Source organism: Microlunatus capsulatus, assembly GCF_017876495.1.
Taxonomy (GTDB): domain Bacteria; phylum Actinomycetota; class Actinomycetes; order Propionibacteriales; family Propionibacteriaceae; genus Microlunatus; species Microlunatus capsulatus.
The window spans coordinates 1,365,892-1,422,767 of sequence record NZ_JAGIOB010000001.1 but is presented as its reverse complement, the minus strand read 5'-3'; the positions used below and the strand labels follow the sequence as shown (position 1 = coordinate 1,422,767).

At 74.4% G+C, this 56,876-nt stretch carries 53 protein-coding genes (1 of these 53 running past the window's edge); 29 read left to right on the top strand and 24 right to left on the bottom strand.

Translation table 11 applies throughout. The features are described from left to right. On the bottom strand, nt 1-177 hold the 5' portion of the coding sequence (locus JOF54_RS06575) for a LamB/YcsF family protein (protein WP_210054067.1). The gene continues 576 nt to the left of window position 1, outside the view; only the first 177 of its 753 coding nucleotides appear in the window; its start codon is at nt 175-177; the stop codon falls past the left edge of the window. Nucleotides 178-227: 50 nt separating this feature from the next. On the opposite strand from JOF54_RS06575, the gene JOF54_RS06570 reads away from it, so the two are divergent. Both JOF54_RS06570 and JOF54_RS06565 read left to right on the top strand, forming a co-directional pair. Further along, on the top strand, nt 228-611 hold the full coding sequence (locus JOF54_RS06570; protein ID WP_210054065.1) for a DUF1304 domain-containing protein: 384 nt from the start codon (nt 228-230) through the stop codon (nt 609-611). A gap of 39 nt (nt 612-650) precedes the next feature. Then, nucleotides 651-1,214, top strand: a complete 564-nt coding sequence (locus tag JOF54_RS06565; protein ID WP_307803903.1) for a DinB family protein — start codon at nt 651-653, stop codon at nt 1,212-1,214. Nucleotides 1,215-1,235: 21 nt separating this feature from the next. Here JOF54_RS06565 and JOF54_RS06560 read toward each other — a convergent pair whose 3' ends face one another. Beyond that, complete coding sequence (locus tag JOF54_RS06560; RefSeq protein WP_210054063.1) at nt 1,236-1,970, bottom strand: hypothetical protein; 735 nt, start codon at nt 1,968-1,970, stop codon at nt 1,236-1,238. 108 nt (nt 1,971-2,078) lie between these two features. After that, entirely contained in the window at nt 2,079-2,852 is a 774-nt protein-coding gene (locus tag JOF54_RS06555) for a hypothetical protein (protein WP_210054061.1), read from the bottom strand. A gap of 159 nt (nt 2,853-3,011) precedes the next feature. Between JOF54_RS06555 and JOF54_RS06550 the strand changes: the two genes are divergently transcribed. Beyond that, the gene (locus tag JOF54_RS06550; protein WP_210054060.1) at nt 3,012-3,359 is read left to right on the top strand and encodes a hypothetical protein; all 348 of its coding nucleotides are present in this window, start codon (nt 3,012-3,014) and stop codon (nt 3,357-3,359) included. Nucleotides 3,360-3,429: 70 nt separating this feature from the next. Here JOF54_RS06550 and dprE2 read toward each other — a convergent pair whose 3' ends face one another. From dprE2 to JOF54_RS06530, 4 genes are all read right to left on the bottom strand, one after another. After that, the gene (dprE2, locus tag JOF54_RS06545) at nt 3,430-4,188 is read right to left on the bottom strand and encodes a decaprenylphospho-beta-D-erythro-pentofuranosid-2-ulose 2-reductase (RefSeq protein ID WP_210054058.1); all 759 of its coding nucleotides are present in this window, start codon (nt 4,186-4,188) and stop codon (nt 3,430-3,432) included. A gap of 48 nt (nt 4,189-4,236) precedes the next feature. Next, the gene (dprE1, locus tag JOF54_RS06540; protein ID WP_210054056.1) at nt 4,237-5,688 is read right to left on the bottom strand and encodes a decaprenylphosphoryl-beta-D-ribose oxidase; all 1,452 of its coding nucleotides are present in this window, start codon (nt 5,686-5,688) and stop codon (nt 4,237-4,239) included. Beyond that, on the bottom strand, nt 5,688-6,587 hold the full coding sequence (locus JOF54_RS06535; RefSeq protein ID WP_307803900.1) for a decaprenyl-phosphate phosphoribosyltransferase: 900 nt from the start codon (nt 6,585-6,587) through the stop codon (nt 5,688-5,690). Before JOF54_RS06535 ends, dprE1 begins: the two co-directional genes overlap by 1 nt. 372 nt (nt 6,588-6,959) lie before the next feature. Further along, nucleotides 6,960-8,309, bottom strand: coding sequence for an aminotransferase class I/II-fold pyridoxal phosphate-dependent enzyme (locus JOF54_RS06530; protein WP_210054054.1), 1,350 nt, complete (start codon nt 8,307-8,309; stop codon nt 6,960-6,962). A gap of 232 nt (nt 8,310-8,541) precedes the next feature. On the opposite strand from JOF54_RS06530, the gene JOF54_RS06525 reads away from it, so the two are divergent. Both JOF54_RS06525 and JOF54_RS06520 read left to right on the top strand, forming a co-directional pair. After that, nucleotides 8,542-9,876 carry a M20 family metallopeptidase gene (locus JOF54_RS06525; protein ID WP_210054052.1) on the top strand — a complete coding sequence of 445 codons (1,335 nt, stop codon included), beginning with the start codon at nt 8,542-8,544 and terminating at the stop codon, nt 9,874-9,876. A gap of 101 nt (nt 9,877-9,977) precedes the next feature. Next, nucleotides 9,978-11,561: an ABC1 kinase family protein gene (locus JOF54_RS06520; protein WP_210054050.1), complete on the top strand. Its 1,584-nt coding sequence runs from the start codon at nt 9,978-9,980 to the stop codon at nt 11,559-11,561. Between the two features lie 12 nt (nt 11,562-11,573). Here the strand turns inward: JOF54_RS06520 and JOF54_RS06515 are convergent, their stop codons facing one another. From JOF54_RS06515 to JOF54_RS06495, 5 genes are all read right to left on the bottom strand, one after another. Continuing rightward, nucleotides 11,574-12,683: an LLM class flavin-dependent oxidoreductase gene (locus tag JOF54_RS06515; protein ID WP_307803898.1), complete on the bottom strand. Its 1,110-nt coding sequence runs from the start codon at nt 12,681-12,683 to the stop codon at nt 11,574-11,576. A 59-nt stretch (nt 12,684-12,742) separates the two neighbouring features. Beyond that, the gene (locus JOF54_RS06510) at nt 12,743-13,579 is read right to left on the bottom strand and encodes an SRPBCC family protein (protein ID WP_210054048.1); all 837 of its coding nucleotides are present in this window, start codon (nt 13,577-13,579) and stop codon (nt 12,743-12,745) included. Between the two features lie 73 nt (nt 13,580-13,652). Then, on the bottom strand, nt 13,653-14,594 hold the full coding sequence (locus JOF54_RS06505; RefSeq protein WP_210054045.1) for an acetamidase/formamidase family protein: 942 nt from the start codon (nt 14,592-14,594) through the stop codon (nt 13,653-13,655). Further along, the gene (locus JOF54_RS06500) at nt 14,591-16,030 is read right to left on the bottom strand and encodes an APC family permease (protein WP_210054043.1); all 1,440 of its coding nucleotides are present in this window, start codon (nt 16,028-16,030) and stop codon (nt 14,591-14,593) included. Before JOF54_RS06500 ends, JOF54_RS06505 begins: the two co-directional genes overlap by 4 nt. Nucleotides 16,031-16,136: 106 nt before the next feature. Then, nucleotides 16,137-17,027, bottom strand: coding sequence for a proline iminopeptidase-family hydrolase (locus tag JOF54_RS06495; RefSeq protein WP_210054041.1), 891 nt, complete (start codon nt 17,025-17,027; stop codon nt 16,137-16,139). 117 nt (nt 17,028-17,144) lie between these two features. On the opposite strand from JOF54_RS06495, the gene JOF54_RS06490 reads away from it, so the two are divergent. The 3 genes from JOF54_RS06490 (at nt 17,145) to JOF54_RS06480 (ending at nt 19,625) form a co-directional block, all read left to right on the top strand. Next, entirely contained in the window at nt 17,145-17,897 is a 753-nt protein-coding gene (locus JOF54_RS06490; RefSeq protein ID WP_210054039.1) for a FadR/GntR family transcriptional regulator, read from the top strand. Between the two features lie 61 nt (nt 17,898-17,958). Beyond that, the gene (locus JOF54_RS06485) at nt 17,959-18,396 is read left to right on the top strand and encodes a ChaB family protein (protein ID WP_210054038.1); all 438 of its coding nucleotides are present in this window, start codon (nt 17,959-17,961) and stop codon (nt 18,394-18,396) included. Further along, nucleotides 18,393-19,625 carry a saccharopine dehydrogenase family protein gene (locus tag JOF54_RS06480; RefSeq protein WP_210054035.1) on the top strand — a complete coding sequence of 411 codons (1,233 nt, stop codon included), beginning with the start codon at nt 18,393-18,395 and terminating at the stop codon, nt 19,623-19,625. The genes JOF54_RS06485 and JOF54_RS06480 overlap by 4 nt, the downstream gene beginning before the upstream one ends. A gap of 15 nt (nt 19,626-19,640) precedes the next feature. Here the strand turns inward: JOF54_RS06480 and JOF54_RS06475 are convergent, their stop codons facing one another. Both JOF54_RS06475 and JOF54_RS06470 read right to left on the bottom strand, forming a co-directional pair. Further along, entirely contained in the window at nt 19,641-21,446 is a 1,806-nt protein-coding gene (locus tag JOF54_RS06475) for a GH39 family glycosyl hydrolase (RefSeq protein ID WP_307803897.1), read from the bottom strand. Continuing rightward, entirely contained in the window at nt 21,407-22,039 is a 633-nt protein-coding gene (locus JOF54_RS06470) for a Maf family protein (RefSeq protein WP_210054033.1), read from the bottom strand. Before JOF54_RS06470 ends, JOF54_RS06475 begins: the two co-directional genes overlap by 40 nt. 78 nt (nt 22,040-22,117) lie before the next feature. Between JOF54_RS06470 and JOF54_RS06465 the strand changes: the two genes are divergently transcribed. Further along, a complete protein-coding gene (locus tag JOF54_RS06465) occupies nt 22,118-23,086 on the top strand; it encodes an aldo/keto reductase (RefSeq protein WP_210054031.1) in 969 nt (322 codons plus the stop codon). Here the strand turns inward: JOF54_RS06465 and JOF54_RS06460 are convergent. The 3 genes from JOF54_RS06460 to JOF54_RS06450 form a co-directional block, all read right to left on the bottom strand. Then, nucleotides 23,022-24,140, bottom strand: a complete 1,119-nt coding sequence (locus tag JOF54_RS06460; protein ID WP_210054029.1) for a hypothetical protein — start codon at nt 24,138-24,140, stop codon at nt 23,022-23,024. The genes JOF54_RS06465 and JOF54_RS06460 overlap by 65 nt on opposite strands. 142 nt (nt 24,141-24,282) lie before the next feature. Then, the gene (locus JOF54_RS20785) at nt 24,283-24,507 is read right to left on the bottom strand and encodes an acyl-CoA carboxylase epsilon subunit (RefSeq protein WP_210054027.1); all 225 of its coding nucleotides are present in this window, start codon (nt 24,505-24,507) and stop codon (nt 24,283-24,285) included. Then, nucleotides 24,504-26,090 (bottom strand): acyl-CoA carboxylase subunit beta, encoded by a 1,587-nt coding sequence (locus JOF54_RS06450; RefSeq protein ID WP_210054025.1) that lies wholly within the window; start codon nt 26,088-26,090, stop codon nt 24,504-24,506. Before JOF54_RS06450 ends, JOF54_RS20785 begins: the two co-directional genes overlap by 4 nt. A gap of 109 nt (nt 26,091-26,199) precedes the next feature. On the opposite strand from JOF54_RS06450, the gene JOF54_RS06445 reads away from it, so the two are divergent. The 7 genes from JOF54_RS06445 to JOF54_RS06415 all read left to right on the top strand — a co-directional run bounded on the left by JOF54_RS06445 (nt 26,200) and on the right by JOF54_RS06415 (nt 32,272). Continuing rightward, nucleotides 26,200-27,018 (top strand): biotin--[acetyl-CoA-carboxylase] ligase, encoded by an 819-nt coding sequence (locus JOF54_RS06445; protein ID WP_307803896.1) that lies wholly within the window; start codon nt 26,200-26,202, stop codon nt 27,016-27,018. Between the two features lie 159 nt (nt 27,019-27,177). Continuing rightward, on the top strand, nt 27,178-28,593 hold the full coding sequence (locus tag JOF54_RS06440) for a phospholipase D-like domain-containing protein (RefSeq protein ID WP_210054021.1): 1,416 nt from the start codon (nt 27,178-27,180) through the stop codon (nt 28,591-28,593). 48 nt (nt 28,594-28,641) lie between these two features. Then, the gene (locus tag JOF54_RS06435) at nt 28,642-29,151 is read left to right on the top strand and encodes a PH domain-containing protein (protein WP_210054019.1); all 510 of its coding nucleotides are present in this window, start codon (nt 28,642-28,644) and stop codon (nt 29,149-29,151) included. A 106-nt stretch (nt 29,152-29,257) separates the two neighbouring features. Continuing rightward, a complete protein-coding gene (locus tag JOF54_RS06430; RefSeq protein ID WP_307803895.1) occupies nt 29,258-29,716 on the top strand; it encodes a GtrA family protein in 459 nt (152 codons plus the stop codon). Between the two features lie 65 nt (nt 29,717-29,781). Then, on the top strand, nt 29,782-30,951 hold the full coding sequence (locus JOF54_RS06425) for a 5-(carboxyamino)imidazole ribonucleotide synthase (protein WP_307803894.1): 1,170 nt from the start codon (nt 29,782-29,784) through the stop codon (nt 30,949-30,951). Then, the gene (purE, locus tag JOF54_RS06420; RefSeq protein WP_210054017.1) at nt 30,944-31,480 is read left to right on the top strand and encodes a 5-(carboxyamino)imidazole ribonucleotide mutase; all 537 of its coding nucleotides are present in this window, start codon (nt 30,944-30,946) and stop codon (nt 31,478-31,480) included. The genes JOF54_RS06425 and purE overlap by 8 nt, the downstream gene beginning before the upstream one ends. 3 nt (nt 31,481-31,483) lie before the next feature. Then, nucleotides 31,484-32,272: an EI24 domain-containing protein gene (locus JOF54_RS06415; RefSeq protein ID WP_210054015.1), complete on the top strand. Its 789-nt coding sequence runs from the start codon at nt 31,484-31,486 to the stop codon at nt 32,270-32,272. Here JOF54_RS06415 and JOF54_RS06410 read toward each other — a convergent pair. Then, nucleotides 32,261-33,271 carry a LacI family DNA-binding transcriptional regulator gene (locus tag JOF54_RS06410; protein ID WP_307803893.1) on the bottom strand — a complete coding sequence of 337 codons (1,011 nt, stop codon included), beginning with the start codon at nt 33,269-33,271 and terminating at the stop codon, nt 32,261-32,263. The genes JOF54_RS06415 and JOF54_RS06410 overlap by 12 nt on opposite strands. 157 nt (nt 33,272-33,428) lie before the next feature. On the opposite strand from JOF54_RS06410, the gene JOF54_RS06405 reads away from it, so the two are divergent. Together JOF54_RS06405 and JOF54_RS06400 are read left to right on the top strand one after the other, a co-directional pair. Continuing rightward, complete coding sequence (locus JOF54_RS06405; RefSeq protein ID WP_210054009.1) at nt 33,429-34,172, top strand: sugar phosphate isomerase/epimerase family protein; 744 nt, start codon at nt 33,429-33,431, stop codon at nt 34,170-34,172. Nucleotides 34,173-34,175: 3 nt separating this feature from the next. Then, on the top strand, nt 34,176-35,294 hold the full coding sequence (locus tag JOF54_RS06400; RefSeq protein ID WP_210054008.1) for a Gfo/Idh/MocA family protein: 1,119 nt from the start codon (nt 34,176-34,178) through the stop codon (nt 35,292-35,294). Between the two features lie 162 nt (nt 35,295-35,456). On the opposite strand, the gene JOF54_RS06395 is transcribed toward JOF54_RS06400, so the two are convergent. The 5 genes from JOF54_RS06395 to JOF54_RS06375 form a co-directional block, all read right to left on the bottom strand. After that, a complete protein-coding gene (locus JOF54_RS06395; protein WP_307803892.1) occupies nt 35,457-38,018 on the bottom strand; it encodes a glycoside hydrolase family 2 protein in 2,562 nt (853 codons plus the stop codon). A 57-nt stretch (nt 38,019-38,075) separates the two neighbouring features. Beyond that, the gene (locus JOF54_RS06390) at nt 38,076-39,674 is read right to left on the bottom strand and encodes a peptide chain release factor 3 (RefSeq protein ID WP_307803891.1); all 1,599 of its coding nucleotides are present in this window, start codon (nt 39,672-39,674) and stop codon (nt 38,076-38,078) included. A gap of 51 nt (nt 39,675-39,725) precedes the next feature. Further along, nucleotides 39,726-39,896: a hypothetical protein gene (locus tag JOF54_RS06385; protein ID WP_210054005.1), complete on the bottom strand. Its 171-nt coding sequence runs from the start codon at nt 39,894-39,896 to the stop codon at nt 39,726-39,728. A gap of 39 nt (nt 39,897-39,935) precedes the next feature. Further along, complete coding sequence (locus JOF54_RS06380) at nt 39,936-40,679, bottom strand: hypothetical protein (protein WP_210054003.1); 744 nt, start codon at nt 40,677-40,679, stop codon at nt 39,936-39,938. A 116-nt stretch (nt 40,680-40,795) separates the two neighbouring features. Beyond that, on the bottom strand, nt 40,796-42,040 hold the full coding sequence (locus JOF54_RS06375; RefSeq protein ID WP_210054001.1) for an LCP family protein: 1,245 nt from the start codon (nt 42,038-42,040) through the stop codon (nt 40,796-40,798). A 184-nt stretch (nt 42,041-42,224) separates the two neighbouring features. Between JOF54_RS06375 and JOF54_RS06370 the strand changes: the two genes are divergently transcribed. From JOF54_RS06370 to JOF54_RS06325, 10 genes are all read left to right on the top strand, one after another. Further along, nucleotides 42,225-43,700 carry an LCP family protein gene (locus tag JOF54_RS06370; protein ID WP_307803890.1) on the top strand — a complete coding sequence of 492 codons (1,476 nt, stop codon included), beginning with the start codon at nt 42,225-42,227 and terminating at the stop codon, nt 43,698-43,700. Nucleotides 43,701-43,766: 66 nt separating this feature from the next. Further along, nucleotides 43,767-44,765: a glycosyltransferase family 2 protein gene (locus tag JOF54_RS06365; protein ID WP_210053999.1), complete on the top strand. Its 999-nt coding sequence runs from the start codon at nt 43,767-43,769 to the stop codon at nt 44,763-44,765. 148 nt (nt 44,766-44,913) lie between these two features. Further along, complete coding sequence (gene iolC / locus JOF54_RS06360) at nt 44,914-45,972, top strand: 5-dehydro-2-deoxygluconokinase (RefSeq protein ID WP_210053998.1); 1,059 nt, start codon at nt 44,914-44,916, stop codon at nt 45,970-45,972. Nucleotides 45,973-46,007: 35 nt separating this feature from the next. After that, a complete protein-coding gene (locus JOF54_RS06355; RefSeq protein WP_210059391.1) occupies nt 46,008-46,880 on the top strand; it encodes a Cgl0159 family (beta/alpha)8-fold protein in 873 nt (290 codons plus the stop codon). Continuing rightward, a complete protein-coding gene (gene iolB / locus JOF54_RS06350) occupies nt 46,877-47,755 on the top strand; it encodes a 5-deoxy-glucuronate isomerase (protein WP_307803889.1) in 879 nt (292 codons plus the stop codon). The genes JOF54_RS06355 and iolB overlap by 4 nt, the downstream gene beginning before the upstream one ends. A gap of 2 nt (nt 47,756-47,757) precedes the next feature. Continuing rightward, entirely contained in the window at nt 47,758-49,707 is a 1,950-nt protein-coding gene (iolD, locus tag JOF54_RS06345) for a 3D-(3,5/4)-trihydroxycyclohexane-1,2-dione acylhydrolase (decyclizing) (RefSeq protein ID WP_210053996.1), read from the top strand. A 47-nt stretch (nt 49,708-49,754) separates the two neighbouring features. Beyond that, a complete protein-coding gene (locus JOF54_RS06340) occupies nt 49,755-50,672 on the top strand; it encodes a TIM barrel protein (protein ID WP_210053994.1) in 918 nt (305 codons plus the stop codon). Continuing rightward, entirely contained in the window at nt 50,669-51,760 is a 1,092-nt protein-coding gene (locus tag JOF54_RS06335; RefSeq protein WP_210053992.1) for a Gfo/Idh/MocA family protein, read from the top strand. Before JOF54_RS06340 ends, JOF54_RS06335 begins: the two co-directional genes overlap by 4 nt. Further along, nucleotides 51,757-52,656, top strand: coding sequence for a sugar phosphate isomerase/epimerase family protein (locus tag JOF54_RS06330; RefSeq protein WP_210053990.1), 900 nt, complete (start codon nt 51,757-51,759; stop codon nt 52,654-52,656). Before JOF54_RS06335 ends, JOF54_RS06330 begins: the two co-directional genes overlap by 4 nt. 19 nt (nt 52,657-52,675) lie before the next feature. Beyond that, nucleotides 52,676-54,169 carry a CoA-acylating methylmalonate-semialdehyde dehydrogenase gene (locus JOF54_RS06325; protein WP_210053988.1) on the top strand — a complete coding sequence of 498 codons (1,494 nt, stop codon included), beginning with the start codon at nt 52,676-52,678 and terminating at the stop codon, nt 54,167-54,169. Nucleotides 54,170-54,185: 16 nt separating this feature from the next. Here the strand turns inward: JOF54_RS06325 and JOF54_RS06320 are convergent, their stop codons facing one another. Continuing rightward, nucleotides 54,186-54,899 (bottom strand): TIGR03089 family protein, encoded by a 714-nt coding sequence (locus tag JOF54_RS06320; protein ID WP_210053986.1) that lies wholly within the window; start codon nt 54,897-54,899, stop codon nt 54,186-54,188. A gap of 87 nt (nt 54,900-54,986) precedes the next feature. Here JOF54_RS06320 and JOF54_RS06315 point away from each other — a divergent pair, with 87 nt between their 5' ends. Next, nucleotides 54,987-56,066, top strand: coding sequence for a mannose-1-phosphate guanylyltransferase (locus JOF54_RS06315; protein ID WP_210053984.1), 1,080 nt, complete (start codon nt 54,987-54,989; stop codon nt 56,064-56,066). Nucleotides 56,067-56,876: the final 810 nt, after the last annotated feature.

Sequence of the window (56,876 nt, the reverse complement as noted above, 5' to 3'; positions counted from 1 at the left end):
GACGGCGGCCGCGCACGTGCGCTGCAGCGTCAGCGGGTCGCCGGCGTGGAACCCGCAGGCGACGTTCGCGCTGGTCACCACGCTCAGCAGGGCGGCGTCGTCGCCCAGGGTCCAGCGCCCGTAGGACTCGCCGAGGTCGGCGTTGAGGTCGACGCGGGTGCCGGCGGAGGTGGCCACGCGGTCATCATCCGGTACGCGCCCCGGTGGCCGGGCCTAGGGTGGCGGCCATGATCGTCGCCGCCGCGGTCGCGGCCGTCCTCGCCGCCCTGCTGCACGGCTACATCTTCGTGCTGGAGTCGCTGCGCTGGGAGGACCCGCGGACGCGCCGGGTCTTCGGCACGACGGCGGAGACGGCCGCCGTCACCCGGTCGCTCGCCTTCAACCAGGGCTTCTACAACCTCTTCCTGGCCGTGGTGACGCTGGTCGGGGTGCTGCTGCTGGGTCCCGTCCCCGACGCCGGGGTGGCGCTGGTGGCCGCCGGGACCGGCTCGATGCTGGCCGCGGCACTGGTCCTGCTGCTGTCCGACCGCAGCAAGGCCCGGGCGGCGCTGACCCAGGGAGTGCTGCCCGCGCTGGCCCTGGTCGTGCTGGTCGTCGGGCTGCTGGTCTGAGGCCGGGCCCGGGTCGAGCCGGGCCGATACCCTGAGCGCGTGGCCGACCTGGACCCGGTGACCCCGGACGAGAAGGACTGGACCTGGACGCTGACCCGGCGCTGCGAGGACTGCGGTCTCGCCGCCGGTGAGGTCGACCCGGGCACCGTCGCCGAGCGGGCCTTCGTCGCGGCGGAGGAGTGGGTGCAGATCCTGCAGTCGCACCCGGCCGTGGAGGCGCGGCCCGCGCCGCGGGTCTGGTCGCCGCTGGAGTACGGCTGCCACGTCCGCGACGTCTACCGGATCGCCGACGCGCGGATCGCCTCGATGCTCGCCGAGGACGCCCCCCGCTTCCCGAACTGGGACCAGGACGAGACGGCGGTGCTGGAGCGCTACGCCGACGCCGACCCCGAGGGGGTGGCCGCCGAGCTGGAGGACGCCGCGCAGGTCCTCGTCGCCCGCCTCCAGGGCGTCGCGCCGGCCGACCGCGCGCGGACCGGGCTCCGCTCCGACGGGGCCGAGTTCACCGTCGCCAGCCTGTCGCAGTACGTCCTGCACGACGTCGTCCACCACCTCTGGGACGTCACCGGGCAGCAGGACGGGGCGGCCTCGCTCCTCGAATGAGACCGCCCGTCCGGCGTCGGGTCAGCGGACGTCGACGCAGTCGGCCCCGCTGGTCGCCCTGGCCGTGGTCGCGCTGCCGGGGAAGACGAAGCGGTAGCAGCCGTCCCGGCCGGCCGTGACCGTGGTGGCGATCTTCCCGCCGCTGCCGCTGGTGGTGGTGCGGACGGTGGCCCAGGAGCCACCGGTGGGCTTGAACTGGAGTCGGACGGCGCGCTTCGTGTAGCCGGCGTAGCGCAGCGTCTCCCAGTTGGCGCGGGTGAGCGTGCCCTTCACGGTGACCGGCCGGCCCTTCGTCACCGGCTCCGGCGAGGCGTCCGCGGTGAGCCTCGCGGCGCGCAGCAGCCGGAAGGTCGGTCCGTCGTCGCCGAGGGTCTGGCCGTCCCAGCCGACGTAGATGCTGGTGCGGAAGGTGCCCGCGCCGGCGTTGGGGAAGGCGCCGGGGTTGATCCGGGCTCCCGTGCGGTACGTGGTGACGCCTCCGGCGGTGCCGACCGCGTCCATCTCGAGGGTGTCGACGTAGTCGGTGGCGGTGAAGACGTCGGTGGCGACCCGGCTGACGGCGCAGCCCCGGGCCCGGACGGCCACCTCGATCTCGACCCCCTTCGGCTTCGTGGTCCCGAGGACCACCGTCCCGGGGTCGACGGAGGCGTGGACGAGCTCGGGGGCGGTGCACGGGGCGGCCGACGCGGTCGGCAGGGCCAGCAGCGGGGCGGCCAGGATCGGGAGGGCGGCGAGGGCGGTCAACGGTGAGCGCATGGTGGCGGTCCTTCGGGTCGGAGTGGTCTGTCCGGGGACCCAGGAGCCGCAGGGGCGGGGGTTGATACACGTCCCGGGCGGCTGCCGCCGCCCGGGACGTGCCGTGGGTCAGCGGACGTCGACGCACTCACCCGCGCTGGTGACCGGGGCGACGGTCCTGCTGCCGCGGAAGACGACGCGGTAGCAGCCGTCCTTGGTCGCCTTGAACGCGGCGGAGTAGGCGCCGCCGGCCTTGGTGGTGACGTTCTTGACCTTCTTGTAGGTCCCCTTCGGGGTGCGGAACTGCACCTCGACGCGCTGCTTGGCGTAGCCCGTCGAGGTGCCCGCCTCCCAGCGGGCGCGGCTCAGCGTGCCCTTGACGGCCAGCGCCTTGCCCTTGGAGATCTTCCCCTTCTTCAGCGCGGCCGAGGTGGCGTCCGCGCTCAGGTCGGCGTCGGCGAGGACGGAGACCTTGGTGGAGCTCGACGCGGCGGCCGCGCCCTTGGCGTCGAGGTCGCCGGCGGAGGCCGCCCAGACGCTGCGGGACTTCACGGTCCACGTGCCGGCGTCGCCGTCCTCGAGCTGGTCGGCGCTGAGGTCGAGGCCGCCGAAGTAGTAGGTCGTCGTCGCGTTGCCGGCCTCGGCGCTCAGCTCGAGCACCGCCGAGCCCTTGGTCGGGGAGGTGACCAGCGCTGTGACCGCGCCGATCGCGCACCCGTGGTGCTGCACGGCGACGACGACGTCGAAGCCGGTGGTGCCGCTGGAGTCGACGACGACGGTGCGCGGCTCCACCTGGGTCGAGGTCTTCGGCGCGGTGCAGGTCGCGGCCGAGGCGGGCAGGGCCGTCGCGGCGAGGGGGGCGGCCAGGAGCACGGCGGCCGTGAGCAGCGGGGTGAGGCGCATGGGGGTTTCCTTCGGCGGGGCCCTCGGGGGAGAGCCGGTCCCCTCCACGCTAGGGAGCCGCGCGAGAGCCGGCCAGAGGCGTCGGACCCGGGCCGGACGGCACGGGCGCGACCGGAAATGGGCTGGCCGTCGGTCCTCCGGCTGCGGTGGGATGGTCGGGTGATCCCGCAGGACTGGACGCCGGTGCACCGGCCGGAGGACTCCGAGCTCGTCGGCTACCTCGTGCCCGGCGACGCCGGCAGCACGCCCGTGACCCTGTTCGGCCACCCGCTGGGCGGCCCGGCCGACGACGACGAGGCCGAGGAGCTGCTGCGCCGCCGCGGGCTGGCCGTGCTCGCGGACCCGTGGTGGCTGGACGGCGCGGCCGACGAACCGGTCCGGGTGCAGATCCTCTCGGCCGACCGGACCGGGGTGGTCGTGGCCCGGGCCGACTTCGGCTTCGTCAGCCACGACGCCGAGCGGTACCGGCTGCCCGTCCCGACCGACCGGCTCCGGCCGCTGCGCTGATCGGGGCTGGCCCGGGCGCAGTGGCGACTTCGGGGTCGAACTCGACCCCGGAGTCACCAGGCGCCGGGGCTCAGAGGGGGAGCTTGCGGAACAGCGGGCGCGGCACGTGCCGCAGCCCGCTCATCACGAAGCGCATGGGCTTGGGCACCCAGACGAGGTCGCGCTGGTCCTGCACCCCGGCGAGGACGGCGTCGGCGACGTCGTCGGCGGTGACGGCCAGCGGGGCCTCGGACAGGCCCTCGGTCATCTTGGTGCGGACGAACCCGGGGCGGACGACGAGGACGTGGACGCCGTGCTCCCGCAGCGCCTCGCCGAGGCCGAGGAAGAAGCCGTCGAAGCCGGCCTTGGTGGAGCCGTAGACGAAGTTGGAGCGGCGCACCCGCTCGCCGGCCACGCTCGAGAGGGCGACGATCCGCCCGTGGGCCTGGGCGCGCATCCTGTTCCCCAGCAGCACGCCGAGGTGCACGGGGGCGGCGAAGTTGACCTCGGCCAGCTCGAGGGCGAGCTCGGGATCGGTCCAGTCGGTCTCCGGGTCGCCGAGCAGGCCGAAGGCCAGCACCGCGACGTCGACGTCACCACCGGCGAACGCGGCATCGACGGTCGCCGCGTGCGAGGCGTGGTCCCGGGCGTCCAGGTCCACCTCCTCGACCGCGCAGCCGAGCGCGCCCAGCTCGGCGGCCGCGGCGCTGCGCCGCTCGCCCGGCCGGGCCGCCAGCACCACCCGCAGGCCGGCGCCGCGACCGGCGTAGCGCCGGGCCACGGCCAGCGCGATGTCGGACGTGCCGCCGAGCAGCAGCAGGGACTGGGGGGTGCCAAGGGCGTTGATCATCGAGCTCCTGTACGGGTGCGTTCTGCGGGTCGGCCGGATGGCCGGGGCTCAGAGGTGGAGGCGGCGGGCGAGGTCGGAGCTGAGCACGCCGGCCGGGTCGACGTCGCGGCGGACGGCGAGGAAGTCGTCGAGCCGGGGGTACATCGCGCGGAAGGTCTCGGCGCCCAGCCGGGAGTCCTTGGCCAGGTACACCCGTCCGCCGGCGCCGATCACCTCCTGGTCGAGGGCGTCGCACAGCCGGTCGAGGCCCGGCTCGATCGGCAGGTCCACGGTCAGCGTCCAGCCCGGCATCGGGAAGGACAGCGGCGCGGCGTTGCCCGGGCCGAAGCGCTTGAGGACGTTGAGGCAGGACAGGTGGCCCGAGGTGACGATCATCTCGAAGCAGCGGCGGAACGCCTCGGCCTCGGTGAAGGGCACGACGAACTGGTACTGCAGGAAGCCGTGCGAGCCGTAGACCCGGTTCCACTCCGACACGATGTCCAGCGGGTGGAAGAACTGGGTGATGTTCTGCAGCTCGCCGGTGCGGTGGGCCGGGGCCTTGCGGTACCAGAACTCGCTGAAGGCCGCGGCCGTCAGCCGGTTGACCATCCGGTTGGGGAAGACCTCGGGGATGGTGCCGAACGAGGGGGCCACGAACCGCAGCGGGTCGCGGCGCTTCTTGGCGTCGAGGTCGGCCAGCGGGGTCTTGTCGCCGCGGGTCAGGACGGCGCGGCCCATGTGCTTGCCGCGGGTGACGGCGTCGAACCAGGCCACCGAGTAGGTGTAGGCGTCGTCGCCCTCGCTCATCTTCGCCATCAGGTCGTCGATGTCGCTGCAGCGGTCGGTGTCGACGCTGAAGTAGGCGGTCTCGGTGCGCTGCACGGCCACGGTGGCGCTGAGGATGATGCCGGTCAGCCCCATCCCGCCGACGGTGGCCCAGAACAGCCGGCCGGCCTCGTCGTCGCCGGGGGTCAGCGTGCGCACCTCGCCATCGGGCGTCAGCAGGTCGAGGGACAGGACGTGGTTGCCGAAGCTGCCCTGGGTGTGGTGGTTCTTGCCGTGCACGTCGGCGGCGACCGCCCCGCCGACCGTCACCTGGCGGGTGCCGGGCAGCACGGGGACCCACAGCCCGAACGGCAGCAGCGCCCGCATCAGCTGGTCGAGGCTGACGCCGGCCTGCACCGTCACGGTCGCGGGCTCCGACGCGGCGTCGACGGCGAGGATCTGGTCCAGCGTGGTCAGGTCCAGGGTGACGCCCCCGGTGTTCTGGGCCGCGTCGCCGTAGCTGCGGCCCAGGCCGCGCGCGGTCACGCCGCGGTCGCCGGCGGCGCTCAGGGCGGCCAGCACGTCGCCGGCCGAGCCGACCGGGGTCAGCCGGGTGCGCGCGGGTGCCGTCCGGCCCCAGCCGTGCACCTCGGTCAGCCGGGGCCGGGGGACGGGGGCGGTCCCGGCGGCCAGCGGGCCGGTCGGGGTGGTGCCCTCGCCGTCGAAGCCGGTGGGGAAGGCGGGGAGGACGGTCATCAGAAGACCGCGAGAGAGATCGTCACGAGCCACACCAGTCCGATTCCTTGTAGTACGTGGTCGTGCAGGACGACGTCTTCGGGCTCACCGGCGTTGCCGGTGTCCACCTCCAGCGCGTACTGCAGCAGACCCAGCGTGAACGGCGCGATGGAGATGGCCGTCCAGGGTAGCCCGAGCGCGCCGTCGCCCCCGTTGTCGAAGGCCCACAGGCTGTAGGAGATGAGCACCATCACCGCGGCGAGCATCCAGGCGAAGCGCAGGTAGGACTCCGAGTAGCGGGTGAGGCTGCGCCGGGTGCCGGCCTCGGCCCCCACCGACTTCAGCTCGGAGTAGCGCTTGCCGGCGATCATGAAGAACGAGCCGAACGCCGCCACCAGCAGGAACCACTGGCTGAGCGCGGTCCCGGTGGCCACGCCGCCCGCGATGGCGCGCAGCAGGAAGCCGCTGGCCACCACGGCCAGGTCGACGACCGGCAGGTGCTTGAGGAAGGCCGAGTACAGCACCTGGACGACGAGGTAGACCGCCAGCGTCAGGCCCAGGGCGCCGGAGGTCCAGAAGCCGAGGGCGAAGCCGAGCACGCCCGTGACGGCGGCGAGCAGCAGCGCGGTGGAGGGGCTCAGCTCGCCGGCGGCGACCGGCCGGAACCGCTTGCGCGGGTGCAACCGGTCCTCCTCGACGTCGCGGACGTCGTTGACCAGGTAGACGGTCGCGCTGATCAGGCAGAACGAGACGAAGGCCAGCAGGCAGCCGCGCAGCACCTCGGGCTCCAGGATCCGGCCGCCGGCCAGCGGTGCGGTGAGCACCAGGACGTTCTTCACCCACTGCCGGGGCCGCATGGCCCGGATCGCCGCGGGGACCTTGCTGGTCCGGAGGGCGAGCGGGGAGGTCTCGGTCGTCACGACGGAAGGCTATCGGGCCGGGCACCCCTCCCCGGTCCCGCCGCGGCTAGGCTCGGGCACCGTGCGCAGGCTCTGGGCCCCCGGCGGTCCGGGTCGGTGGCTGGCTCCGCTGGCCCTCGTGCTGGTGGTGGCCGGCTGCGGCGCGGCGCCCGGACCGGGCCCGCAGCGCCCGGCGAGTTCCGCGCCGACGCCCGCGTCCGAGCCCTCGCCGGTGGTGCCCGCCGACGGCCTCGCGCTCCGAGCCTTCGGCTACACCTCCGGCCCGCTCGACGCCTTCTCGCTGCCGCGCAGCGCGGTGCTCGTCACCTCTGTCGACCAGCCCGACAACGTCACCGCCGTGCTCTCGGCGCCCTCGGCGGCCGACGTCGCGGCCTACCTGCGCCGCGCCCTGCCCGCCGCCGGCTTCACCGTGACGGCCGGCGCCGAAGGACCGGACCCGACGCTGACCTTCACCGGCCGCGGCTGGGCGGGCAGCGTCACCGGGGCCGACGGGGCGACGGCGGTGCTGCTCCGCCCCCGCTGAGCGGGCGGGTGCGGCGTGGCCGCGCTCACCACGGCGGCGAGCCGGTCCAGCTGGGCGTCGGACATCCCCCGGTCGGCGGGCAGGTAGACGACGCCGGCCATCGCCTCCCGGGCCGCGGCGCAGGCCGGGTCCAGGGCGACGAGGGTCGAGGAGCCACGGGTCAGGTCGAAGCCGGCGGCCCGGCCGGCGGCGACGAGGGCGTCCGGGTCGTCGGCGACGACGGCGAACAGCCAGTGCGTCCGCCGCCCGGCGCTGCCGCCGAGGACGCGCACGTGCGGGCCCAGCGCGGTGCGGAGGCGCTCGCCCGCCCGCGCCCGCTGCCGGACCCGGGCCCCGTCGTCGTGCCCGAGGCGGTGGGCGAGCAGGGCCAGCAGGGCGGCGCTCGGGCGCCGGCGCAGCTGGCCGAGCAGGTCGGCGTCGGCGTAGCCGCGGCTGAGCCGGCGGACGACGGCGTCGTGGTCGCCCCCGCGGACCGACGCCAGCCGGACGAAGTGCGGGTAGACGGCCGGGTGGCCGATGACCGCCATCGCGGCCCCCCGCAGCAGCCGCGCCGCGTGGCTCCGGGTCCGCTGCAGCGGCCAGTCCTGCTGCCGGCGCCGCATCGCGTCGCGGAGGACGGGGTCGCGCACCAGCAGGACGCCGCCGCCGAGGCAGGTGAGGGTCTTGATGGTGCCGAAGCTGTGCAGGACGACGTCGGCGTGCGGGCCCAGGGCGCGGTCGCGCCCGTCGTAGGCCTCGGCGCGGTCCTCGACCAGCAGCAGGCCGTGCCGCCGGGCCACGGCCGCGAGGTCGGCGAGGTCGTCGGCGGCGCCCAGCAGCTGGGCGTGCAGCAGGGCGCGGGTGCGGGGGGTGAGGGCCCGGGCGAGCGCGTCCGGGTCCAGCCGGAGCGTCGCCGGGTCGACGTCGACGACCACGGGCACGTAGCCGTGGGCGCGGACCAGCACCGGCAGGTGCGGGATGGTGACGGCCGACAGCAGCACCTCCGAGCCGGCCGGCCAGTCGACCGCGGCCAGCAGCAGGTCCAGCCCGCTGCGCGCGGAGAGGGTGGCGACGACCGACGCCGACGGCGTCCAGGCCGCGGCCAGCCGGGCCTCCACCGCGGCCCGGTCGTGGGGGCGCAGGCACGCCGCCAGCCCGCGGGCCAGGTCGGCCGCCGTCAGGTCCAGCCGCTTCCGCGCGACGCGCACCGCCGTGGTCATCCGCCCTCCTCGTCCCGCCGCGGGGTGCGGCCGGGCCGTCAGTCTCGTGCGGGCGCGGAGGCCGCCGCCAGGGTCGACGGGACCCCGGCGGTCAGCCCGTGGGCGGCTCCGCGTCATCCCGCGGGTGGACCGACGCTGGTCGGGTGCCGCGGCGGGCGCCGGCGGTACGGTGGCGCGGAAGCCGTGACCGCCCCGGACCTCGCCCCCGCGAGCCGAGCCGAAGGACGACCGCATGCCCGACGTGCCCCCCGGCGGCCCCACCCCCGTGGACCCCTTCATCCTGCGCCAGCTGGGCGCCGAGACGCAGGCGCGCGCAGCCGGCACCGAGGCGCCGGTCTCGACCGCGACGGGGGCGCCGGCCGCGCTGCTGACCGCCCTCGCCGCGGCCGTCGACGAGCTGGCCCCGACCCTGGTCGCGGCCTCGCACGACCTCGCCGAGCACCCCGAGGTGGGCTACGCGGAGCACCGCTCGGCCGCCGCGCTGGCCGACCTGGTGGAGAGCCGCGGGATCGCCGTCACCCGGGGCGCGTTCGGGCTGGAGACCGCGCTGGCCGCCGAGGTGACCGGGACCGGCGACGGCCCCACCGTCGCCCTGCTCTCGGAGTACGACGCGCTGCCCGGGATCGGGCACGGCTGCGGGCACAACGTCATCGCGACCGCCGGGCTGGGCGGGTTCCTGGCCCTGGCCGCCGCCCGCGACCGGTGGGCGGGCCGGGTCGTCTGGCTGGGCACGCCCGCCGAGGAGGGCGGCTCGGGCAAGGAGCACATGGCCCGGGCCGGCGCCTTCGACGGCGTCGACGCCGCCGTCATGGTGCACCCCTTCAGCTACGACCTGGCCGAGTCGGTCTTCCTCGGCCGCCGCCAGCTGCGCGCCACCTTCACCGGCATCACCTCCCACGCGTCGGCGCAGCCCTTCATGGGCCGCAACGCGCTCGACGCCGTCAACCTCACCTACACCGGCGTCGCCCTGCACCGCCAGCAGATGCCGCCGAGCGACCGGGTGCACGGGATCATCACCGACGGCGGCGAGCGGCCGAACGTCATCCCGGAGCGCGCGGAGATCCTGTTCTACCTGCGCAGCGAGTACCCGCAGAGCCTGAAGATCCTCAGCGCGCGGCTCGCCGACATCACCGCCGGCGCCGCCCTGATGACCGGCTGCTCTGTCGAGCTGAGCTGGGACGACGCCCCGCCCTACCTGCCGCTGCGCACGAACGGGCCGCTGGCGCAGGCCTGGAACCGCCGCTACGGCGAGCGCGGGCACACCATGGTCGCGGCCGGCGTCGTACCGAGCACCTTCGCCGGCTCCACCGACTTCGGCAACGTCTCCTACCGGGTGCCGGGTCTGCACGCCATGGTCAAGATCGCCGGCGCCGAGGTCTCGCTGCACACCCGGGAGTTCGCCGCCGCGGCGGTCACCCCGACCGCGGACGCCGTCGTCGCCGACGCGGCCCACGGGCTGGCCGCGGTCGCGGCGGACTACCTCGCCGACCCCGCCCTCCGGCGCGCCGTCGCCGACGACTTCGCCGCTGCCGGGGGAGCCCTCGACGTCCCCTCCTACTTCACCTGAGCCGGGCCGGGCCGCCCGTGCGGCGCGGGTGAGCGCGGCCCGGCCGGCTCCGCCCTCTAGGCTCGGGGTCCGGCACCCGACCAGGAGAGGTGGAGCCGACCGTGGCGATCGTGCACCACCTCGAGCGCTACCGCGTGATCGCGGAGACGCTGGCCCGGCACGGGCTCGGCGTGCTGCTGGGGGCCTCGGGCGTCGAGCGCTACATCCCGTTCCACCGCAGCCTGGCCCGGGTGGCGCACCGCTCGCAGCACAGCTACTCGACCGCGGCGCACGTCCGGCTGGCCCTGGAGGAGCTGGGTCCGGCCTTCGTCAAGCTGGGTCAGCTGCTCTCGACCCGCCCCGACCTGCTGCCGCCGGCCTACCTCACCGAGCTGGCCAAGCTGCAGGACGCGGTGCCCCCGGTGCCGCAGGCCACGATCCGCCAGGTCCTCGAGGCCGAGCTCGGCGGCACCGTCGAGGCGATGTTCGCCAACTTCGACCTCACCCCGCTGGCCAGCGCCTCCATCGGCCAGGCGCACGCGGCGACCCTGCACGACGGCACCGAGGTCGTGGTCAAGGTCCGCCGCCCCGGAGCGGTCGAGCAGATCGACGTCGACCTGGAGATCCTGCAGAACGTCGCCGCGCAGGCCGCCCGCCGCTGGGAGGACGCCGCCGACTACGACCTGCCAGGACTGGCCGAAGAGTTCGCGCGCACGCTGCGGGCCGAGCTCGACTACCTGGCCGAGGGCCGCAACGCCGAGCGGTTCGCCGAGAACTTCGCCGACAACCCGGGCGTGCACATCCCGAAGGTCTACTGGGACACGACGACGTCGCGGGTGCTCACGCTGGAGCGGATCAGCGGGCTCAAGGTCAGCGACCTCGCCGCCCTCGACGCGGCCGGCATCGACCGGCCGGCGCTGGCCGCCCGGGCCACCGAGGTCGTCGCGCAGATGATCTTCGACGACGGCTTCTTCCACGCCGACCCGCACCCCGGCAACCTCTTCATCGAGCCCGACGGCCGGATCGGCCTCATCGACTTCGGCATGGTCGGGGTCGTCGACGCCGAGCTGCGGGAGCGGCTCGGCATCCTGCTCGTCGCGCTCACCCGCAAGGACCCGCACCGGATCGCGTCCGCGCTGGCCCGGCTCTCGACGTCGACCCAGCGGGTGGACCTCGGCGAGCTCAGCCGCGACATGCAGGCCGTCGTCGCGCTCTACGACGACCGGCCGCTGGCCGACATCGCCGTGGGCAAGCTGATCCGGGAGATCCTCTCGGTGATGCGGCGCCGCCACCTGCAGCTGCCCCGGGAGTTCTCGCTGGTGCTGAAGATGGTGGTGATGACGGAGGGGATGGGCGTCTCGCTCGATCCGTCCTTCAACATCGAGGAGGTGCTCGGCCCCTACGCCCAGCGCCTGGTCGCCGCGCGGTACACGCCGGCCTCGGTGGCCCGGCACCTGGCCGACGCCGGCGTCGACGCCCTGGAGATCGCCACCCAGCTGCCCGTCCAGCTCCGCCGGCTGCAGGCGATGCTGGACGAGGGCGGCCCCGAGGTGCACCTGCGCACCGGCGACCTGGAGCCCATCGTCGAGCGGCTCGACTCGATCTCCAAGCGGGTGGTGCTCGGGGTCGTCGGCGTCGCCGTCGTCCGCGGGGTCGTGGAGATCGTCACCAGCACGCGGCGCCGGCGCAGCGCGCCGGGCCGCTGAGCCGGGCCACGGTCAGCGGCGGACGGCCGCCCGGCTGAGCAGCTCGAGGGTGGCCTCGCGGGCGGGGGAGCGGTCGGCCGGGTCGTGCTCCGAGGAGCCGGCGACCGGGTGCACCATCACCTCGTCGACGCCGAAGCGCCCGGCCAGCTCGGTGAGCTGGGCCAGCGCCGTCTCGGGCGTCCCGACCACCCAACGGGTGAGCATCTGCTCGGCCAGCGCGGCGTGGGACTCGGCGAGCACGGTGCGCTCGGCCTCCTCCACGCTCAGCTGGGCCTTGAGCTCGCCGCCGGTGCGCAGCGCGACCATGGCCAGCAGCTGCGGACGGGCGAGCCGCTCGGCCTCCTCCTGCGTCTCGGCGACGACGGCGTTGACGGTGAGGAAGGTCTGCGGCGCGGCCAGCTGGTCCGAGGGCCGGAAGGACGAGCGGTACAGGTCGATGATCTGCGCGGTGCCCTCACCCGAGAAGTGGTGCGCGAAGACGTAGGGCAGGCCCTTGGCCGCCGCGAGCCGGGCGGAGTAGTCCGACGAGCCCAGCAGCCAGACCGCGGGGACGCCGGCCGCCTGCGGGGTGGCGCGCAGCGGGTAGCTGCGGCCCTGCAGCTGCAGGCCGACGCCCTCGGGCGCCAGCATGGCCAGCACGTTGTCGACGACCTCGTCGAAGCGGTTGGCGTCGGCGGTCTCGGGGCCGTTGTGGCGCAGCGCGTAGCTGGTCACCGGGTCGCTGCCGGGGGCGCGGCCGATGCCGAGGTCGATGCGGCCGGGGTGCGCGGCCTCGAGGAGGGCGAACTGCTCGGCGACCACGAGCGGGGCGTGGTTCGGCAGCATGATGCCGCCGGAGCCGACCCGCATCGTCGACGTGGCCGCGGCCAGCATCGCGATGAGGACGGGCGGGTTGGTCGAGGCGACGGCGGCCATGTTGTGGTGCTCGGCCACCCAGTAGCGCTTGGCGCCGGCGGCCTCGGCGACCCGGGCCAGCGCGATCGTCGCCCGCAGGGCCTCGGAGGTGGTCTGCCCGGCACGGACCGGGATGAGGTCGAGGACGGAGAGCGTCAGCGGCCGGTCGCCGTCCGCGGTGCCCTCCCGCGTCGGAGGTCCGGAGGTGGAGTTCAGCAGCGTCGTCACCCCAGGGCCAACCGGCGGCCGGGGAGGGCTATTCCCCGGCGCCGGTCGGCCCGGCCGGCTCAGGCGTCGGTGCGGCCGGCGCCCGTCGGGTCGTCCATCCCGTCGGTCCGCACCCCAGCGGTGCCCGGGGGCAGCGGCGCCGGGTCCAGCGGGTCGACCGAGGCGACCGGGGTGGCGGGGGCCTCGGTGGCGTCAAACGCCGTGTCGACGGGCTGGGTGTCGACGGGCTGGGTGTCGACGGGCTGGGTCTCCACCGGCGCCGGGGTCACCGGGACCTCGTCCGCGTCGTCCTTGCGGCCGGCGGCGACGGCACCGGCGGCGACGGCGGCCGCGGCGGCCGCCACCCCGACGCCGGCGGCGACGGCCTTGCCGGAGACGCCCGCCTTGCCGTCGTCACCGCGGGAGGCGGCGGCGTGCTCGACGCCGGGGGTGCCGACGTGGCCCTCGCCGGCGACGGTCCCGCGCCAGGCGCCGGTGGCGTAGCCCTCGGACTCGACGAACGCCTTGAAGCGCTCGAGGTCGCCCTTGGCCTGCCGCTCGACGACGTCGAGCGCGTCGCCGACCTTCTCGACGACGCCCTCGGGCTCGTACTCGAGGAAGAGGTTGACCCGGGTGCGGCCGCCCAGGTCCTCGAAGGTGACGGCGCCCGCGTTGGTGGCGCCCTCGGTGGCGGCCCAGGCGACGCGCTGGTCGGGGACCTGCTCCAGCACGCGGGCGTCCCACTCGCGCTTGACGCCGGCGATCTCGGCGACCCAGTGCATGCGGTCGTCGCCGAGCTGGGTGACGCTCTGGACGCCGCCCATGAAGTGCGGGAACTCCGCGAACTGCGTCCACTGGTTGTAGACCGTGCGGACGGGGAGGTTGACCTCGATGGACGTGTCGACGGTGGTCGTCATGTCGCTCCTTCGGCTCTGAGGGGTGGTGCTTCCACACCTCCCCGTACCCCTCGCCCGCGCGGTCACACCGCCGTCAGCGCCGGGCGCCCGCCTCGAGGACGTCCTTGGCGATCCGCGCGAGGGTGACGGCCCCGACCGCGCGGAACGGGTGCAGCGGGTCGGGGTCGACCGAGCCGGTCGGCCCGCCCAGCTCGGTCGGCGCCAGGGCGCTCATCACCACGTAGGCGTCGTGCGGGTCCCAGCCCCGCTCGTCAACGAGCACCGAGAACAGCGACTCGTACGCCATGGTGACCGACTCCTGGACGGGGTCGCCGAGCCCGACGCAGACGTACTCGGTGCCGGTGTCCAGCTGGGGGCCGCGGATGCTCCGGCCCTTGACCACGTCGACGCTGACGGTCGCCCGGCCGGCGATCTCGACGGCGACGAACGAGGACTCCCCTCGCGCCATCACCGCGTGGATGTCGCCGACGCTCAGCAGCGCCCCGGGCACCTGCACGGGCAGGTAGACGGTGGTGCCCGGTGCGGCGTCGGTCAGGTCCATGTTGCCGCCGGTCGGCAGCGTCGGCATCACCGTCGAGCCGTCCCGGTCGGCCGGTGCCACCCCGAGGCAGCCGATCATCGGCGCGACCGCGCAGTCGATGGTCGGCGTCAGCTGCGCCCGGCCGTCGCGGACCGGGATGCGGCGGACGAAGAACTCCGGCCCCATCCGGGCGGCCAGCGCGCCGGCCCCCGGGATCGAGACCGACCAGCCCTGCTCGGCCAGCGCGATGGCGTGGATCGTGACGGCCAGGACGTCGCCCGGCTCGGCGCCCTCGACGAACACCGGCCCGGTGACCGGGTTGATGGTCGCGGTGACCTGCGCGAGGTCGCCGAACTCCTCCATCTGGGCGTAGGCGAGGTCGTCGGTCTCGAAGGTGATGCGGTCGCCGGCACCGGCGCGCACCGTCAGCACGGGCGGCTGCGACGCCGAGAACGCGGCGGCGGCGAGGTCCTTGGTCAGCAGGTGGTCGGTCATCGGACGGGTCCCGCCTCGGCGTCGCGGGCCGGGACGGACTCGGCCTCGCGGAAGGGGTCGGCGGCGTGCTCGGCGAGGACGCCGGTGCCCTTGCGGACGTAGTAGAGCAGGACGAGCGCGCCGATGCCGAGCCAGATGACGCCGCCGATCTTGGCCAGCGGGTCGGCGTTCCACAGCACGAAGCCGATGATCGCGAAGCCCAGCACGGGGACCACCCAGTGCAGCAGGACGTTGCTGCTGCGCCGCTTGACCGCGTAGTAGCCGACGACCGAGACGTGCAGCAGCAGGAAGGCCGTCAGGGCCCCGAAGTTGACCAGCGCCGAGATGACGTCGATCTTGCCGACGAAGAACAGGCCGAGCACCAGCGTCAGGCCGCCGACGACGAGGATCGCGCGCTGCGGGGCCTTCGTCTTCGGGTTGATGTGGGCCAGGAAGCGGGGCAGCCGGCCGTCGCGGCTCATCGAGAACAGCAGGCGCGAGGTGGCGCTCTGCGCCGCGACCGCGTTGGCGATGCCGACGGCCAGGGCGTTCATCGCCAGGAAGGCGACCTCCCAGCCGCTGCTGCTGATCGAGCCGACGATGGAGAAGAAGGCGTTGTTCGCCTCGTCCTCGCCGAACTCGGTGACCCCGGGGACGAGCATGGCGGCCAGCCAGGTCTGGGTGACGAAGAACAGCGCGACGAGCACCAGGCCGGTGATCATGGCGATGCCGGCGGAGCGGCGGCCGCCCTTGGCCTCCTCGCTGAGGGTGGCGATGCCGTCGAAGCCGAGGAAGCTGAGGACGGCGATCGAGAGCGCGGCCGCGGCCAGGCCGGGGGTGAAGAGCTCGGCGTTGAACAGCGGGGTGGTGGTGAACTCGGCGCCGCCGACGCCGCGGGAGATCGCGACGACGGCCATGATCACGAAGATCACGACGAAGACCAGCTCGGCCGCGAGGAACAGCCGGTTGACGATCGCGGTGAAGGAGATGCCGACGTAGTTGATCGCGGTGTTGACCAGCAGGAACACGACGATCCAGACCGGCTTGGGGACGCCCGGGAAGATGCCGCCCATCGACTCGGCGGCGAAGACGTAGAGCAGCGTCGGGACCAGCAGGTAGTCCAGCAGGATCGTCCAGCCGGCGAAGAAGCCCAGCACGGGGTGCAGGCCGCGGCCGACGTAGGAGTAGACCGAGCCGGCGATCGGGAACGCCTTGGACATCTGGGCGTAGGACAGGGCGGTGAAGATCATCGCCACCAGCCCGATCAGGTAGACCAGCGGCACCATGCCCTTGGCCTCGTTGTAGACGACGCCGAAGATCGCCCACGGGGCGATCGGCACCATGAACACGAGGCCGTAGACGATGAGGTCGGTGGTGGAGAGCGTGCGGTTCAGCTCCTGGCGGTAGCCGAACTCGGCCAGGTCACGAGACCCCTGGTCGGTGGGGTGAGCGGTCATGGGACGTCCTTCTCGAGGGCGGGCAGGGTGGTCACCGGTCGCTCGACGTCGGGTCGGCCGGTGCGGGTGGGGCCGGGTGCTGCGGTGGCGGGCGCGCGGGAGCGCGTCAGTCGTGGTCGCGGAGGAAGGCGCCGACGACTCGGCGGAACTCCTCGGGCTCCTCGACGTGGGGCATGTGGCTGGACTCGGCGAAGACGTGGCTGCGGACGTCGGGGATGCGCTCGACGAAGGGCGCCCACACCTCGGGCGTCGCCTCGTCGTAGCGGCCGGCGACGACGAGGGTCGGGACGCCGATCCCGCCCAGCCGGTCGACGACGCTCCACTCCTGGAGGCTGCCGATGACGTGGAACTCGCTGGGCCCGTTCATCGTGTGGTAGACGGTCGGCTCGGCGTCGATCTGGGCGAAGCTGTCGACGACCTCCTGCGGCATCGGCTGCACCCGGCAGACGTGCCGGGCGTAGAAGACGTCGACGGCGGCGTGGTACTCCGCCGAGTCGGTCGTGCCGGCCTCCTCGTGCTCGGTGAGGGTGCGCTGCACCTCCGCCGGCAGCTGGGCGCGGAGCCCGTTCGCGGCGGCCAGCCACAGCGGCATCGAGGCCGGGCTGTCGCAGATGGTCAGCGAGGCGATGCCGGCGTCGTCGGCCAGCACGACCTCGGGCCCGAGCATCCCGCCCCAGGACTGACCCAGCAGGTGGAAGCGCGACCCGATGCCCAGGGCCTGCACCACGGCCCGGAGCTCGCGCACGAAGAGGTCGACGGTCCAGAACCCCGGGTCGGCGTCGGGCAGGTGGGTGCTGCGGCCGCAGCCCAGCTGGTCGTAGTGCACGACCGCCCGGCCGTCCTGGGCGAGGTCGGCGATCCGCAGGGTGTAGTCGTGCGCCGCGCCCGGACCGCCGTGCAGCACCACCAGCGGCGCCTGCTCGGCGTCGGGGTCGAGGCGGCCCGTGACCCGGTACCAGGTCCGGTGGCCCTCGAACTCGACGTGGCCGGTGGTCACCGGCGGCTCTCCTAGACTGCTCATCCCTGCCCTCCCGAGGAGCGGACACCCGTTCGCCGCGCAGTCAAACACGTCAAAGGTGTGGTCACAATACCTTTAGAGCCGGAGGACCACCTGGTGGACGCCGACGCCCCGGGACCGGGGCCCGACCCCGGCCTCGTCGGCCTCACGCGGGCCACCATGGCGGGCAGCGTCGCCGAGCGCCTGGTGACCGCCATCGCGGTCGGCACCTACTCCCCGGGCGAGCGGCTGCCGCCCGAGCGCGAGCTGGCCACCCGGCTGGCCGTCAGCCGGGTGACCGTGCGCCAGGCGCTGCAGCGGGTCACCGAGCTGGGCCTGGTCGAGTCCCGCCGTGGCCGCGGCGGGGGCACCTTCGTCACGGCGGTGGCCTGGCACGAGGTGGCGCCGGAGGAGGCCCGCCGGACGCTGGAGGTCGAGCTGCCCCGGCTGCGCGAGCTGTTCGACTACCGCTGCCTCGTCGAGGGCATGATCGCCCACGCCGCCGCCCGCCGCCGGACCGCCGCCGACGTCGAGCAGCTGCAGGCCGCGCTCGAGGAGTTCCGCCGGACGGGGGAGGACATGGCCGTGGCCCGGGCCCTGGACCGGCGGTTGCACGGCCTCGTCGGCGCGGCGGCCCAGAACCGGCACCTGGTCGCCCTCAGCGCGCACCTGACGACGGCGGCGACGCTCGGCTTCGGCGCCGAGCCCTACGAGCCCGACTTCTTCGTCCGCGCGCTGCACGAGCACGAGGAGCTGATCGGGGCCGTCGTGGCGGGGGACGCCGCGCGCGCCCAGGAGGTCGCGACGGCGCACTTCGCGCTGACCTACGTGACGATGGAGCACAGCCTGCGCCGGGCCGTCGAGGGCTGAGCCCGCCCCTGCGGGGGCGCACGGCAGGATGGGTGGGCACCCCGTCGACGAGGAGGATCCCGTGCCCAAGACCACGAAGTCCGGTGAGCCGATCGAGGACGAGCTGCCCAGCACGCTGCAGCGCTCCGACGCGAAGGCCCAGGCCACCTACGCCAAGACCCACGACTCCGCGCTGGAGAGCTACGACGGCGACGAGCGCGCCGCCAACCAGGTGGCCTTCGCCGCCCTCAAGCACACCCACGAGAAGGTGGGCGACCACTGGGAGCCGAAGGCCGAGAACGGGCCCTCCGACGCCCAGGCGGAGGGCGACCGCAGCACCGAACGGGAGACGGCGGGCGGCGTCGACGCCAACGCGTCGAAGAAGCACCTCTACGAGCTGGCCACCCGGCTGGAGATCAGCGGCCGCTCCACCATGAGCAAGGACGAGCTGGTGGCGGCGCTGCAGAAGGCCAACGACCGGGCGAGCGCGCGGGCGCGCAAGGACGCGGCCGGCTCGTGAGCCCGGACGTCCGCCCGCACCAGCTGGTCCTGCTCGGCGCGACCGGCTTCGTCGGCCGGCTCACCGCCCAGCACCTCGCCCGCTACGCCCCGCCCGGCCTGCGCGTCGCCCTCGCCGGGCGCTCGGCGGACCGGCTGGCCGCCGTCCGCGACGAGCTCGGCGGCTCGGCCGCCGACTGGCCGCTGGTGGTCGTCGACGTGTCCGACGCCGACGCCGTGGCCGACCTCGCCCGCTCGACGCGGGTCGTGCTGAGCACCGTCGGGCCCTACCTGCACCGCGGGCTGCCCCTCGTGCGGGCCTGCGCCGAGGCCGGCACCGCCTACGCCGACCTGACCGGGGAGACGCTCTTCGTCCGACGCAGCATCGACGTCGCCCACGACGCCGCGCGGGCCTCCGGGGCGCGCGTCGTGCACGCCTGCGGCTTCGACTCGGTGCCCTCCGACCTCGGCGTCGGGCTCACCGCGGCCCGCGCCGCCGCCGACGGGGCGGGGACGCTGACGCAGACGGTGCTGCACGTCCGCTCGGCGCGCGGCGGGGTCAGCGGCGGCACCGTCGACTCGCTGCGCCAGCAGGTGCTGGAGATGCGGGCCGACCCCGACGCCCGGGCGCTCGTCGGCCGGGCCGACGCCCTCGTCGACCAGCCGCGCCGACGCGCGCGGTCCGTCCAGGGCCGGCACCGCCCCGTCAGCCGCGACCCCACCACCGGCGTCTGGCAGGCGCCGTTCGTCATGGGCTCGTTCAACCGGCAGGTCGTGCTGCGCAGCGACAGCCTGGCCGGCTTCCCCTACGGCCCGGAGTTCCGCTACCGCGAGGTCGTCGACACCGGGCGGGGCCCGCTGGCCGTCGCGGCGGCCGCCGCGCTGGCCGGGGTCACCGCCGCCCTGGTCGCCGGGCTGTGGACCGCCCCGGGCCGCGCGGTGCTGGACCGGGTGCTGCCCGCCCCGGGCACCGGTCCCGGGGAGCGCACCCTCGCAGGGGGCCGGTTCCGCGTCGAGGTCGTCGCGGGCACCACCAGCGGCGCCCGCTACCGGACCGTCGTCAGCGCGCCCCTGGACCCGGGGTACCGCGGCACCGCGGTGATGCTGGGGGAGTCCGGGCTCAGCCTGGCCCTGGACGAGCTGCCCGCGGCGAGCGGCGTGCTCACGCCGATGACGGCGCTGGGCCGCACCCTGCCCGACCGGCTCCGGCGGCACGGCTTCGTCCTGGAGACCGAGCGGCTGCCGGGCTGACCCCGGGCCACGGCGTCAGCGCGGCCGCAGGACCAGCAACGAGACCGACGGCAGCGGCAGGTCCACGACCAGCGCGACCGTGCCCTCCTGGGGCGTGACGTCCCGCGGCGGGGCCAGGGCCTCGAGGCCCTGCCGCGCGTGCAGGGCGGCCAGCTGCTCCGGGGTCGGGTCCTGCGGCGAGCCGAGGTCGCGCCAGACGCTGTGCGCGTTGCTGTGCTCCGCGTCGACCCGGTGGTGCTCGAGGCTGTACCGGGCGGCGTCGAGGCCGGTGACGGCGACCTGGACGGGCGTCGCGTGCTCCGCGGTCCGGTACTGGTCGTCGGTGTGCCGCCAGACCAGGACCGCGACGGTGCCGTGGTCGTCGCGGCTGGCCAGCACGTCGACCTCCTCCGGCATGCTGGCCCCGCCGACGGCGTCCAGCGCCGTCACCGGCCACGCCGCCGACGAGCGGGCGCCCAGCCGCCGGGAGCCCAGCAGCGCCAGCATCCGGTAGGCGTTGAGCAGCGGCTTCTCCACCCGGCCGGCGGTGAGGAAGGCCCGGGTGCCCTCGAAGTAGCGCTCGCCCTCGAAGTAGAAGGCCCAGGCGGTGGCCTGCTCGACCCGCACCGTCTCGGTGTCGTCGAGGTCGAGGACCTTCTTCATCAGCTTCACCTGGAACACCGGGTGGTACTCGGTGTTCTGGAAGCCGAAGTTCGCGTTGTCGTAGACGCCCTGGTGGGCCGGCACCCCCGCGTCGCACTCGTCGACGACGGCGGGCAGCCCGCGGTACTCCTCGAACTCGGCGACCACCCGCAGCAGCCGGCGGATCTCGAACAGCATCTTGGTGGCCGAGGGGCTCTGCTGCTCGGGGGCGGGTCCGCCGGTGGGGCCGTAGACCCGCCAGGGCGTGAAGGCCGAGCCCTTGGTGTGGAACGAGACGAAGTCCACCGGCGTACCGCGCTCTGAGGTGTGGGCGAGGAAGCCGCGGAGGAAGTCGACGCCGCCGCCGGTGACCGCCGGTCCGCCGACCCGGGCGCGCGGCAGCACCCGGCGGACGGCGGCAGCCGTGACGTCGTAGAGGGCGTGGAACTCCTCGGGCGTGCCGCGCCAGTAGAAGATGTCCGGCTCGTTCCACAGCTCCCAGAGCCAGCCGTCCACCTCCTCGGCGCCGTAGCGCTCGAGGCAGTGCTGCGCGTGCGCGGCGACGAGGTCTCCCCAGCGGCCGAGGTCGCGGGGCGGGTAGGCCCAGGCGCCGGCCTCGTAGCTGCTGTAGACGGTGGGGCTGTCCTGCAGCACCAGCTCGGCCGCCCGGTCGGGCAGCAGGTCGCGCGGGGTGAAGGCCAGCTCGACGAGGACGTGGTGGCCGGCGCCGACGATCGCGTCGTAGACCTCGTCGACGATCGTGAAGTCGTAGGACGGTCGGCCGTCGGCGTCCTCGTGGTAGACGTTGCCGCTGCCCCAGTGCGGCAGGCCGAACCCGGTGCCCGAGCAGAAGACGTAGTGCGGGCGGACGAGGTAGGGCCCGCCCGTCAGGTCCCCGAACGTCTGCAGCAGCCGGCGGCCCGTCGGGGTGGCGGTCCAGTTGATCTCGTCGTAGCCGATGCTCTCCCAGATCCGCCGCAGCGGGCCGCGGTCGTCCTGCGCGTCCACGGTGACGGCGGCCGCGGTGACGTGCGGGGCGGTGGGGTCGCTGGGCGCGGCGGAGGGGAACGGGCTGTCACCGGCGGAGCCGGTGCCGGGGTCGTGCCCGCCGGCGGAGCCGGTGCCGGGGTCGTGCGCGCCGGCGGCCGGCGGGCCCGCGGTCACCGCGGGGTGCCGCCGCTCGCCCAGAGGTCGGTCCACTGCACGTCGAGGTCGAGGAGCAGCTCGCGCAGCAGGGGCAGGCTGAGGCCGACGACGTTGTGCGGGTCGCCCTCGACGGCGGTGACGAAGGCGCCGCCCAGGCCGTCGACGGTGAAGGCGCCGGCCACCTGGAGCGGCTCGCCGGTGGCGACGTAGGCGGCGATCTCGGCGTCGCTGACGTCAGCGAAGTGCACCCGGGTGGAGGCGACGGCCCCGCGGGTGCGGTCCGGCTCGCCGCGGGCGATGAGGTGGTGGCCGGTGTGCAGGACGCCGGAGCGGCCGCGCATCGACCGCCAGCGCGCGGTGGCCTCCTCGGCGGTGCCCGGCTTGCCGTGGGGCTCGCCGTCCAGCTCGAGGACCGAGTCGCAGCCCAGCACGAGCAGCGGACGGCTGCCCCTCGGCGGCGGCAGCGTGGCCGCGACCGCCTCGGCCTTGAGCACCGCCAGCCGGCCCGCGAGGGCGGGGACGCTCTCGGCGGTGACGACCTCCTCGTCGACGCCGGAGACCACCACCTCCGGCTCGACGCCGGCGGCCCGGAGGGTGGCCAGCCGGGCGGGGGAGGCCGAGGCCAGGACCAGGCGGGGCGGCGTCATGGGCGTCAGCGTAGCCAGCGGACGCGGGTCCCCGACCGGCCGCTTCGCCCGGCAGGGGCGGTGGCTACGGTGACGGCCATGGACTACGTGAACCTCGGAACGACGGGCCTGCAGGTCTCGAGGATCTGCCTGGGCTGCATGAGCTTCGGCGAGCCGGAGCGCGGGAACCACCGCTGGACGCTGCCGGAGGACGAGAGCCGGCCCCTGCTGCGCCAGGCCGTCGAGGCCGGCATCACCTTCTTCGACACCGCGAACGGCTACTCGGCGGGCAGCAGCGAGGAGATCGTCGGCCGCGCCCTCGCCGAGCTGCTGCCGCGCGAGCAGCTGGTCCTGGCCACGAAGGTCTTCGGCCAGATGGCTGATGGCCCCAACGGCGGCGGGCTGTCGCGCAAGGCGATCCTGTGGCAGGTGGACGAGAGCCTGCGCCGGCTCGGCACCGACTACATCGACCTCTACCAGATCCACCGCTGGGACCCGCGGACGCCGATCCTGGAGACCCTCGAGACGCTGCACGAGCTCGTCCGCTCGGGCAAGGTCCGCTACCTCGGCGCGTCGTCGATGTGGGCGTGGCAGTTCTCGAAGGCGCAGTACCTCGCCCGGATCCACGGCCTGACGCCGTTCGTCTCGATGCAGGACCACTACAACCTCCTCAACCGCGAGGAGGAGCGCGAGATGCTGCCGCTCTGCGCCGACCTCGGCGTCGGGGTGATCCCGTGGAGCCCGCTCGCCCGGGGCAAGCTGACCCGCCCGTGGGACGAGAGCACCGCGCGCAGCGAGACCGACGAGTTCGGCAAGAAGCTCTACCGCGAGGAGGACCGCGGCATCGCCGAGACCGTCGCCGCGATCGCCGAGGAGCGCGGCGTGCCGCGCGCGCAGGTCGCCCTCGCCTGGGTGCTGGCCAACCCGGTCGTCACCGCGCCCATCATCGGCGCCACGAAGGCGGGCCACATCGACGACGCGGTGGCCGCCGCCGACCTGGTCCTCACCGACGAGGAGAAGGCCCGCCTGGAGGAGGGCTACCAGCCCCACGCGGTCGCGGGCTTCTAGCGCGGACGTCCCTCCTGCCTCGAGAAGGAGGCCGTGCGGCTCGAGAGGCCTCCACGAGCGGCAGGACCTCCTTCTCGCGCGGAGCGACGCGCCAGCGGTCGCGGGTGCGGTCCCGGGCGAGGGCGTGGGTGCGGGCGGCCCGCAGGCGGTGGAGCAGCTGGGTGCGGTGGCGGACGAGGTCGGCCCTGTCGACGCGGGTGACGAAGAGGCCGGTCCGCTCGAGGAGCTCCTCGCGGGCGTTGTCCTCGCGGTGCTGGTCGACGTCGCGGTGGCCGCCCCGGCGGGCCGCCGTGGTCCACGAGGCGCCGTCGTACTCGAGGACGAGGCCCGCCTCCTCGTCGAGCAGGTCGGGGATGCCGACGACGGCGCCCGACGCGTCGAGGACGGTCGGGTTCACGAGGGGCTGGGGGTACCCGAGGTTGAGCACATAGGCCATCCGCAGCCGTGACTCCCACGGGCTGCGGGCCCCCGTCGTCGCGAGCGCGACGGCGCGGCGGGCGCCGACCACGCCCCGGGAGCGTCCCGCTCCCTCCACGCCGGCGACGAGCTCCGCGGGGGTCACGAGCCCGGCCGCGAGGAGGAGGTCGAGCGCCACGACCGCCTCGGTGACGTCGGGTGCCCACCGCGCCAGGTCGACGGCGGTGCGCACGGCGGAGGTCACGCGGAGGCCCGCCACCACGACGGAGGCCACCTCCTCGCGCGCCTGGTGGTAGCGCAGCTGCGCGCTGTCGCGCCGGTGCAGACCGGGTGGCAGGTGGACCGGCACGGGCCGCGGCCGCAGCGTGTGGTCGTCGAGCCCGTCCATGAGGTCGACACCCTGGACGAAGGCGGCCGCCCAGCCGCCGATCACCGCCCCGGGCGGGAGCGCGCTCGCCGCGTCGAGGATCCGCTGGGTGGGGGTGAGGGCGACCTCGGCGGTGGGGACGTAGAACCCACGCGTCGCCCGCCGCCACCGGGGCCCGTCGAGGACGTGCCGGGTCGCGCCGGTGCCGAGGAGGTCGCGCGCCGCCCGTGGCGCCACCGCCGACCGCAGCTCCCGCTGGAAACGCCCCACGCGCCCACCGTGCCCCGCCCGCACCCCGTCAACACTCTCGTCCACAACCCTCGCGGTCGAGAAGGAGGTCGGCGCGCTCCAACGCGTCGTCCGACCGGGAGGGCCTCCTCCTCGGCGGCCGAGCGGCGAGCGAGAGGTGGGGTCAGCGGGGTCGGGCCGAGGCCACCCAGGCGCCGGGGCCGGGGGTGAGGGCCGGGCGGCCCTGCCGGGCGGCGACGGCCCAGGCCGAGGGCGCCGGGGGCGGGGCGGGCGGCGCGGAGGCCGCCGCGGCCGCCGTCAGGACCACGACCACCGCCGCGAGCTCCTCGGCGCTCGGCGCTCCCGCGACGACGCTGATCGCCGGGGGAGCGTCCTGCTCGGCGCTCACAGCGGGATGTTCCCGTGCTTCTTGGGCGGCAGGGTCTGCCGCTTGGTCCGGAGCAGGCGGAGGACCCGGGTGATCTCGACCCGCGTCTCGTGCGGGCTGATCACGGCGTCGACGTAGCCGCGCTCGGCGGCGACGTAGGGGTTGGCCAGCTCGTCGTCGTACTCGGTGATCAGCTCGGCGCGGCGGGCGTCGGGGTCCGGGTGCCCGGCCAGCTCGCGCCGGTGGAGGATGTTGACCGCGCCCTGGGCGCCCATCACCGCGATCTGCGCCGTCGGCCAGGCCAGGTTGAAGTCGGCGCCGAGGTGCTTGGAGCCCATGACGTCGTAGGCGCCGCCGTAGGCCTTGCGCGTGATGACCGTGACGAGGGGGACCGTCGCCTCGGCGTAGGCGTAGATCAGCTTCGCGCCGCGGCGGATGATGCCGTTCCACTCCTGGTCGGTGCCGGGCAGGAAGCCGGGCACGTCGACGAATGTGAGCACCGGGATGTTGAAGGCGTCGCAGGTGCGGACGAACCGGGCCGCCTTCTCGGAGGCGTCGATGTCGAGGCAGCCGGCGAAGTGCAGCGGCTGGTTGGCCACCACGCCGACGGAGCGGCCGTCCACCCGGCCGAAGCCGATGAGGATGTTCGGCGCGAACAGCTCCTGCACCTCGAGGAAGTCGCCGTCGTCGAGGACGCGGCGGATCACCTCGTGCATGTCGTAGGGCTGGTTGGGCGAGTCGGGGATGAGGGCGTCGAGGTCGCGGTCGTCGTCGGTGACCGCAGGGGACGGCTCGTGCTCGACGACCGGCGCCTCCTCGAGGTTGTTCTGCGGCAGGAAGCCGATGAGCGCCTTGACGTAGTCGATGGCGTCGGCCTCGTCGGCGGCGAGGTAGTGCGCGTTGCCGGACTTCGTGTTGTGGGTCCGGCCGCCGCCCAGCTCCTCCATCGTGACGTCCTCACCGGTGACGGTCTTGATCACGTCAGGGCCGGTGATGAACATCTGCGAGGTCTGGTCGACCATGACGACGAAGTCGGTCAGCGCGGGGGAGTAGACGTGCCCGCCGGCGGCCGCGCCCATGATCAGCGAGATCTGCGGGATCACGCCGCTGGCGTGGGTGTTGCGGCGGAAGATCTCCCCGTACAGGCCGAGCGAGACCACGCCCTCCTGGATGCGCGCGCCACCGCCCTCGTTGAGGCCGATCAGCGGGCAGCCCGTCTTGAGGGCGAAGTCGATGATCTTGACGATCTTCTCGCCGTACACCTGGCCGAGGCTGCCGCCGAAGATCGTGACGTCCTGGCTGAACACGCAGACCGGCCGGTCGTCGACCGTGCCGAAGCCGGTGACGACGCCGTCGCCGTAGGGGCGCTTCTCCGCCATCCCGAAGGCCGTCGAGCGGTGCCGCGCGAACTCGTCGAGCTCGGTGAAGGAGCCCTCGTCGAGCAGCAGCTCGATCCGCTCGCGGGCGGTCAGCTTGCCCTTGGCGTGCTGCTTCTCGACGGCGGCGGCGGACCCGGCGTGGACGGCCTGCTCGATGCGCTGGTCCAGGTCCGCGAGCTTGCCGGCGGTGGTGTGGATGTCCAGAGCGGGGTTGGCGTGGTCCATAGGCGGCACCCTAGCCAGTTCCGGCGCGGACCCGCGCCGCGGTCGAGCCGTGGCCGCGACGTCGGCGGGCGGTCCCGGCGGGCTAGGGTCGCCGCGTGCGGGGTGCGAGGTGCTGAGCGGGGACGTGCTCGACGCGGGGGTGCTGCGGCGCGAGCTGCTCCGCCCCGGCGGGCTGTGGAGCGGCGTCGACGTCGTCGAGCGGACCGGCTCCACCAACGCCGACCTCGCCGCCCGGGCGCGGGCTGGCGCCCCCGGCGGGACCGTGCTCGTCACCGACTTCCAGGACGCCGGCCGCGGCCGGCAGGGCCGGACCTGGGTGGCCCCGCGCGGCACCAGCGTCGCGATGTCGGTGCTGCTGCGGCCGGCCGACGTCGACCCGGCCCGCTGGACCTGGCTGCCGCTGCTGGCCGGGATCGCCGTCGTCGAGGGCCTGCGCCGGACCGCCGACGTCCCCGCCCTGCTCAAGTGGCCCAACGACGTCCTGGTCGACGGCCTCAAGGTCTGCGGCATCCTCGCCGAGCGGGTGGAGACCCCCGACGGGCCGGCGTGCGTCGTCGGGGCCGGGGTCAACGTCTGGCTGGCCGCCGACGAGCTGCCGGTGCCGACGGCCACCTCGCTGGCCCTGCTGGCGGAGCAGCGCGAGCCCGGCTCGTGCCCGCCGTCGCGGAACCTCGTCATCGCCACGGTGCTCGCGGCCTTCGAGCTGCTGTACCGGCGCTGGGAGGTCCTCGACGACGACGCGCCCTTCGCGGCGTCCTACCTGCGGCGCAGCGACACCCTCGGCCGGCAGGTCCGGGTGCACCTGGCCGGCGACGTCACCGTCGAGGGCCGGGCCGAGGCGCTGGACGCCGACGGCCGGCTGGTCGTCCGCACCGCCGAGGGCCTGCGGACCTTCGGGGCGGGGGACGTCGTCCACCTCCGGAGCTGAGCCGTGACCTCCGCGGCGGAGGTCTCCATCGGGTCTCGGTGGCCTGTCGGATTGCGCGGATGTCAGCGCGGGTAGTTAGCCTTCCGAGATCACCGCGGTCGGGCCGCTCGGCGGAGCCGGTCGCGGTCGCCCGTCCGACGACTCTGGAGCTCTCCCGCTGTGCGACCCCGAAACCGTCTGATCCCGGCCCTCGTCGGCGCTCTCGCGCTGGCCCTGGTGGCCCCCGCGCTGGCGCTCGTGTCGCCCGCCCCGTCCGTGCCGGAGGCCGCCGCGGCCACCGACACCTACAAGGTGGCGCCCGCCCTGGTCTTCAACGACCCGACCGGCAGCCTGGCCAAGCACCGCCGGATCATCGACAAGGTCGAGGACGCGATCGACCACGCGCCGCCCGGCTCGCGGATCCGGATGGCGCAGTACCTCTTCGACCTCGACAGCACCGCCGACGCGCTGGTGCGGGCCTACGCCCGCGGGGTGGACGTCCAGCTGCTGATCGACGACTACCCCATCTCGCCCCAGACCCAGCGGATGCGCAAGACGCTCGGCACGAACAAGAAGGCGAAGAGCTACGTCGCCCGCTGCGTCAACAGCTGCATGTCCAGCAGCACCTCGGTGATGCACGCGAAGTTCTTCCTGTTCTCCCAGTCCGGGGTGTCGAAGACCATCTCGATGGTCAGCTCGGCGAACCCCTACACGGGCAACAGCAGCGTCAGCTGGAACAACATGCACATCCTCGTCGGCGACGCGAAGATCTACGCCTCGCTGGACCGCTACTTCACCGACATGCTGGCCGACCGCGACCAGCCGAACTACTACCGCACCACCACCAGCGGGAAGAACAAGCTCTACTTCTTCCCCCGGCTGGCGGTGAAGGGCACGGCCGACGTGCCGATGCTCGACGTGCTGAACAACGTCCGCTGCACCGGGATGTCGAAGTCCTACGGCAGCGAGGGGCGCACCGTCGTCCGGGTCGAGCAGTGGGGTTGGAGCGCGGCCCGGCTCGACATCGCCCGGCGCGCCTGGAAGCTGCACGACTCCGGCTGCAAGGTCTCGGTGATCATCAACAAGTTCAACATCAGCCCGAAGGTCCTGCAGGTGCTGCTGAAGCCGAGCGCGCGCTACGGGCAGATGACGGTCTACGACGCGGGCATCGACCAGAACAAGAACGGCAAGCGGGACAAGTACATGCACCACAAGGTGCTGATGGTCAACGGCCGCTGGTTCAGCCAGAGCAAGAAGGTCGTCTACACCGGTTCGGCGAACTTCACCGGCACGGCCCTGCTGGCCAACAACGAGATCATCATGCGGGTCCTCGACAACGCGACCTACGACGCCTACTACAAGAACTTCAACTACATCCGGAACAACTGGACCAAGCGGATCACCAAGGCGCCGCCGGTGCCGGTGGCCACGGCGAAGAAGTCGGTGGCGGCGCAGGTCGAGCGCTCGCTGGAGACCCGTCTGGCCACCGCGCCCGACACCGTCGACCCGCTGCAGGTGCCCGTCGACCCGGCGCAGGACCGGGCCCGGCTGGCGCCCACCGCGCCGGGCGCGGTCGAGCCCGGCGGGGGTCGCTGATCGCTCGAGGACCACGGCCGGGGTGGAGCCCTGTGCCACCCTGGAGGTGTGGGACTGCCGCCGAAGCTGCTCGGGACCGACGAGTACGAGGTCCTGCACACGCGCACGCACGCCAAGGCGATGGTCCTGCCGGCGCTCGCGCTCGTGCTGGTCGGGGCCGGCGTCGGGGCCGGGGCCGCGCTGGTGCCGGGGGACTGGCGCCCGGGCGGGCAGGTGGCGATCGCCCTGCTGGGCCTGGTGCTCGCGGTCTTCTGGACCGTCCTGCCCTTCCTGCGCTGGCGCACCACCACCTACACGCTGACCAACCGCCGGCTCGTCACCCGCAGCGGCATCGTCAGCAAGACCAGCAAGGACCTGCCGCTCAGCCGCGTCAACGACGTCTCCTCCGAGCGCAGCCTGTCCGACCGGGTGCTGGGCTGCGGGACGCTCAACGTGCAGACGGCCAGCGAGGCCGGGGTGATCGCCCTGGTGGACGTGCCGGAGGTCGAGCACGTGCACCAGACCATGACCCAGCTGCTGTTCGGGGCCGACGACGAGGGCTGGCCCGCGCACGCCTGAGCCGCGGCCGGCCTCGCGCGCCGGCGACGGGGAGCCGCGCCGCTACGATGTCCGCGGCCGGCCGGTCGCCGACGGCCGGGACGCACCGACCCCGAGGATGCACGCCGTGGCCGACGACCTCCCGCTGCCGCAGCCCGTCGAGCTGCCGCTGGGCGAGCGGACGAGCCCGCTGGGGCTGCGCACCCAGCTGGTGCGCTTCGTGCTCACCGGGGGCCTGTCGGCGGTCGTCGACTTCGGGCTCCTCGTCACCCTGATGGCCCTCGGGCTCGGGCACACCGGCGCCAAGGCGCTCTCCTTCGTCGCCGGCACCACCACCGCGTACCTCATCAACCGCCGCTGGACCTTCCGGGCGGAGCCGTCGAGGCGCCGGTTCGCGGCCGTCGTCGTCCTCTACGCCGTCACCTTCGCCCTCCAGGTCGGCCTGTTCAGCGTCCTGTTCGACGCGCTCACCGACGCCGGACTCGGCCGGCTCGCCGTCCAGGTGGTGGCCTTCGTCGTCGCCCAGGGCGTCGCGACGACGGTCAACTTCGTCGTCCAGCGCGGGCTGATCTTCCGGCTGCGCTGACGGCGGCCCGCGGGCACCGCGGGCGGGACCGGCCGGCCCGGTCGCGGCGGCTAGGCTTCCGGCCCGTGACCACCCCTGCTGCTCCCGGCCCCCGCCCCTTCGTGGTGGGCATCATCGGCGGCGGCCAGCTGGCCCGGATGACGTACGCCGCCTCCATCGGGCTGGGCGTCGAGGTCCGGCTGCTGGCCGAGGGGCCCGACGTCTCGGCCGCCGGCGTCGTGCACGACGTCACCGTCGGCGACTACACCGACCCCGCCACCGTCAAGGCCTTCGCCGCCCGCTGCGACGTCGTCACCTTCGACCACGAGCACGTGCCCGGCGGGCTGCTGCGCGAGCTGGAGGACGACGGCGTCGTCGTCCGGCCCGGGGCGGCCGCCCTGCTGCACGCGCAGGACAAGGCGGTGATGCGCGAGCGGCTGACCGCGCTGGGGCTGCCGTGCCCCGCCTACCGCGTCGTGGCCGACGAGGACGCGCTGGTCGCCTTCGGCGACCAGCAGGGCTGGCCGGTGATCGCCAAGACCTCGCGCGGCGGCTACGACGGCAAGGGCGTCTGGAAGCTCGGCTCCGCCGCCGACGCGGGCCTGCCCTTCGCCGACCTCGCACCCGGCGTGCAGGTGGTGGCCGAGGAGTTCGTCGACTTCGCCCGCGAGCTCAGCGCCCTCGTCGTCCGCTCGCCCTCGGGCCAGGCGGTCGCCTACCCGGTCTCGGAGTCGGTGCAGCGCGACGGCGTCTGCGTCGAGACCGTGACGCCGGCGCCCGGGCTGGACCCCGACCAGGCCGTCGCCGCCGAGCTGCTGGCCCTCACCGTCGCCCACGAGCTGGAGGTGGTCGGGCTGCTCGCCGTGGAGCTGATGCAGCGCCGCGACGGCAGCGTCGTGGTCAACGAGCTGGCCATGCGCCCCCACAACACCGGGCACTGGACGATCGACGGCGCCCACACCTCCCAGTTCGAGAACCACCTGCGCGCCGTGCTCGACCTGCCGCTGGGCGACCCGGCCACCCGGGCGCCCTGGACGGTGATGGCCAACGTGCTGGGCGGCACCGTCGAGGACCTGCCCTCGGCCCTGCTGCACTGCTTCGCCCGCGACCGCCGGCTGCGCGTGCAGCTGTACGGCAAGTCCGTCCGGCCGGGGCGCAAGGTCGGCCACGTCACCACCTACGGCGACGACCCGGCCGAGACCCGCAAGCGCGCCCGGCACGCCGCCGCCTACCTGATGGGGGACCCCGATGCCTGAGACCGAGACCGCCCGGAACGAGACCGCCGGCGCGCCCCGCGTCGGGATCGTCATGGGCTCGGACTCCGACTGGCCCGTGATGGAGGCCGCCGCCGCGGCCTGCGCGGAGTTCGGCGTGGTCTACGAGGCCGACGTCGTCTCCGCGCACCGGATGCCCGACGCGATGCTCGCCTACGGCCGGACGGCGCACGAGCGCGGCCTGCAGGTGATCGTGGCCGGCGCGGGCGGGGCCGCGCACCTGCCGGGCATGCTCGCCGCGGTCACCCCGCTTCCGGTCATCGGCGTGCCCGTGCCGCTGCGCCACCTCGACGGCATGGACTCGCTGCTCTCGATCGTCCAGATGCCGGCCGGGGTGCCGGTGGCCACGGTCTCGATCGGCGGCGCCCGCAACGCCGGGCTGCTCGCCGTCCGCGTCCTCGCCGCCGCCGACCCGGCGCTGGCGCGCGCGATGCTCGCCTTCCAGGAGGACCTGCGGGCGGCCGCCGAGGCCAAGGGCGCCCGCGTCCGCGGTGCCGTCGCCGGGGCCTGACCCGTGGCCGCGCCCGGTGAGGCCCTGGCCGGGGTCGGCCTGCTGGGCCGCGGGCTGGGCCTGGTCGCCCGTCGGCCGAGGCTCTTCCTGCTGGGCGCGCTGCCGCCGCTGATCACCTCCACGCTGTTCGTGCTCGTCCTCGTGCTGCTGGTGCGCCGCGGCGACGTCGTCGTCGACGCGCTGACCGGCTTCGCCGACGGCTGGGCGCCGGGCCTGGCGACGCTGGTCCGGGTGCTGGTGGCGGTCGCCCTGCTGGGCGGGGTGGTGCTGCTCATGGTCATCACCTTCACCACGCTCACCCTGACGCTGGGCGCGCCGCTGTACGACCTCATCTCCGAGTTCGTCGACCGCGAGCTGCCGGGGCCGCCGACGCCGGCGGAGGAGGGCTGGACCTCCTCGCTGGGCCGCGGGCTGCGCCAGTCGCTGGCCATGGTCGCGGCCTCCGCCGGCTGCGCCGTCGCGCTGTTCGGGGCCGGGTTCGTCCCCGTCGTCGGCCAGCTGGCCGTGCCGGTGGTGTCGGCGCTGGTCGGCGGCTGGCTGCTGGGCGTCGAGCTGGTCGGCCCCGGGCTGGAGCGGCGCGACGTGCTGACGCTGCGCGGCCGCCGGGCGCTGATGCGCCGCCGCCGGGCCCGGGTGCTGGGTCTGTGCGTGCCGACCTTCCTGCTGCTGGCGGTCCCGTTCGTCGGCGTCGTCGTGTTCCCCGTGGCCACCGCGGCGGGCACGCTGCTGGCGCGGCAGCTGCTGGGGGAGCCGACGGCGGAGGCGTCCCCGCCCGGCTCCTCAGCCGGCTGAGGGGACCGGGGCCGTGCTGCCCCGCACGACGAGCCGGGGCGTCGAGTCCAGGTGCGCGGCGGGCGGCGCGCCCTCGAGCAGGTCGAAGAGCCGGCGCGCGACGTGCGCGCCGAGGCCCATCACGTCGTGGCTCATCGCCGAGAGCTGCGGGTGGGTGATCTCGCACAGCGTGGAGTCGTCCCAGGCCAGCACGCTCACCTGCGACGGCACCGCGACGCCCAGCTCGGCGAGCGCCGACAGCGCCGCGACCGCCATCAGGTCGTTGTCGAACATGATGGCCGTGGGCGCGTCCGGCCCCTCGAGCAGCGCGCGCGTCCCCGTGCGCCCGCCCTCGGCGGAGAAGTCCGCGACATGGATCCGGCCGACCGCCCCGTGCGCGGCCGCGGCGGCCAGGAAGGCCCGGTCGCGGATCTGGACGTGGCTGAGGTCGTCGAGCCCGCTGACCCGGGCGATCGCGACGTGCCCGAGCCCGACGAGGTAGGCGACCGCGGCGTCCATCGCGGCGGTGTCGTCGGTCCAGACGGTGGTGGAGGCGGCGGTGACGCTCGGGTCGGCGACGAAGACGGCGGGCAGCTCCAGCGCGGCCAGCAGCGGCAGCCGGGGGTCGTCGACGCGCACGTCGACGACGACCACCGCGTCCACCCGGCGCTCGGAGGTCCACTTGCGGTAGGTCTGCAGCTCGCTGTCGAGGTCGACGCACACCTGCAGCAGCAGGGCGTAGGAGCGGGTGCTGAGCACCGACTCCAGGCCGGCGACGAACTCCATGTAGAAGGGCTCGTTGGCCAGGGTCCGCGGGTCACGGGCCAGGACCAGGCCGAAGGTGTCGGTCCGCGACCCCGACAGCAGCCGCGCCGTCCGGTTCGGCGCCCAGCCCAGCTGGTCGGCGACGGCGAGGATGCGGGCCCGGGTCTCGGCCGAGACGCCGGGCCGGTTGTTCAGCGCGTAGGACACGGCGCCCTTGGACACGCCGGACCGGCGGGCGATCTCGTTGATCGTCACGCGGTTCACGCTGCGGCCTCCCTGCTGCCTCGGTGCCGCCAATGTACCGACTGAACCGGTTTTGGTAGCGTCGTCCGCGACGGGACCACCCGACAGCGCCCACCCCAGCGGGACGTGGGAGGGTCGGGGACGGACCCACCCCCAACGAAGGAGGACCATGAGCGACCAAGACCTGTCCGTGCAGCTCTACACCGTGCGGAACGCGCTGGCCGAGGACTTCGACGGCACCCTGGAGCGCATCGCCGGCTTCGGCTTCACCCAGGTCGAGCCGTTCGGCTTCACCAACTTCCTGGACGGCCTGCGCCGCCTCGGCGAGCACGGCCTCACCGCTCCCACCACCCACATGGGGCTGGTGGTCGACGCCGACCTGGACGCGATCTTCGCCGCCGCCGTCGAGCTGGGCATCGGCACCGTCATCGAGCCGGCCGTGCGCGCCCCGCACTGGCAGGACGTCGACGGCATCAAGGCCACGGCCGACAGCCTCAACGCCGCCGCCGCCAAGGCCGCCGAGCACGGCCTCAAGGTCGGCTACCACAACCACTGGTGGGAGATCGAGAAGGACTTCGACGGCCAGCACGGCCTGGAGGTCCTCGCCGCCCACCTCGACCCCGGGGTCGTCCTCGAGGTCGACACCTACTGGGCCCACGTCGGCGGCGCCGACGTCCCCGCCCTCCTGCAGCGCCTCGGCGACCGCGTCGTCGCCCTGCACGTCAAGGACGGCGACGGCAGCCGCGACAACAAGAAGCAGGTCGCCGTCGGCTCGGGCTCGCTGCCCGTCTGGAGCTTCGTCGACGCGGCGCCCGACGCCCTGCGCGTCGTCGAGCTCGACGACAGCGAGGGCGACATGCTGGACGCCGTCCGCGACAGCCGCACCTACCTCACCGCCGGAAAGGGAGCCTGACCCATGACCACCACCCCCACCCCCCGCACCGGGCCCGTCGGCATCGGCATCATCGGTGCCGGTGTGATCTCCGGGACCTACATCGAGAACCTGACGAGCTTCGCCGACACCCATGTGGTGGCGATCGCCGACAAGATCACCGAGAAGGCGCACGCCCGCGCGAAGGAGTTCGGCATCGTCGCCTCCGGCGACAACTCGGTCGTCCTGGACAACCCGGACGTCGAGCTCGTCGTCAACATCACCACCCCCGACGCGCACGCCGAGGTGGCGGCCCAGGCCATCGCCGCCGGCAAGCACGTGTGGAACGAGAAGCCGCTGGCGCTGGACCGCGAGGCCGGCCGGGGCACCATCGAGGCCGCCGAGAAGGCGGGCCTGCGGGTCGGCTGCGCGCCCGACACCTTCCTCGGCAGCGGCCTCCAGAAGAGCCGCGAGCTGCTGGAGTCCGGCGTCATCGGCACCCCGCTGACCGCGCTGGTGCTGCTGCAGAGCCCGGGCCCGGAGTCGTGGCACCCGGACCCCGCCTTCCTCTTCCAGTACGGCGCCGGCCCGCTGTTCGACATCGGCCCGTACTACCTGACGGCGCTCACGCAGTTCTTCGGCCCGGCCCGCAAGGTCGCCGCCACCGCCTCCAAGGCGCGGGAGACCCGCACCATCGGCTCCGGCCCCAAGGCCGGCGAGGTCTTCGACGTGACCGTGCCCAGCCAGTACTCCGCGCTGGTGCAGTACGAGTCGGGCCAGTCGGCCACGATGATCTACTCCTTCGACTCCGCGCAGACGCGGACGCTGCTGGAGATCACCGGGACCGAGGGCACGATGCTGGTGCCCGACCCGAACATGTTCGAGGGCGAGATCGCCGTCCGGCGCTTCGGCGAGGACGAGTTCACCGTCGTCGCCGAGACCACGGCGCAGTCCTCGCGCGGCACCGGCGCGCTGGACATCGCCCGGGCCATCCGCGAGAACCGGCCGCACCGCGCACAGGGCACGCAGGCGTTCCACGTCCTCGACACGATGGTCGCCATCGCCGAGTCCGGCGAGCGGGGCGAGTTCGTCTCCGTCGACAGCACCTTCGAGAAGCCGGCCCTGCTGCCCGAGGGCTGGGACCCCAAGGCCGCCACGGTCTGAGCACGTCGACGCCCGGTCACCCCTCGCGGGGTGGCCGGGCGTTGTCGTGCCCTGAGCCTGTCGGAGGGCCTTCGACAGGCTCAGGCCGCGGGGACAGGCTCAGGCCGCGGGGACAGGCTCAGGCCGCGGTGGTGCGGTTCCCGTTCCCTGAGCTCGTCGACGCTACTGGCCCACCACGTCGTTGACCGAGCGGAGCACCGGCTTCGTGGTGAGGGCCTCGTCGTCGAGGGCGGGGCCGGTGACGGCGAAGGTGTGGCTCTGCCCGGCCAGCAGGGTGACCAGCCCCGAGTCGACGCGGGCCGCGGGGTCGAGGCGGTCGGGGAAGAGCATCAGGTCCTTGGCCAGAGCCGCGGCGGTGACGGTCACGGTGCAGCCGCCCGCAGCGTGCGCGACCTCCACCTCGTAGGCGCTCTCGGCGTCGACCAGCTGGAGCTCGGTGTCCTCGACGAAGTAGCCGAAGGCCGTCGTCATCCCCTCGGCCTCGGCGGTCAGCACCTCCGCCCGCGGGTCGGCCGGGGTCAGCAGGTCGGCGTCGAGGACCACCGCGACCGCGGAGCGCGGGTCGAGGTGGAACGGCACCCGCTGCTCGGCCAGCACCGTCGAGCCCGCGCCGGTCGAGCGCCGGGTGAGCACCAGCTCGCCCTCCCACACCTCGTCGCTGTCGTCGTGCGCCACCAGGGTGTGCACCGGCTCGCCGTGCTCGTCGGGCCGCGGCTGGAAGGTGGCGAACCGGTCGGCGTTGACGCGGCGGAGCGCGTACCAGAGCGGCTTGCGGATGCCGTGGCTGTCGACGGCGGCCCACGAGACCACGGGCCAGTTGTCGTTCAGCTGCCAGACGACGGCGCCGCGGTTCAGCGGGTAGAGGCTGCGGAAGTGCTCGACGCCGAAGGCCACGGCCCGGGCCTGGTTGAGCGAGGTGAGCCAGTGCCAGTCGTCCATGTCCGCGCGGCCGGTGGCATCCCCCGGACCTGACGACACGCCCCAGCCCGGGAGGTGCTCGCCCAGCCCGCGCTCCAGCTTGAGGTTGCCCAGGTGCGCCTTCTGGTGGACGAGCATCTGGGGCCCGTACGGGTCGAGGGGCTCGTCGTGCACCACCGAGGTCAGCGTCGACCAGGCGGCCGGGCCCTGGAACCCGAACTCGGAGACGAAGCGGGCCGGGTAGTCGCGGTAGTGGCTGTAGTCCCGCTGGTTCCAGACGTCCCAGATGTGCATCGTGCCGTGCCGGTGGTCGTTCGGGTGGGCGTACTTCACGAAGGAGTATGGGCTGCCCGGGCTGTAGGGCGTCCGCGGGTCCAGCTCGGCGACGACCGCCGGCAGCACCTCGGTGTAGTAGCCGTCGCCCCAGCTGCGGCCCGCGAGGGCGGTCCGCCAGCCCCACTCGACGTAGCCCCAGATGTTCTCGTTGTTCCCGTTCCACAGGACGAGGCTCGCGTGCTGGGACAGCCGGGTGACGGCCTCGCGGGCCTCGGCGACGACCTCGCTGCGCAACGGCTCGTCCTCGCTGTAGGCCGCGCACGCGAAGAGGAAGTCCTGCCAGACCAGCACGCCCGCCTCGTCGCAGGCGCGGTAGAAGTGCTCGCTCTCGTAGATCCCGCCGCCCCAGACGCGCAGCAGGTTCATCCCCGCCGCCACGGCCTCGGCCACCCCGGCGCGGTAGGTGTCCTCGGTCAGCCGGGTGACGAGCGCGTCGTCGGGGATCCAGTTGGCGCCCTTGACGAACACCGGCTCGCCGTTCACGGCCAGCACGAACCCCGTCCCGTCGACGTCCGGCTCCGTGGTCAGCGTGACGGTGCGGAAGCCGACGCGGCCCGACCAGGTGCCGAGCCTCCCGGTCCCGGCGGCCACCTCGACGGCCACGTCGTGCAGCGCCTGGGCGCCGTACCCGCGCGGCCACCAGGCGGCGACGTCGGCCGCCCGCTGCACGACCACGACGGAGGGCTGGCCCGGCTGCGCGACCGCCTGCGCCGCGTCCCCGCCGAGCCGGACGGCGACGGTCACCGGCTCGGTGGCACCCGGCGCCCACTGCAGGTCGACGTGGGTCTCCAGCACGCCGTCGGTGCCGTCGAGGGTGGCCAGCGGGCGGACCGCGGCCAGCCGCACGCCGCTCCAGGACTCGATCCCGATCGACTTCCAGATGCCGGCGCCGGCGAGGTCGGGACCCCAGTCCCAGCCGTACTGGCTGGCCATCTTGCGGAGCGCGTTGAAGGGGTGGCCGTAGGCGCGGGGCCGGTCGCCCAGCTCGGCGGCCAGCCGCTCGGCACCGGTGACGGGGGCCTCGAAGCGGATCTCGAGGGTGTTGGTGCCCTCGACCAGGACGTCGGTGACGTCGACCCGGTGGGTGCGGTGCTCGTTCGCGGTGCGGGCCACCTCGGTGCCGTTGACCAGCACGGTCGCGAGGGTGTCGAGCCCGTCGGCGACGAGCTCGTGGTGGTCCTCCGGGCCGCCGGTCCAGGTGAGCTCGGCGCGGTAGGACCAGCTGGTGCGGCCGATCCAGGCCAGCTGGGCCTCGTGGTCGGCGTCGAAGGGGTCCGGGATGAGACCGGCGGCCAGCAGTTCGGCGTGCACCTCACCCGGGACGGTCGCGGCCACCGGTCCCTCGCCCACGGCGGCCCAGCCGGCGGGGACCGGGTCGAGCGCGGTCAGGGTCCAGGCGGTCCCGCCGACGGAGTCCAGGGAGGTGCGGCGGAGGGCGCGCGGCGTCGCGGGCGTGGGGTTCGCAGTCACCCCCGGCACGTTACTTGACCGGTTCAGCGACGCTCAAGACACCGCTGGGCGGGCCCCTCAGTCCTCCGCGACGCCCAGGCCGGCCAGCTCGAGGTCGGGGTGGTTGCGACGGACCGTGGCCAGCCGCCAGGTGTTGGGGAACAGGGCGATCGTCGTCCCGTCCGAGCCGGTGGCCACCTCGACGTTGCTCTCCGAGCCCAGCACGTCCTGAGCCGCGGGCACCGTGCGCTGGGCGACGGTGTGCGCCAGCGGCTCCAGGCTGACGGGGCAGTTGAACTCGTGGGTCATCCGGTCGGCGACCACCTCGTACTGCATCTGGCCGACGGCGCCCAGGATTGGCTGCTGCGGCCCCCGCAGCTGCGAGGTGAGCAGCTGGATGACGCCCTCGCGGTCCAGCTGGCTGAGGCCCTTGTGGAACTGCTTGTGCTTGCTGGTGTCGCGGGCGTTGACGACCTGGAAGTGCTCGGGCGCGAAACGGGGGATGGGCGGGAACTCGACGTGACGGTCGAGGTAGAGGGTGTCGCCCGGCCGCAGCGCGTTGGCGTTGACCAGGCCGACGACGTCGCCCGGCCAGGCGAGGTCGACGGTCTCCCGCTCCCGGCCGAAGAACTGGTGGGCGTACTTGGTGGCGAACGGCCGGCCGGTCGGCTGGTGGGTCAGCGTCATGCCGCGCTCGAAGAGGCCGGAGCAGACCCGGATGAAGGCGATCCGGTCGCGGTGCGCCGCGTTCATCCCCGACTGCACCTTGAAGACGAACCCCGAGAAGGGCTCGTCGACGGGCCGGGGCTCGCCGGCGGTGTCGCGCCGCGCCTCCGCGGCCGGCGCGTGCTCGACGATGACGTCCAGCAGCCGGCCGATGCCGATGTTGAGCACGGCGGCGCCGAACAGCACCGGGGTGGTGGCGGCGGCCAGGAAGAGCTCCTGGTCGTGGCCCTCCAGCAGGCCGATCTCGTCCTGGGCCGTGCCCCAGCGTGACCCGACGAGGGCCTCGGCCTCCGACGGCGCCACGAGGTGTTCCTCGGCGATGGTCGCGCCGCCGGCGGTCCGGGTGAACTGGGCGAGCTCGCCGGTCCGCCGCTCCACCAGGCCGGCGAAGTCGCCGGCGATGCCGACCGGCCAGGTGAGCGGGGTGGGGACGAGGCCGGTCCGGGTCTCGATCTCGTCCATCAGGGCCAGCGCGTCCAGGCCCGGGCGGTCCCACTTGTTGATCATGGTGATGACGGGGAGCTTGCGGCGGCGGCAGACGTCGAACAGCTTCATCGTCTGGGCCTCCAGGCCCTTCGCCGCGTCGACGAGCATGATCACCGAGTCGACCGCGGCCAGCACCCGGTAGGTGTCCTCGGAGAAGTCGGCGTGGCCGGGGGTGTCGACGAGGTTGACGACGACGCCGTCGTGCTCGAACTGCACGGCGGCCGAGCTGATCGAGATGCCGCGCTGCTGCTCCATGCTCATCCAGTCCGAGACGGTGGCCTTGCGGCCCGCCTTGCCGTGCGTGGCGCCGGCCCGGCCGATGGCGCGGGCGTGCAGCAGCAGGGCCTCGGTCAGGGTCGACTTGCCGGCGTCGGGGTGGGAGATGACGGCGACGACGCGGCGCCGGGCCGCCTGCTGGGCGACCTCGCCGGCGTCGGGCAGGGCAGCGGTCGCGGTTTCGAGCACCGCACGACTCTACCCGCCGGGACCGCCCGGGGACGGGTCAGCGGGCGGGGCTCAGCGGGAGGCGCCGGGCGCGGCCGGGCGGCGCGTGAGCTTGTCGATCGTGGCCTGGTCGGCGCCCAGCCGGCGCAGCGACGAGGCGAGCTTGCGGGTGGCACTCACCGACTGCACGGCGGGCCGGGTGATGACCGACGCGCGCGCCTTCTTGATGTTGCCGGGTGACATGGGTGTCGCCTTCCCTCCGGGTGCCCTGGATCCTACGCCTCAGCCGGCCTGGGAGAGGAGGGCCTGACCCGTGAAGTTCAGCAGGCCCAGCACCTCCTCGCTGCTCAGCGAGGCCAGCCGCCCGTCGGGGCCGTCGAGGGCGAGGCAGCCGACCACCCGCGAGCGGGGGCCGGAGTCGTCGATGATCGGGGAGGCCACGACGACGGCGTACTTGTCGCGCAGGTCGAGGTACTCGTCGTGCTCGAGCCCCATCCGCAGGTCGTCGGGCACCTGCCGCCACTCCTCGGCGCTCGGCTGGCCGAGGTCGGCCGACATCTGCGCGAGGTCCACCGCGACGACCTCGCCCTGGGTCACGCAGGCGCCGATGACGCCCTTGCCCGGGCGCCAGGCGACGTCGGAGCTGACCGGTCGGCGGGAGGCGCGGACGCGGTGCACCCGGCGGAGCCGGGAGCCCCACGGCCACCACCAGCGCCGGTCGGACCGGTAGACGGCGATGCCGAGGTCCCGGAAGTCCAGCCGGGGCCGCACCTGGTCGACCACCGCCCACAGCGTGGCGGTCAGGGTGATCTCGGCCAGCTCGCGGCGCCGGCCCAGCCGCCGCTCCCGCCAGTCGCGCCAGGCGGCGCCGACGGTGGCTACCGCGGCCAGCGTCGCCGAGGTGACGATGCACGCCACCACCACCGCCGTCGGGACGGCGACCAGCTCGGCGCCGTCCAGTCCCAGCACCACCGCGGCCACCGCTGCGAGCAGCGCCGCGACCGTCTTCACCACCGCCCTGCTCATCGGCCTGCTCCTCGCTCCGTGCTGCCCGAGCCGGGGGAGGAACGGGCGTGGGGAACGCTACGAGCCCGCACTGACAGGCCCGCCGCTCCTCCGGGGAGCGCGGGGGAGGGGAGCGGTCAGCGCACGTACTGCTGCAGGTCGGAGGTGTCGCCGCGGGCCAGGTCGCTGAACATCGCGGCGGCCTCCTTCTCGTCCCAGAGCACGGCCGAGCCGGCCGACGTCGAGGCGTCGGGATCGGAGACGGGGACGGTGAGGGTCAGCCCGCCGCCGGCCGCCACAGTCCGCATGGCCAGCGCCAGCGTGCCGACCTGCCAGAGCGAGGTGTCCTCGCCCAGCCGGACGGAGCGGGCCGAGGCCGTGCTGAGGCGCCAGTAGCGGACCGGGTTGAGCACCGTCGCGGGGGAGGCGGCCTCCCCCGCGACGGCGGCCAGCATCTCCCGCTGCCGCTCGACCCGGCCGAGGTCGCCGCGGGGGTCGGCCTTGCGCATCCGGACGTAGCCGAGCGCCGTGGTGCCGTCGAGCTCCTGGCAGCCCTTCGGCAGGTCGAGGTGGCTGTCGCGGTCCTCGATCGCCTTCGGCAGGCACATCTCGATCCCGCCCAGGGCGTCGATGACGTTGACGAAGCCGCCGAACCCGATCTCCAGGTAGCCGTCGACCCGCAGGCCCGTGCTCTGCTCGACGGTCTGCTCGAGCAGCGGGGCGCCCCCGAAGGCGAAGGCGGCGTTGATCTTGTTCTCCCCGTGGCCCGGGATGTCGACGAAGGAGTCACGCGGGATGGACACCAGCGCCGGCTCGCCGCCGGGCGGGACGTGCAGCAGCATGATCGTGTCGGTGCGCTGGCCCTCGGTCTTCCCGGTGCCGAGCCGCTTGCGCTCGGCCGCGGTCAACCCCTCGCGGGAGTCGGAGCCGACGAGCAGGAAGGTCTGGCCCGGCTGGTCACCGGGCCGCTCGCCGGCGGGGGCGTCGTCCACCCGGCCCACCTGGCTCCAGGCGTACGCCGGCACCCCGACCAGCCAGGCGAGGGCCAGCGCGACGAGCAGGGCCAGGGCCCGGACGGCGTTCCGCACGGGGTGCCGACGGCGGGGCGGTCGGCCGCCCGGTGCGGTGGGCGGGGCCGGGGGCGGTCCGGCGGGACCCTGCGGACGACGGCCGGGCGGCGGCGTCCGCGGCGTCCGGCCCCAGCCCGGGTCGACGCGTCGGGGGTCGGGCGGCGGCGCGGCGGGCCGGTCCCAGGAGGGGGTGGGCGGTGCCGCGGAGGGGTCGTCGGCGGCGGGCGGGAGCACGCGCGTCGGCTCGGGCCCGGGCGGCCGCGGGGACCGGCCGTAGAGCCAGTCGAGGTCCTCGTCGCGGCTGGGCGGCATGTGCCGAGGGTAGCGGGAGGTGCTGTCCGCGGAGCCTGTGAAAGGCCGCCGTCCCGGCGTGGCACGGGCTCGGTGACCGGCGGCCGTGGCCATACTGGCTGCGACCTGCCGGGCCCTGCACCCCTACCGTCGGACACGCAGCCGCGCCGGGTCGCCTTCCCCGAAGCAGACGAAAGGCTCCCAGGTGTCGAGTAGCACCGCGGAGGACGCACGGCACCTCCCGACCACCCTGCACACCCCCCAGCAGCGCAGCGAGCGCGTCAAGCTGCGCCGCGGCCTGACGTTCCTCGGCATGACGCTCGTGCTGCCCGGCTCGGCGCAGGTCGCGGCGGGCAACCGGGCGGTCGGCCGGCTCGCCCTGCGGGTCTGGGCCGGGCTCTGGGCGGTGCTCGTCCTGGTCGCGCTGCTCGCGCTGGTCTGGCGCGGCGGCGCCATCACGCTGCTGACCAGCGGCGTCACGCTCCGGCTGGTGCAGGTGGCCCTCGTCGTCCTCGGGATCGGCTGGGGGCTGCTGTTCCTCGACGCCTGGCGGATCAGCCGCCCTCCCGAGCTCGCCCGGCGGCACCGGCTCGGCTTCGCCGTGCTCAACCTGGCCCTCGTCTTGACCGTCGTCGGTGGGCTGCTCGCCTCGGCCTCGATCGTGTCCTCCCAGCGCGACCTGGTGGCCTCGGTCTTCGCCGGCGGCGGCGACCAGGAGGTCAAGCACGGCCGGTACAACGTCCTGCTGCTGGGTGGCGACGCCGGCAAGGACCGCGTCGGGCTGCGGCCGGACAGCATGACGGTGGCCAGCGTCGACGCCGAGACGGGGCGCACCGTGCTGGTCAGCCTGCCCCGCAACCTCGAGGACGTGCCGTTCCCGGAGTCCTCGCCGCTGCACGCCCAGTTCCCCGACGGCTACACCTGCGCCGACCACTCCTGCATGCTCAACGCCGTCTACACCTACGCCAGCGAGCACCCCGAGCTGTACCCCGGTGTCCGCAACCCGGGGGCGCAGGCCACCGTGGAGGCCGTCGAGGGGGCCACCGGCCTGCAGATCAACTACTGGGCGCTCATCGACCTCAAGGGCTTCGAGGACCTCGTCGACGCCGTCGGCGGCATCACCATGGACGTCTACCGCCGGGTGCCGATCGGCGGCGGCAGCAGCAAGATCTACGGGTACGTGGAGGCGGGCAAGAACCGGCACCTCGACGGCCGGGAGGCGCTGTGGTTCGCGCGGTCCCGCTCGGACTCCAGCGACTACGACCGGATGGTCCGGCAGAAGTGCGTGATGAACGCGATGCTCGACCAGATGGACCCGGCGACGGTGCTGACGAACTTCAACAAGATCGCCGCCGCGGGCCAGGAGGTGGTGGCGACCAGCGTGCCCACGTCCGAGCTGGGGACGATGATGGACCTCGCCCTCAAGGCCAAGAAGCTGCCGACGTCGAGCCTGGCCGTGGTGCCGCCGCTGATCCAGCCCGGCGCCCCCGACTTCGACGTCATCCGGACCGCGGTCGCGGACAAGATCGCCGCGTCGGAGGCCAAGGACGACCCGGAGCCCGCCCCGGACGCCGCCAGCCCGACCGCCGGCGGCACCAGCACCGCGGCCCCGAAGCAGAAGAAGCCGGCCGCGAGCAAGGGCGCCGACACCGACGACCTGACCGCGGTCTGCTCGGCCTGACCGGAACCGGCCGGGGCGCGGGCGCGTGCTCCGGCCCGGACCGGCCGCGGCTGACAGGATGAGCGGATGAGCGCACGCAGCTGGCCCGGGGTCAGCGTCGTCATGCCCGTGCTGAACGAGGAGCGGCACCTCGCCGCCGCCGTGGGCCGGGTCCTCGACCAGCAGTACCCCGGCGAGCTGGAGGTGCTGCTCGTCGTCGGACCCAGCCGTGACGCGACCCGCACGATCGCCGACGAGCTGGCCGCCGGGGACCCCCGGATCCGGGTGGTCGACAACCCGGCCGGCCGCACGCCGCACGCGCTCAACCTCGGCGTGGCCGCGGCCCACCACGACGTCGTCGTCCGCGTCGACGGGCACGGCGAGCTCACCAACGGCTACATCGCCCGGGCCGTCGAGCTGCTGGAGGAGACCGGCGCGGCCAACGTCGGCGGCGTGATGGACGCCCAGGGCCGCTCGGCCTTCGAGCAGGCCGTCGCCTCGGCCTACACGACCCGGCTGGGCCTGGGCGGCTCCGCCTTCCACCTGGCGGGCTCGCCCGCGGGGGAGGCCGAGACGGTCTTCCTCGGGGTCTTCCGCAAGGAGGCCCTGCAGGCCGTCGGGGGCTTCGACGAGACGATGCACCGGGCCCAGGACTGGGAGCTGAACTACCGGCTGCGCGGCAGCGGGCGGCGGATCTGGTTCTCCCCGGAGCTGCGGGTCACCTACCGCCCGCGCTCGTCGCTGCGGGCCCTGCTGAAGCAGATGTACGACACGGGCAAGTGGCGCCGCGAGGTCGTCCGGCGGCACCCCGAGACGGCGAACCTGCGCTACCTCGCGCCGCCCGCCGCCGTCAGCGGGATCGCCGTCGGCACCGCCGCCGGCGCTCTGGGGCTGGCGACCGGCTCCCGGCTGCTGCGGCTGGGCCTCGCCGCCCCGCTGGGCTACCTCGCCGTCGTCCTCGCCGGGGCGGCCACCGCCGGGCCGATGCCGGCCCGGGCCCGGGCCTGGCTGCCGGTCGTGCTGGCCGCGACGCACCTCTCGTGGGGCTCCGGCTTCCTGGTCGGGCTGCGCCGCCGCCGCCCTTGAGCGCTGCCCGGGGGTCCGGCGGGGTGCCGGACGGGGAGCGGCGACGGGTCTTGACCGTTTGTCCGTACATATCGTTGACAGGGCCGCGACCCAGGCCCTAGGTTCGACGCGGACCGGGGCCACCGACCCCGCTCCGCCGAGGAGAGCCATGAGCAGCGACGCCCACGCCGTCCCGCAGCCGCCCGCCGGACGGGCGGGCGGACCGGCGGACGCACCCCTGGAGGTGCTGACCTTCGGCCGCGCCGGCGTCGACATCTACCCGCTGCAGGTGGGCGTCGGGCTGGAGGACGTGCAGACCTTCGGCAAGTACCTCGGCGGCACCACGGCCAACGTCGCCGTCGCCGCCGCCCGGCTGGGCCGCCGCGCGGGCATCATCACCGGCGTCGGCGACGACCCCTTCGGGCGCTACGTGCGCCGCGAGCTGCGCGACCTCGGGGTGAGCGACGCCCACGTCGTCACGAACACCACCTACGCGACACCGGTGACGTTCTGCGAGATCTTCCCGCCGGACGACTTCCCGCTGTACTTCTACCGCAAGCCCACCGCGCCGGACCTGCAGGTGCGGCCCGAGGACCTCGACCTGGACGCCGTCCGGGCCACCGCGCTGATGTGGCTCTCGGTGAGCGGTCTCAGCGAGGAGCCCAGCCGGGCCGCGCACGCCGCCGTCCTCGAAGCGCGCGACCGACGGCCGTTCACCGTCCTCGACCTCGACTACCGGCCGATGTTCTGGGAGACCCCCGGCCACGCCAGCGAGCAGGTCCAGAAGGTGCTGCCCCAGGTCACCGTGGCCGTCGGCAACCGCGAGGAGTGCGAGGTGGCCGTCGGCGAGAGCGACCCGGAGCGGGCGGCCGACGCGCTGCTGGCCGCCGGCGTCGAGCTCGCGGTGGTCAAGCAGGGCCCGAAGGGCGTGCTGGCCAAGACGCGCTCGGGGGAGCGCGTCGAGAGCCCGCCGATCCCCATCACCCCGCTCAACGGCCTGGGCGCCGGCGACTCCTTCGGCGGGTCGCTCTGCCACGGGCTGCTGGCCGGCTGGCCGCTGGAGCAGGTGCTGGCCCGGGCCAACGCGGCCGGGGCCATCGTCGCCTCCCGCCTGGAGTGCTCGACCGCCATGCCCACCGGCGCCGAGATCGAGACCCTGCTGGCCGGCGGCGACCCGAACGCCGGGCTCGACGCCGCGCACGCGGTGCACGTCGGGCTCGCCCGGTGACCGCGCTGACCGCCCCGGCCCGCACCCCGGGCTTCGTGGGCTCGGTCGCCGAGATCAACGAGGTCCGGGCCCGCGAGCCGCAGCGGATCGCCCGCCTGCTGGCCGAGCGCCGGCGTCGCGCCGACGTCTTCGGCCCCGACGGCCGGCTGATGGTCGTCGCCTGCGACCACCCCGCCCGCGGGGCCCTGGCGGCGGCCGGTCGGCCGACGGCGATGAACGACCGGCACGACCTGCTGGAGCGGCTGGCGACCGCGCTGGCCCGGCCGGGCGTCGACGGGCTGCTGGCCACGGCCGACATCGCCGAGGACCTGCTGCTGCTGGGCGCGCTGGAGGACAAGCTCGTCTTCTCCTCGCTGAACCGCGGCGGCCTGCAGGGCGCGTCCTTCGAGCTGGACGACCGGCAGACCGGCTACGACGTCCGAGGCACCGTCGAGGCCGGCTTCGAGGGCGCCAAGATGCTCACCCGGATCGACCTCGACGACCCGGGCACCGTCGCCACCCTCGAGCAGTGCGGCCGCGCCGTCACCGAGCTGGCCCGCGCGCAGCGGATCGCGCTGGTCGAGCCCTTCCTGTCCCGCCGGGTCGGGGGCGCGGTCGTCAACGACCTGTCCGCCGACGCCGTCATCAGGTCGGTGCACATCGCCCAGGGCCTGGGCGCCTCCAGCGCCTACACCTGGCTGAAGCTCCCCGTCGTCGAGGAGATGGAGCGCGTGATGGACGCCACCACGCTGCCCACCCTGCTGCTGGGCGGCGACCCCGCCGGCGACCCGGACGCCACCTACGCGCGCTGGCAGGCGGCGCTGGCCCTGCCGTCGGTCCGCGGCCTGGTGCTGGGCCGCACGATGCTCTACCCGGCCGACGACGACGTGGCCCGCGCCGTCGACACCGCCGTCGCGATGGTCCGGTGAGCACGGTGAGCCGCTACTACCTGCCCGCCGGCTCGGCCGCCCGCGACGGCTACGACCTCGAGGTGACCCCGGAGTCGGCGGCCTGGGGCTACTCCAGCCTCCGCGTGCTGACCCTGGCCGCCGGCGGCACCCGGACCGTCGCGACCGGGGACGCCGAGGTGGTCGTGCTGCCGCTGAGCGGCGCGGTCGACGTCGCGGTCGACGGCGTCCGCCACGCCCTGCACGGGCGGCCCGACGTCTTCGCCGGTCCCACCGACCTCGCCTACCTCCCGGTGGGCTCGGTCGCGACGCTCGCCTCCGCCGCCGGCGGCCGCTTCGCCCTGTGCGGGGCGCGGACCGACCGGGTGCTGCCCTTCCGCTACGGCGCCGCGGCCGACGTGCCCGTCGAGCTCCGCGGGGCCGGGCCGTCCAGCCGGCAGGTGCGCAACTTCGCCACGCCCGAGGCGCTCGACGCCGGGGCGCTCATCGCGTGCGAGGTCATCACGCCGGACGGCAACTGGTCCTCCTACCCGGCGCACAAGCACGACGAGACGACCGCGACCGAGTCCGAGCTCGAGGAGATCTACTACTTCGAGGTCGCGCCCGGCCCGCACGGCGAGCCGGGGCTGGGGTTCATGCGCACCTCGTCCTCGCCCGGGCACCCGATCGAGGTCCTGGAGGAGGTCCACGACCGCGACACCGTGCTGGTGCCGTTCGGCTGGCACGGCCCCTGCGTCGCCGCCCCCGGGCACCCCCTGTACTACCTCAACGTGATGGCCGGGCCCTCGCCCGAGCGCGCGTGGAGGATCTCCGACCACCCGGACCAGACCTGGGTCCGCGGCACGTGGGCCGACCAGCCCGTCGACCCCCGACTCACCGCAGCGAAGGAAGGCTGAGCATGCCCCGAACCGTGAACCTGACCGTCGCCCAGGCGATGGTCAAGTTCCTCAGCGTCCAGCACTCCTCCTCCGACGGGGTGGAGGAGAAGCTGTTCGCCGGCTGCCTCGGGATCTTCGGCCACGGCAACGTGGCCGGCTTCGGGCAGGCGCTGCTGCAGGCCGAGCTGGCGCGTACGGGGGGGCGCGGGGGGGTCGTCCCCCTCGGGAACGACACCGAGGAGCCCGACGCGCTGCCGTACGTCCTGGGGCGCAACGAGCAGGCGATGGTGCACACCGCCGTCGCCCACGCCCGGATGAAGGAGCGGCGGCAGACCTGGGTGGTCTCCACCAGCGTCGGACCCGGCGCGACCAACATGGTCACGGGCGCCGCGCTGGCCACCATCAACCGGCTGCCCGTGCTGCTGGTGCCGGCCGACACCTTCGCCGACCGGGCCGCGTCGCCGCTGCTGCAGGAGCTGGAGCAGCCCTCCGCCGGCGACGTCACCGTCAACGACTGCTTCCGGCCCGTCTCGCGCTACTTCGACCGGATCTGGCGGCCCGAGCAGCTGCCGTCCGCGCTGCTGAGCGCGATGCGGGTGCTCACCGACCCGGCCGAGACCGGCGCCGTCACGCTCTGCCTGCCCCAGGACGTGCAGGCCCAGGCCCACGACTGGCCCGTCGAGCTGTTCGAGCGGCGGGTCTGGCCGATCGCCCGGCCGCTGCCCGAGCGCGCGGCGCTGGAGCGCGCCGCCGAGCTCATCCGCTCCGCGCGCCGGCCGCTCGTCGTCGCCGGGGGAGGGGTGCACTACTCCGGCGCCACCGACGCCCTGGCCGCGTTCTGCGACGCGACCGGCATCCCCGTCGGGCAGACCCAGGCCGGCAAGGGCACCCTCGTCTTCGACCACCCGCAGTGCCTCGGGGCGGTCGGGGCCACCGGCACCACGGCCGCCAACGCCGTCGCCGCGGAGGCGGACCTGGTCATCGGGATCGGCACCCGCTACTCCGACTTCACCACCGCCAGCCGGACGGCGTTCGCCGACCCCGACGTCCAGTTCGTCAACGTCAACGTCGCCCGGATCGACGCCGTCAAGCACGCCGGGCTCGCCGTCGTCGCCGACGCCCGCGAGACGCTCGAGGCGCTCACGGCGCTGCTGGCCGGGCACGCCGTCGACGAGGCCTACCGGTCCCGGTACGCGGCGCTGGACGCGGAGTGGGACGCCGCCGTCAGCGCCGCCTACCGGCCGGCGACGTCGGGGTCGGAGGGCCGGCTCACCCAGGCGGAGGTGATCGGGGTGGTCAACGAGCTCTCCGACCCCCGTGACGTCGTCGTCTGCGCGGCCGGCTCGATGCCCGGGGACCTGCACAAGCTGTGGCGGACCCGCGACCCGAAGGGTTACCACGTCGAGTACGGCTACTCGACGATGGGCTACGAGGTCGCCGGCGGGATCGGCGTCCGGCTGGCCTGCCCCGACCGCGACGTGTTCGTCCTGGTGGGCGACGGCTCCTACTTGATGATGGCCACCGAGCTGGCCACGGCGGTCCAGGAGGGCGTCAAGATCATCACCGTCCTCGTCCAGAACCACGGCTACGCCTCCATCGGCGCGCTGTCGGAGTCGCTGGGCTCGCAGCGGTTCGGCACCCGCTACCGCTACCGCGACCCCGCCTCGGGCCGCCTCGACGGCGACGTGCTGCCCGTCGACCTGGCCGCGAACGCCGCGAGCTTCGGCCTCGACGTCGTCCGCACCACCACCGTCGCCGAGCTCGCCGACGCGGTCACGGCGGCCAAGGCCTCCGAGCGCTCGACGGTCATCCACGTCGAGACCGACCCCCTGGTCAGCGCCCCCGACTCCGCGTCCTGGTGGGACGTGCCGGTCAGCGCCACCTCGACGCTGTCCTCCACCCAGGAGGCCCGCCGCACCTACGAGGCGCACAAGACCGCCCAGCGGCCCTTCCTCCGCCCCACCCGCTAGCCCCCGTTCCCCACCCTCCCCACCCCAGCGACGACGCAGGAGACGCAGTGGCATCGACCCTCACCATCGGCACGGCCCCCGACTCGTGGGGGGTGTGGTTCCCCAGCGACCCGGCGCAGGTGCCGGCCAGCACCTTCCTCCGCGAGGTGGCGGAGGCGGGCTACGAGGCCATCGAGCTGGGGCCCTACGGCTACCTGCCGACGGACCCCGAGGAGCTCCGCGGCGAGCTCGACCGGTACGGGCTCTCCGTGCTCGCCGGCACCGTGTTCTCCCGGCTGCACCAGCCCGACTCCTGGGACTTCACCTGGCGCCAGGTCACCGACGTCGCCGCCCTCACCCGGGCGGTCGGCGGGCAGCACGTCGTGGTCATCCCGGCCATGTACCGCGACGAGAAGACCGGCGCGCAGCTGGAGAGCCCCGACCTGACGGCCGAGCAGTGGGAGCGGCTGACGTCGCAGACCGACGAGCTGGGCCGTCGGGTGCGGGAGGAGTACGGGCTGGCGCTCCAGTTCCACCCGCACGCCGAGAGCCACGTCGGCTACCAGCCCGACGTGGAGCGGTTCCTCGAGTCGACCGACCCGGCCGCGGTGAACCTGTGCCTGGACACCGGTCACATCGCCTACTACGGCGGGGACTCCGTCGAGCTGATCACCCGCTACCCGGAGCGGATCGGCTACGTGCACCTCAAGCAGGTGGACCCGGCGGTCATGGAGGTGGTCCGCGACAAGGACGTCGTGTGGCCCGAGGCCGTCCGGATGGGTGCGATGACCGAGCCCCCGCTGGGCGTGCCGGACATGCCGCCGGTCCTCGAGGCGCTGGCCGGGCTGGGCCGCGACCTGTCCGGGATCATCGAGCACGACCTCTACCCCTGCCCGCCGGACCTCCCGCTGCCCATCGCCCGGCGCACCAAGGCCTACCTGTCGGCCTGCAGCGACGTGCAGCTCGCGATGGGGGAGATCCGATGAGCGCCGCGCCCGACGAGGCCGGCCGGGCCCCGCTGGCGGAGCTGCGGGTGGCCGTGCTCGGCGTCGGGGTGATGGGCACCTTCCACGCCGAGGCGCTCAGCACCCGGGTGCGCGGGGCGCGCGTCACCGTGGTCAACGACTGGTCGGCCGAGCGCGCGGCCGTCGTGGCCGACCGGGTCGGCGCGCGGGTGGTCGAGGACCCGTTCGAGGCCATCGCCGCCGACGACGTCGACGCGGTGCTGGTCGCCAGCCCGGGCGCGGCCCACGACGCGCAGGTCGGCGCCTGCCTCGACCGCGGCCTCCCCGTCCTCTGCGAGAAGCCGCTGACGACCGACGTCGCCTCGGCCCGCGCGCTCGTGGAGAAGGAGCGCGCCCTCGGCCGCCGGCTGGTCCAGGTCGGCTTCATGCGCCGCTTCGACCCCGAGTACGTCGCGCTGAAGAAGCTGGTCACCGACGGCGACCTCGGCAACCCGCTGATGGTGCACTGCACCCACCGCAACCCCCACGTGCCCGAGCACTTCAACTCCGAGTTCATGATCAGGGACTCGGTCGTGCACGAGGTCGACGTCGCCCGTTTCCTGCTGGACGAGGAGATCACCAGCGTGCAGGTGATCGCGGGGGTGGCCACGGCCAGCGCCCCGGCCGGCACCCACGACCCGATGCTCGTGGTCTTCAGGACCGCGTCGGGCCGGGTGGTCACCGACGAGATCTACGTGCGGTCCGGCGTGGCCTACGAGGTCCGGACCGAGGTCGTCGGCGAGCGCGGCAGCGCCACCATCGGGCTCGACCAGAACCTCGTGGTCCGGCGCACCGACGGGCGCTGGGGCGGCACCCTGACCCCCGGCTTCGTGGAGCGCTTCGGCCAGGCCTACGACCTCGAGCTGCAGCGCTGGGTCGACGCCGCCCGGCGCGGGACCGTCGACGGCCCCGGGGCCTGGGACGGCTACGCCGCCGTCGCGGTCTGCGAGGCCGGGGTGGAGGCCGTCCGCACCGGCGCCGAGGTGCCCGTCGTCCTCGAGCCCCTCGACGGCGCGCCGGCCGCGCCGCCCGCGGGCGTGCGCGCCCCCGACCTGGAGGCCGCGCGGTGAAGCTGGCGCTGGACCCGCAGATGTTCTTCGCCACCCATCGCGTCCACGAGCTGCCCGACCTCGTCGCGAGCCTGGGTTACGCCTGGATGGAGCTGTCGCCGAAGGCCGACTTCCTCCCGTTCTTCCGGCACCCCCGGGTCGATGACGCCGGGGTGCGGAGGCTGCGGAAGGTGGCGGCCGACGCGGGCGTCGGGATCGCCTCGCTGCTGCCGGTCCAGCGCTGGTCGGGTCCGGGGGAGGACGAGCGGCAGGCCGCCGTCCGGGCCTGGCGGCGGACGATCCAGATCGCCGTCGACCTCGGGGTGGACACCCTGACGAGCGAGTTCAACGGCCGGCCCGAGGCCGCGGAGCACGCCGAGGCGCAGTTCCTGCGCTCCTTCGACGAGCTGGCGCCGGTCCTCGAGCGCGAGGGGATCAGCCTGGTCCTGGAGCCGCACCCCGACGACTTCGTCGAGGACGGCCTCGACGCCGTCGGCCTGGTCCGCGGGCTCAACCGGGACTGGGTCGGCTTCCTCTACTGCACCCCGCACGCCTTCCACCAGGGCCACGACGCGGCGACGGTGATCGCCGCGGCCGCGGAGAAGGTGCGCTACGTGCACCTGGCCGACGCCTTCGACCACACGGCGTCGCACGGCCTGCGCTACATCACCAACCCGCCCGGCAACGCCGTCCGGGTCCACCAGCACATGGAGCTGGGCCGCGGCGAGGTCGACCACGACGCGGTCTTCGCCGCGCTGGCCGACGTCGGCTTCGACGGGGTGGTGTCCAGCTGCGTCTTCGGCTTCGAGGAGGACGCGCGCGGCATCTCCGAGCGCCAGCGCGACAAGGCTGTGGCGCTGATCGAGAAGCACGTCGGGAACGGTGCCGGCACTCGGCTCCTGCCCGCCGCCCACTAGGAACGACGAAGGACAACACATGGCATCCACGCTTCACCACTGGTGCAACGGCACCTCCTTCGAGGGCACCGGAGGCCGGTTCTCCGACGTGACCAACCCGGCGACCGGCGAGGTCAGCGCGCAGCTGGCCCTGGCCTCGTCCGAGGACGTGAACACCGTGGTCGCGGCTGCGGCGGCAGCGTTCCCCGGCTGGCGTGACACGTCGCTGGCCAAGCGGACGCAGGTGCTCTTCGCCTTCCGCGAGCTGCTCAACGCGCGCAAGCCCGAGCTGGCCGCGATCATCACCGCCGAGCACGGCAAGGTGCTCTCCGACGCCCTCGGCGAGGTGAGCCGCGGCCAGGAGGTCGTCGAGTTCGCCTGCGGCATCCCGCACCTGGTCAAGGGTGCCTTCACCGAGAACGCCTCGACCCGGGTGGACGTGCACTCGGTGCGCCAGCCGCTCGGCGTCGTCGGGATCATCTCCCCGTTCAACTTCCCGGCGATGGTGCCGATGTGGTTCTTCCCGATCGCCATCGCCGCCGGCAACACCGTCGTGCTCAAGCCCAGCGAGAAGGTGCCGACGGCGGCGCTGTGGATGGCGCAGCTGTGGAAGGAGGCCGGCCTGCCCGACGGCGTCTTCAACGTGCTGAACGGCGACAAGGTCGCCGTCGACGGCCTGCTGACCCACCCCGACGTCGCCTCGGTCTCCTTCGTGGGCTCGACGCCGATCGCGCGCTACGTCTACGAGACCGGCACCCGCCACGGCAAGCGCGTGCAGGCCCTCGGCGGGGCCAAGAACCACATGCTCGTGCTGCCCGACGCCGACCTCGACCTGGCCGCGGACCAGGCCGTCAACGCGGGCTACGGCTCGGCGGGGGAGCGGTGCATGGCCATCTCGGCCGTGCTGGCGGTCGAGCCGGTCGCCGACGCGCTGGTGGAGAAGATCCGCCAGCGCACCGTCGGGCTGCGGACCGGCGACGGCACCCGGGGCTGCGACATGGGCCCGCTGGTCACCGCGGTGGCCCGGGACCGGGTCGCCGGCTACGTCGACGCCGGGGAGGCCGCCGGGGCCACCCTCGTCGTCGACGGCCGGGCCGTGCAGCCCGACAGCGAGGGCGAGGGCTTCTTCGTGGGCCCGACGCTGTTCGACCACGTGACCACCGACATGAGCATCTACACCGACGAGATCTTCGGCCCGGTGCTCGCCGTCGTCCGGGTCGGCTCCTACGCCGAGGGCGTCCGGCTGATCAACGAGAACCCCTACGGCAACGGGACGGCCATCTTCACCAACGACGGGGGCGCGGCCCGGCAGTTCCAGAACGAGGTGAGCGTCGGGATGATCGGCATCAACGTGCCGGTGCCGGTCCCGATGGCCTACTACTCCTTCGGCGGCTGGAAGAACAGCCTGTTCGGCGACAGCCACGCCCACGGCGTCGAGGGCGTGCAGTTCTTCACCCGCGGCAAGGTCGTCACCACCCGCTGGCTCGACCCGAGCCACGGCGGGCTGAACCTGGGGTTCCCGCAGAACGAGTGAGGCGACGGGCGGCGGCTCAGGCCTCCGCCCGCTCCTCCTGCGCCAGCCGGTCCAGCGTCGCCGGCTCGGCGGGGCCGTCGACGACGACGCTCGACCCGCCCGCCACCAGCGGTCGCAGCACCGCGGCCAGCGCCGTCGCGAAGGGCCCGGTGGGGCGGACCAGCCGTCGGCCCGCGGGTCCGGCCGCGGCACCGGCGTCGACGAGCCCGGCCTGGCTGAGTCGTCGCTCCGCGTCGGACCAGGCGGGGCCGTCGGCGGGCTGCCGGACCGCGGGGTAGACGTCGGACTGCCCCCGGACCTCCAGGGAGTAGTCGAGCACCGGGGTGGGCAGGGGGGTGCCGAACGGCAGGCCCAGCGGGTGCAGCGAGCAGGCGACGACGTCGACGCCCGCCGCGGCGGCCGGCTGCCAGTCGGGGCCGGTGACCACGAGGGCCGCGTCGCCCGGGTCCCCGCCGACGCCGACCTCGGCGCCCACCTGCCAGCAGGCCAGCTGCCAGACCGCCGTCACCCAGTGGCCGGGGGCGGCCTCGGCCAGCGGCAGCGCGACGACGTCCCCGGGGGTCACGTCCAGCTCGTCGAGCAGGTGGCTGGTCTTGTCGACCCAGTTGAGCAGGGTGACCGCCGAGAGCTCGGTGCGGGCGCCGGTGCTGGGCTGGTACCAGGTGAGCAGCGGCTCGGCCCCGGCCGTCAGCGCTCGACGGCGGAGGAGGGCGCTGACCGTGTCGCTCATCGGGCCACCGTAGTGGCCGACGACGGCGCGCCGTCCGTCGCGGGCGCGCGACACCGTGCCGTCACGCCGTCTCGCTAGGGTGCCGCCATGCGCTACGTCCTCATCATGGCCGGCGGCTCCGGCAAACGGCTGTGGCCGCTGTCGCGCCAGGACATGCCCAAGCAGCTGCTGAAGGTCCTCGGCGGCAAGAGCCTGCTCCGGATCGCCTACGAGCGGCTGGAGGGGCTGGTGCCGCCCGAGCGGGTGCTGGTCTGCACGGGGGCCGACTACGCGCACGTCGTCGCCGAGGAGCTGCCCGAGGTGCTGGCGGAGAACATCCTGGGCGAGCCCGAGGGGCGCGACTCCCTCAACGCCGTCGCCTGGCCCGCGGCGGTGCTGGCGGCCCGCGACCCGGAGGCCGTCGTCGCGGTGGTCACCGCCGACCAGATCATGCACCCCGTCGAGGCCTTCCAGACCGCCCTGGCCGAGGGCTTCGCCGTCGCCGAGGAGGACCCCGGCGCCCTCGTCACCTTCGGCGTCGTCCCCACCTCCGCGCACACCGGCTACGGCTACCTGCGGCACGCCGACGCCCTGGCCGGCCACCCGGACGTGCACACCGTCGCGGAGTTCAAGGAGAAGCCCGACCTCGCGACGGCGCAGGGCTACCTGGACTCCGGCAGCTACTGGTGGAACGCCGGCATGTTCGTCTGGCGGGCAGCCACCCTGCTGGAGCAGCTGGCGCAGCTGCACCCCGACACCCACGCGCAGGTCACCGCACTGGCCGCGGAGCCCGACCGGCTCGCCGAGATCTACCCGCGGCTGCTGAAGATCAGCGTCGACTACGCGGTGATGGAGCCCGCCAGCCAGGGCCGCGGCTCCGGCCACGTCGTCGCCGTCCGGCTGCCGATCACCTGGCACGACGTCGGCGGCTTCGCCTCCCTGTCCGAGCAGCTGCCGCGCGACGCGCAGGGCAACGCCACCCAGGGCGTCAGCGTGCTGGTGGACGCCCGCGACAACCTCGTCATCAACCACGCCGAGGACGGCCGGCTGGTCGCCGTCGTCGGGCTCAGCGACACCGTCATCGTCCAGACCCCGCAGATCACCCTCGTCTGCCCCGTCAGCGAGGCCGAGCGGATCAAGGAGCTCGTCGCCGAGGTGACGGAGCGGCTGGGCCGCAGCTACGCGTGATCTTGGACCTCGCTCCGCTCGGTCGCGGATCCCGCTCGGGTCCGCTGCCTTCCTCCCTCCTCGGCAGGACGAAGAGCGTGTCCTGCCGGTCCGGTCGTCCAGGCAGCGGCGCGGGATCCGGGTGCCCCTCGGGTTGAGCGCGTGGGGCGCTGAGCGGCTGGCTGGTCGTTGCGCGGCCTGAGCTTGTCGAAGGCCCTTCGACGGGCGCAGGAGGCGGTGGGACGGCCAGCGGCGCACGCATCTGCGGACTTCCGCCATCCCTGCCGGCCCTGCGCCTGTCGTCCTCCCGCAGTTGGGGGGCGTGGCCGCCCGCGGGCTGCGAGTGCTGAGGATCTGCACCTCTGGGCGCCCCTTCGGCGCGGTCTTTCAGCACTCGCTGAGCTCGAGCGCACTCGGCGGCGCGACCACGCACTTGCTGCGGGCATCCGACACCCCTGCCGGCTCAGCGTCTGTCGTCTTCCCGCAGTTGCGCGCGTGGCAGCCCGCGGGCTGCGAATGCTGAGAATCTGCACCTCTGGGCGCCCCTTCGGCGCGGTCTCTCAGCACTCGCCGAGCTCGGGCGCACGCGGCCGCCCGGTCACGCACTAACTGCGGGCTCCCGCACCCCTGCCGGCCTGGCGCTTGTCGTCCCCCGCAGTTGCGCGCGCGGCCGCCCGCGGGCTGCGAGTGCTGAGAATCTGCATCTCTGGGCGCCCCTTCGGCGCGGTCTTTCAGCACTCGCCGAGCTCGGGCGCACGCGGCCGCCCGGTTACGCACTAACTGCGGGCTCCCGGCACCCCAGCCGGCCTGGCGCTTGTCGTTCTCCCGCAG

Coding starts and splice junctions, on each gene's coding strand:
- JOF54_RS06555 (WP_210054061.1), bottom strand. CDS start 2,852: ATGCGCCTCACCCCGCTGCTCACGGCCGCCGTGCTCCTGGCCGCCCCC.
- JOF54_RS06320 (WP_210053986.1), bottom strand. CDS start 54,899: ATGAGCGACACGGTCAGCGCCCTCCTCCGCCGTCGAGCGCTGACGGCC.
- JOF54_RS06375 (WP_210054001.1), bottom strand. CDS start 42,040: ATGCCGCCCAGCCGCGACGAGGACCTCGACTGGCTCTACGGCCGGTCC.
- dprE2 (WP_210054058.1), bottom strand. CDS start 4,188: ATGATCAACGCCCTTGGCACCCCCCAGTCCCTGCTGCTGCTCGGCGGC.
- JOF54_RS06570 (WP_210054065.1), top strand. CDS start 228: ATGATCGTCGCCGCCGCGGTCGCGGCCGTCCTCGCCGCCCTGCTGCAC.
- JOF54_RS06400 (WP_210054008.1), top strand. CDS start 34,176: ATGACCACCACCCCCACCCCCCGCACCGGGCCCGTCGGCATCGGCATC.
- JOF54_RS06385 (WP_210054005.1), bottom strand. CDS start 39,896: ATGTCACCCGGCAACATCAAGAAGGCGCGCGCGTCGGTCATCACCCGG.
- JOF54_RS06500 (WP_210054043.1), bottom strand. CDS start 16,030: ATGACCGCTCACCCCACCGACCAGGGGTCTCGTGACCTGGCCGAGTTC.
- JOF54_RS06525 (WP_210054052.1), top strand. CDS start 8,542: ATGCCCGACGTGCCCCCCGGCGGCCCCACCCCCGTGGACCCCTTCATC.
- purE (WP_210054017.1), top strand. CDS start 30,944: ATGCCTGAGACCGAGACCGCCCGGAACGAGACCGCCGGCGCGCCCCGC.
- JOF54_RS06470 (WP_210054033.1), bottom strand. CDS start 22,039: ATGACGCCGCCCCGCCTGGTCCTGGCCTCGGCCTCCCCCGCCCGGCTG.
- JOF54_RS06530 (WP_210054054.1), bottom strand. CDS start 8,309: ATGACCACGGCGGTGCGCGTCGCGCGGAAGCGGCTGGACCTGACGGCG.
- JOF54_RS06560 (WP_210054063.1), bottom strand. CDS start 1,970: ATGCGCTCACCGTTGACCGCCCTCGCCGCCCTCCCGATCCTGGCCGCC.
- JOF54_RS06380 (WP_210054003.1), bottom strand. CDS start 40,679: ATGAGCAGGGCGGTGGTGAAGACGGTCGCGGCGCTGCTCGCAGCGGTG.
- JOF54_RS06335 (WP_210053992.1), top strand. CDS start 50,669: ATGAGCGCCGCGCCCGACGAGGCCGGCCGGGCCCCGCTGGCGGAGCTG.
- JOF54_RS06450 (WP_210054025.1), bottom strand. CDS start 26,090: ATGGACCACGCCAACCCCGCTCTGGACATCCACACCACCGCCGGCAAG.
- iolC (WP_210053998.1), top strand. CDS start 44,914: ATGAGCAGCGACGCCCACGCCGTCCCGCAGCCGCCCGCCGGACGGGCG.
- JOF54_RS06505 (WP_210054045.1), bottom strand. CDS start 14,594: ATGACCGACCACCTGCTGACCAAGGACCTCGCCGCCGCCGCGTTCTCG.
- JOF54_RS06510 (WP_210054048.1), bottom strand. CDS start 13,579: ATGACGACCACCGTCGACACGTCCATCGAGGTCAACCTCCCCGTCCGC.
- JOF54_RS06405 (WP_210054009.1), top strand. CDS start 33,429: ATGAGCGACCAAGACCTGTCCGTGCAGCTCTACACCGTGCGGAACGCG.
- JOF54_RS06465 (WP_210054031.1), top strand. CDS start 22,118: ATGGACTACGTGAACCTCGGAACGACGGGCCTGCAGGTCTCGAGGATC.
- dprE1 (WP_210054056.1), bottom strand. CDS start 5,688: ATGACCGTCCTCCCCGCCTTCCCCACCGGCTTCGACGGCGAGGGCACC.
- JOF54_RS06325 (WP_210053988.1), top strand. CDS start 52,676: ATGGCATCCACGCTTCACCACTGGTGCAACGGCACCTCCTTCGAGGGC.
- JOF54_RS06365 (WP_210053999.1), top strand. CDS start 43,767: ATGAGCGCACGCAGCTGGCCCGGGGTCAGCGTCGTCATGCCCGTGCTG.
- iolD (WP_210053996.1), top strand. CDS start 47,758: ATGCCCCGAACCGTGAACCTGACCGTCGCCCAGGCGATGGTCAAGTTC.
- JOF54_RS06315 (WP_210053984.1), top strand. CDS start 54,987: ATGCGCTACGTCCTCATCATGGCCGGCGGCTCCGGCAAACGGCTGTGG.